Origin of the sequence: uncultured Phycicoccus sp., assembly GCF_947495705.1 — a bacterium.
Classification (GTDB): Bacteria; Actinomycetota; Actinomycetes; order Actinomycetales; family Dermatophilaceae; genus Phycicoccus.
In genome coordinates, this window is sequence record NZ_CANLZR010000007.1 from 57,672 (window position 1) to 115,342 (window position 57,671).

Genomic DNA, 57,671 nt, shown 5'->3' on the forward strand with positions numbered 1-57,671 from the left:
CCCGGGACCTCGTGGTCGAGCAACGGCCGGGTGGCGTCGGGCGTCCCGTCGGTGGGCGTCAGCCCGGTCCCCCCGGTCGTGAGGACGAGGTCGGGACCACTCGCGAGCGAGGCCCGCAGCGCCTCCGCGACCGCCGGCCCGTCCGGCACCACCGTGGGGTCGTCGACCTCGCAGCCCCACCCGCGCAGCGTCTGGGCGATGAGCGCGCCGCCGCGGTCGGGGTACACGCCCTCCGACGCCCGGGTCGAGCAGGTGACGACGACGGCTCGGCGCCCTGCGAGCGGACCGTCGGCGCTCATCCCTGCGCCTCGACCCAGTCCCCCGACCGGCCCCCGGACTTCGCGGTGACGCGTACATCGGTGATCCGGGCGTGCTTGTCGACCGCCTTGACCATGTCGACGAGCGCCAGCGCCCCCACCGCCACGGCGGTGAGCGCCTCCATCTCGATGCCGGTGCGGTCCGCGGTGCGGACCTCGGCGCGCAGGTCGACCCCGTCGTCGGCGACCGTGAGGTCGACCTCGACGGCGTGCACCGCGACGGGGTGCGCGAGCGGGACGAGCTCGGGGGTGCGCTTGGCCGCCTGGATGCCCGCGATCCGCGCGACGGCCAGGGCGTCGCCCTTGGGGACCGCCCCACCCCGCAGGGCGGCGACGGCCTCGGGTGAGAGGAGGACCCGGCCGCGGGCCTCTGCCCGGCGCGCGGTGACGGCCTTCGCCGAGACGTCGACCATGTGCGCCGTGCCGTCGGCGCGCACGTGGGTCAGGCCCGAGGAGGGCCCTTGGGTCTCAGCCACGGTCTCGATGATGCCCCAGGATCGGCAGACAATGCACCGTGTCACCCACCCGAACCTCGGCGGCCCCCACCGGGACCATCGCGAGCGCGGTCGCCTCGGCGAGGGCGGCCAGCATGTGGGACCCCTGCCCGCCCGAGGGACGGACGACACCGGCCTCCTCGACGACCCGGGTGAGCTCGACCTTCTCGCGGACCACCGGCCACTGCTCGCCGGCGACCGCGTCGAAGCCACCGTCGTCGGCCGGGTCGAGACCGGTCATGGCCCGCAGGGCCGGCAGCACGAAGACGTGGAACGAGGCGAACGAGCTGACCGGGTTGCCGGGGAGCGTGACCAGCGCGACGCGCCCGCCTGCCACGGCACCGCACCCCTGCGGCATCCCGGGCCGCATGGCGACCTTGACGAACTCGACCCCGCCGACCTCGGTGAGCACCTCCTTGACCGTGTCGTAGACACCCATCGAGACCCCTCCCGTCGTGATGAGCAGGTCGGGGTCACCGTCCGGTGCGGTGAGGAACGCCCGCACGGCGTCGGCGTCGTCCCGCAGGTGGACCCGGGCGGCGACCTCGGCGCCGGCCGCCTCGACGAGCGCCTCGAGCATGAGCGAGTTGGAGTCGACGATCTGGCCGTGCTCCAGGGACGAGCCCACGGGCACGAGCTCGTCGCCGGTGGACACGACGGCGACCCGGGGGCGCCGGTGCACCTCGACCTGCGCGACGTTGGCGGCGGCCATGAGCGCGACGTGACCTGGGCCGAGCAGTGTCCCGGCCCGCAGCACGACGTCACCGGTGCGGACGTCCTCGCCCTGGCGCCGGACGAAGCGGCCCACCTCGGGCTCCACCCGCACCTCGACGGTGTCGGCGCCCCCATCGGTCAGCTCCACGGGCACGACGGCGTCGCAGCCCTCCGGCAGCGGCGCGCCCGTCATGATGCGCAGCGCGTGGCCGGGGGCGAGGACGTGGCGGGTCGTGTCTCCCGCCGCGATGTCGCCGTCGACGGGCAGCCGGACCGGTGTCGCCTCGCTCGCCCCGTCGAGGTCAGCGGCCCGCACGGCGTAGCCGTCCATCGCGGAGTTGTCGAAGCCGGGCAGGTCGACGGCCGCGACGACGTCCCGGGCGAGCACCCGTCCGCGCGAGCCCGCGACCGCCACGCGCTCGGCGGGGAGCGGGGCCACCAGCGCCAGGATGGCCGCGCGGTGCTCCTCGAGCGAGCGCATCACGCGTCCCCCTCGAGCCGTGCGCCGTCAGGGACGTGCCGACGCTCCGGCGGCACCCGGACGTCGCCGACGCACACGACGTCGGCGCCGAACGTCGTGTCGCCCTCGACGCGCAGGCTCGTGCACGCCCGCAGGCGGGGCACGCCCCGGGGGAAGCGGGCGTCGAAGTCGTGGACGAGCCGGTACGCCGGGCCGAGGTCGACGTAGGGCTCGGGGCGGCCGGTGACCGACTCGACGGCCCCGTCCTCGGCGATCCGGTACAGGTCGCTGCGGATGAGCAGCAGCTCGTTGGTCGTCTTGACGGGCCGAAAGCGGGACCGCTCGACCTCGAGGGCCCGCGCCCCGTCGAACAGCTCGACGGCCGCCCCCATCGCCGACTCGATCTGCACGACCGGCGGCGAGTCCGGCCGCGTGGGGTCGACGGTCTTGCGGTTGACGATGATCGGCAGGCCCAGCACCCCGTCGCGCTCGTCCAGACGGGCCGCGAGCGCGTCGAGGTCGACCCACAGGTTGTTCGTGTGGAAGTACCGGTGCCGCTCGGTGTCCTGGAACAGCGGCTCCTCGCCGGGCTCGACCATCGCCGAGTCCCGCAGGACGAGCCGGCCGTCGGCGCGGCGCACGGCGAGATGGCCGCCCTTGCGGTCGTTGACCGTGCGGGGGCTCACCTCGGCGACGTACGGGATCCCCTCGGCGGCCATCCAGGCCGGGATGGCCGGGTCGCAGGTGGCGCCGAGGTTGTCCGCGTTGGACAGGAAGAGGTAGCGGTGGCCCCGGCCGCGCAGGCGCTCGAGGATGCCGCTGGTCTGCAGCGCCACGTACACGTCGCCGTGGCCCGGCGGGCACCACTCGAGCTCGGGGTCCGCGGGCCACTCGACCGGGGCCAGGTCGTCGGAGCGCAGCTTCGGCTCCATGTTCTGGAGGAAGTCCAGCGGCAGTCCGTCGACCTCGAGCCCTGCATGCCGCGCCAGGATCTCGAGCGAGACCGCACGGGTGCGGAACGAGTTCATGAGGACGAGCGGCACCGCGACCCCGTACCGCTCGCGGAGCGCGAGGACCTGGTCGGCGATAATGTCGAGGAAGGTGCGCCCGTCGCGGACCTCCAGCGCCGACTTCGGCCCCTGGACGCCCATCCCGGTGCCGAGGCCCCCGTTGAGCTTGACGACGACGGTCCGGGCGAGCGCGTCGCGCAGGGCCGCGTCGTCGCGCGTCCGCACGTCGCGCAACGTTGCGACCTCACCGAGCGGCTCGATCGTGTCCTCCGGGATGGTGCCGGTGACGTCGGCGGCGAGCTGGTCGTGGAAGCCGGCGAAGACCCGGACCGCGAGGTCGTCGACCCCGGCGTCGTGCATCTTCGCGGTCGCGGCGCGCAGGGCCTCGCTCGTCATGGCGCCACCCTACGATGCCGGGGTGGGCGCCCTCTCAAAACCTCAGACCCGCCGGCTGCGGCGTGCCCGACGCCTCGAGATCGCCGCGGCCCGCGACCTGGAGGCCGACGGCCGCGCCCTCGCCGCGCACGCCCTCGACCTCGTCGCGTCCCTCCGGCTCGCGCCCGGTGCCACCGTCCTCAGCTACGAGTCGATGCCCGCCGAGCCGCCGACGACCGCGCTCAACGCCCGGCTCGTGGCGGCGGGCCTGCGGGTGCTCGTGCCCGACACCCTGCCCGACCTCGACCTCGACTGGCACGACGTGAGCGGCGACGGGGGCCGGCTCGGCCTCGACGCCGTCCGCACCGCCACCCTCGTCCTGGCCCCCGGGCTGGCCGTCGACCGGTCCGGGACCCGGATGGGGCAGGGGGGCGGCTGCTACGACCGTGCCCTCACCCGCAGGGCCCCGGGCGTGCGGGCCGTCGTGCTGCTGCACCCCGGCGAGCTGCTCGACCCCGGCGCCGAGCCGCTGCCGGTGGAGCCGCACGACGTACGCGTGGACGGGGTGCTCACGGCCGACGGGCTGGTGGACCTGCCGGCCGGCTGAGCGCGGCGCGGGCCGCGGCGGCGTCAGCCGGTGGCGGTGCTGCTGTCCGGGCGCAGGGTGAGGATCTCGGGGTCGGTGCCCTGGACGGCCTCCAACGAGAACGGCCACGGTCGCTGGCGCCCCGCGACCCAGTCGTCGACCTGGTCGGCATAGTGCTCGTCGGTCGCATGCCCGCTGACCCCGGTCTGGTTGATCCAGGTCGAGGAGTCCAGGTCCGCGAGGTCGACGACCATCCGCATCGACGGCGCCCAGTTGACCTCATACCCCTCGCTGGCGTTCCAGCCGTTCGCGTTGACGATGGCCGAACTGCCCGGCATGTCGTAGGGCCCCTCGTTGAACAGCCAGCGGACGGGCCCGGGCACGTCCCCGCCGCCGAGCACCCGGTGCTGCAGCGTGATCCGGTGCAGCTTGCCCCAGTCCCAGCCCTTCGGGTCCTTGCCGAGCTCCCGGGTCAGCTCGAGCCGTGCCTCGACGAGGGCCTGGCGCAGGATCTCGTCCTTGCCTTCGGTGACGTTCGGGGTGAGGGCGTTGTCCCACCAGGCGCTCTCGGGCTCGGCGAGCAGGCCCTGCACGGCGGCGCGCCACCGGTGCCCGCCGTCGGCCTTGAGGCCGGTGGGGAGCTCGTCGTCGAAGAGCAGCTCGCACAGGTTGCGCCACACCGCGTTGTAGTAGGCCGCCGCGGCCGATGCGTCCGAGTCGGCGGCCGGAGTCGTCCGGTCCCAGCCACGCAGCAGCGAGCGGGCCTCCTCGGTGAAGTCGAGGAGGTCCTGCTGGGCGGGCTCGGAGTCGGTGGCCTCGAGCGGCACCCCGAGCAGCGCCGGGACGAGCACCTGGGCGAAGAGGTCGGCGTCGTCCATCTGGATCGAGGCCATGTCGGCCGGCGAGACCTGGTCGAGCTCGTCGAGCCGCTGTGCGATGCGGGTGGAGCGCCAGCCGGCGTCCCACTCGGTCGTGAGGAACGGCGAGCTGCTGTCGGCGACGGCCTGGTTGGCGGCGACGATGAGGCCGTCGGGCGGGTCGAGGGTCCACGGCAGGTCCGAGAACTCGACGAACCCCGTCCACGCGTACGTCGAGTCCCAGCCCGGCGCCGGCCAGTAGCCCGGCGGTGCCTTGGGAACGGCGGAGCGTCGGATCGGGATCTGCCCGGGCGCCTGGTAGCCGATGTGCCCGGCCCGGTCGGCGTACACGAGGTTCTGCGAGGGGACGGCGAAGTCCCGCGCGGCGTCGCGGAACTCGTCGAAGTCACTGGCGGTGTTGAGCGCGAGGATCGCGTCGGCGGTGCGTCCCGGCAGCAGGCCGGTCCAGGCCAGCGAGACGGCGTACGCCTCGCTGTCATCGCCCTCCTGCTGCGTGGGTGCTCGCGACCCGGCATCCCGCACGGCCTGGATCACGTCGGACATGATCGGGCCGTTCTCGGTGGAGCGGGTCACGATCGTCTGGTCCGCCCCGCCGGCGACCTTGATCGTCTCCTGGCGGACCCGCAGCGGCACCCAGTCGCCGTCGCGCTGGTAGGTGTCACCGACGACCCGCTCGAGGTAGAAGTCGGTGACGTCGGGGTCGAGGTTGGTGAAGCCCCAGGCGATGTCCGCGTTGTGGCCGATGATGACGCCGGGGACCCCGGCGAAGGAGAAGCCCGAGACGTCCAGGGGGCACCCCGGGCCCACCGTGCGGCAGTGCAGGCTGTTCTGGATCCAGATGCCGGGCTGGCCGATGCCGAGGTGCGGGTCGTTGGCGAGCAGCGGCTGGCCCGTCGTGGTCCGTGAGCCCGCCACGACCCACGAGTTCGAGCCGACCCCCTCGCCCCGTCCCACCAGCTCCGGCACCGCGTCCAGCGCCTGCTGCACGGCCGTGTACGCGGCCCGGGCGTCGGGGGTCGACAGCTCGCGGGCCACCTCGCCCGCAGCGGGGGCGGACGCTGCGCCCGCGAGCGAGGACGGCAGCGCGGACCCCGCCGGCGCCCGGCCTGGTCGCCACTCCTCGTCGGAGAGGATCGGCGGGCGCAGGTCGGGCTGGTACGCCGGGTAGATCTGGTCGATCTGGGCGGGGCTGAGGCGGCCGCTGAGCTGGGCGCGGGCGAGCTCGTTGGTGTAGTCGCCGCGCAGGTCCCACGCCATCGCCTTGAGCCAGGCGAGGCTGTCGACGGGCGACCACTCCTCGATGTCCCCGATCGGCATCGACAGGCCGAGCACGCTGTACTCGAGCGAGACCTCGCCCGGGCTGCGGCCGCGCAGGTACCGGTTGACCCCCTCGGCGTAGGCCTGCAGCGCCTGCCGGGTCTCGGGCTCCAGGGTCGGCAGCTCCTGTTCGGCCACCCGGCGCCAGCCCATCGTCCGCACGACCTTGTCGGTCTGCACCCCGGGCTGGCCGACGAGCTCGGCGAGCCGCCCCGCCGTGATGTGCCGCCGCAGGTCCATCTCGAAGAAAAGCTCCTGGGCGTGGACGTAGCCCTGGGCCCGGGCGAGGTCGGTGACGCTGTCGCCGTAGATGTGCGGGACCCCACTGTCGTCCCGCATCACGGTGACGGCGGCCCCCAGCCCGGGCAGGGTGGCCTCGCCGGACCGGGTCGGCAGCGACTCGCGCACGGTCGAGACGACGATGACCCCGGCGACGAGGGCCACGACGACGACGGCGGCGAGCAGTCCCAGGAACAGGCGGCGGGCGACGACGAGGCGACTCACCCTGCGAGACTAGGTCACCACCACCGACGACACGAGGACGGTCCCTTTTGACACCCGCGGGAACGCTGCAGGCTGCGGCCGGCGGCGAGCCCTCGGGCTTCTCCCTCGACGACCTCACCCTGGCCCTGCTCGTCGGCAGCCTGGTGCTCGTCGTCGCGGTCGCCGCCGTGCGGCTGTCGTTGCGGTCGGGGCTGCCCTCGCTGCTCATCTACCTCGGCATCGGGCTCGCGCTCGGGGAGTCCGGGCTGGGCATCGCCTACGACTCCGAGCAGCTCACCCAGGTGCTCGGCTACGCGGCGCTCGTCCTCATCCTCGTCGAGGGCGGGATCACGACCCAGTGGTCGGGCATCCGCAGCTCGGTGGCCCCCGCCGGGGTGCTCGCGACGGTCGGGGTCGCGGTCAGCGTCCTCGTCGTCGGGTCCGTCGCCCACCTCGTGCTCGGCTGGTCCTGGGAGGTGTCGCTGCTCATCGGCGCCGTCGTCGCCTCCACGGACGCGGCCGCCGTGTTCTCGGTGCTGCGCCGGGTCCCGCTGCCCCGCCGGGTCTCGGGGATGCTGGAGGCCGAGTCCGGGTTCAACGACGCACCGGTCGTCCTGCTCGTCACTGCCCTGGCCGCCGGTCTCGCGCCGGGGGCGGAGACCGAGGCGTGGTGGCACATCCTGGTCCTCGCGGTCCTCGAGCTCGCCGGGGGGACCGCGATCGGCCTGGCGATCGGCTGGCTCGGGGCGCGCCTGCTCCGTCTCGTCGCGACGACGTCCTCCGCCCTCTTCGCCATCGGGGTGCTGTCGGTGGCGGTCCTCGCCTACGCGGTGGCGGACGCGGCCCACACCTCCGGCTTCATCGCGTGCTACCTCGCCGCGCTCGTGCTGGGGAACCTCCCCCTGCCGCACCGGCCGGCGGTCGTCGGCCTCTCGACGGCCGTCGGGTGGCTCGCCCAGATCGGGCTGTTCGTCCTCCTCGGCCTGCTCGCGTCCCCCAGCGGCTTCTCGGCCCAGGTCGTGCCCGCCCTCGTGGTGGGCGCCGCGCTGCTCCTGCTCGGGCGGCCGCTGTCGGTCCTCGTCTCCTGCACCCCGTTCCGGATGCCATGGCGCACCCAGGCCTTCCTGTCGTGGGCGGGCCTGCGCGGCGCCGTCCCCGTCGTCCTCGCCACCGTCCCGGTGACCGCGGGGACACCGGGGGTCGAGTGGATGTTCGACCTCGTCTTCGTCCTCGTCGTCGTGTTCACCCTCATCCAGGCACCGACGCTCCCGTGGGTCGCGCGCCGGCTCCGGCTGGCCGGCGGGCACCACCAGATCGACCTGGCCGTCGAGACCACCCCCCTCACCGACCTCGGGGCCGAGCTGCTCGAGATCGACGTGGGCCCGGACTCCCGCATCGGTGGGGTGCGGGTCTTCGAGCTGCGCCTGCCCACCGGGGCGAACGTCGCCCTCGTCGTCCGCGGGGGCGGGTCCTTCGTCCCCCGCGACAGCGACGTCCTGCGGCACGGCGACCAGCTGCTCGTCGTCGCGCCGACGGCCGTCCGCGCCCGGACCGAGAAGCGGCTCTACCAGGTGAGCCGTGGGGGTCGCCTGGCCGAGTGGACCGACGGCGGACCCTGAGCGTCCCGCCCGGCGTTCAGGGTCCGCTCAGGCCCGTCCCTCATGGCCGGGATGGCTGAGCCACCGGCAGTCTCGTGCCCATGATCACCGTCGACCACGTCACCAAGAGATACGGCTCCTTCACCGCCCTGGACGACGTCTCGTTCGAGGCGCGCCCCGGCCGGGTCACCGGCTTCCTCGGCCCCAACGGCGCCGGCAAGACGACCGCGATGCGCGTCGTCGCCGGCCTCACCCCGGCCTCGGCCGGCACGGCGACGGTCCTCGGCCGTCCCTACGCGACGCTCCCCAACCCCGGCCGCCATGTCGGGCTCCTGCTGGACGCGTCCGCCCAGCATGCGGGTCGGACGGGCCGCGAGGTCCTCACCCTCGGCGCCATCCTCACCGGGGTCGAGCGGCGTCGCGTCGACGTGCTCCTCGACCTCGTCGGGCTGACCCCGAAGGAGTCGAACCGGCGGATCCGCAACTACTCCCTGGGGATGCGGCAACGGCTCGGCATCGCGCACGCCCTGCTCGGCGACCCCGAGGTGCTCGTCCTGGACGAGCCGGCGAACGGGCTGGACCCCGCGGGCATCCGCTGGATGCGGGGCCTGCTCCGGGACTTCGCGGCCCGCGGCGGCACCGTCCTGCTGTCCTCCCATCTGCTGAACGAGATCGAGCGGGTCGCGGACGACCTCGTCGTCATCGGCGGCGGGCGCATCGTCGCCTCGGGACCCACCGAGCAGCTGCTCGCGGGCTCGGGCACGGTCGTGCGCTCCAGCGACGACGCCCGGCTCGCCGCGACCCTCGCAGCGCAGTCCGTGACGGTGACCCCCGTCGCCGCGGGCGGTCTGCTCGTCGACGCGGACCCCGGAGCCGTGGGCCGGGCCGCGCTCGCGGCCGGCGTCGCCCTCGTCGAGCTGCGCGGCGGCGACGAGCGGGGGCTCGAGGAGATGTTCTTCGACCTCACCGCCTCCTCGTCCCGCGAGGGGGTGGCCGCATGAGCGCCACGACGGTCACCGCCGCCGCCCCGGACCGGGCCGTGCCGGGGCTGCCCGAGCCGCTGCCGGGGCCCCGGCCGGCCTCCGGGGTTCCCTTCCTCCGGCTCGCCGGTGTCGAGCTGCGCAAGATGCTCGACACCCGCGCCGGCCGCTGGCTCGTCATCGGCATCGGCGCCGTCATCGCCGCTGCCCTGACGGTCCTGCTCGTGCAGGACGGCGGGGAGCACCCCTTCGCCGACTACCTCCAGGCCACGACGATGCCGATGGCGCTGCTCCTGCCGGTCGTCGGGATCCTCGCGGTGACGTCGGAGTGGTCGCAGCGCACGGCGCTCGTCACGTTCACCCTCGAGCCCCGACGCCCCCGCGTCGCCTGGGCGAAGACCCTTGCCGCGCTGGGCGTGGGGGTCGTCGCCGTCCTGACCGCGTTCGCCTTCGGTGCCGCCGCGCACGGGGCGGCGGTCGCGTTCCGCGGGGCCACCGGCGACTGGGAGCTCGCGGGGACCGCCGTGCTCGGGGCCGCGGGCTACGTGCTGCTCGGCCTGCTCCAGGCGGTCGGGTTCGCGATGCTCCTGCGGAACACCCCCGCCGCCGTCGTGGCCTACTTCGCCCTGCCGACGGCTTGGAGCCTGGTCGGGCAGCTCGTGCCGCAAGCCCGGACCGCCGCGGAGTGGCTCGACCTGAACCGGACGATGGAACCGCTGTTCACGGGGTCGCTCACCGGCGAGCAGTGGGCACAGCTCGGCACCTCGGTGGGGCTCTGGGTCGCACTGCCCCTGGCGCTGGGCATCTGGTGGATCACCCGGGCCGAGGTGAAGTAGCACGGCCGCGGACCGGCGCGTTCTCGGCGGCCCCGATGCTCCCTTATCCTGGGAGCCGACCGCGCTGCCGTGGGGCCCGCACCGACCGTGCCGGGACCGGCGGCGCCCCGACGCCGTCCGAGGAGGACACCGTGCCGACGTACGCCTACGCGTGCACCGAGTGCGACCACCGTTTCGAGGTCGTCCAGTCGTTCAGCGACGACACCCTCACCACCTGCCCCGAGTGCGCCGGCCGGCTCCGCAAGCTCTTCAACGCCGTGGGCATCGTGTTCAAGGGCGGCGGCTTCTACCGCACCGACTCGCGGGCCGGCGCCGGCAGCGGGTCGTCGGGGTCGGGCGCGTCCAGCGCGTCCACGAGCGGCGGGTCCGGGTCCACCGGCGGCTCGTCCGCGGGCAGCAACGGGTCGTCCGGCTCGTCGTCGGGCACGGCGGCCGCGTCGTCCACAGGGTCCTCGTCGGGCGGGTCCTCGTCCACAGCCTCGTCCTGACCGACTCGCCGGGCCGAGACGCCACCTAGCGTCGGGCCCATGGCGCCCCTCCCCCGTCCCTTCCCGGGCCTCACCGGCCCGGGGCGCCGGGCGCGGTGGCGCCGAGGCCTGTTGCGTCGGGCAGCGGCCGCCTGCTGCGTCGCCGGGGCTGCGTTCGTCGGGTTGCACACGGTTCGCCCGCCGCCCCCGCCCGGCGTCACGGTCCTCGTCGCAGCCCGGGCCGTGGCCCCCGGGGCGGTGCTCGAGCCGGGCGACGTCGCCGTCCGTTCGGTGCCCCTGCTCGCCCGGCAGCCCGGCGCGGTGACCACCACCGCGGGCGCCGTCGGGCGTCGCGTCGGCGGCCCGCTCCTGCCGGGCGAGGCGGTCACCTCGTCCCGGCTCGTCCCGCGCACGGTGGCCGAAGGTCTCGCGGCGAGCGAGGTGGCCCTCCACGTCCTGCTCGCCGACCCCGCCGGGGTCGACCTCCTCGTCCCGGGCCATCGCGTCACGGTCTACCCCACGGGTGGGGGCGAAGCCCTCGCCACCGGCGCGCGGGTCCTTGCCGTCGACGCGCAGGTCGTCGATGCCACGACGGCCCTCGGCGGGGGCCCGCCGGCCGGGCGGGGGGCGGTCCTCGCGCTCCCCGGTGCCGCGGCCCGCGCGGTCCTCGGCGGGCACGGTGGCCTCGAGGGTCCACCCGTCGTCAACGTCGCGGTCATGGCGCCGTAACGGCCCTCCCGTGGCGGCGTTGCGCGCAGCGGCCCCGGCGGCGCCCCCCTACGCTCGACGCGACATCGCCTAACGGAAGGACCTGCCATGCAGGGTTTCAAGAACTTCATCATGCGCGGCAACCTCGTCGAGCTCGCCGTCGCGTTCATCATGGGCGCGGCCTTCGCCACCGTCGTCACCGCGTTCACCGACGTCGTCATCGAGGCCCTGGCCAAGGCCGGCGGCGCGCCGAGCTTCGACGAGTGGCAGCCCGGCGGCTACCAGACCGTCGGCCCGTTCCTCAGCGCGCTCGTCGCCTTCCTGCTCATCGCGTTCGTCGTGTACTTCTTCATCGTCAAGCCGTACGAGAGCGCCAAGGAGCGGTTCTTCCCGCAGGAGCCTGCGGCCGACACCATCGACCCGAACACCGAGCTCCTCAAGGAGATCCGCGACGAGCTCCGCGCGGGCCGCGGCGTCTGACCGGCCTCCCCCACCGCCGACGAAGGCGGCGACCCACAGCCGGGTCGCCGCCTTCGTCGGTGCGCTACTCCCAGTGCGGGGGGCGCTGCTCGCGCAGCCAGCGCTCGTGCGGGCCCTCGTCCTCGCGGCCCGGCTCGCGCGGCGGCGCGACGTCGGGGGCGTCGTCGGTGCGGGGGTTGGTCGCCGGGCGTACCGCGCGGCGGCGCCGACGGCGCCGGGGCGGCCGCTCGCCGGCGGGCGGCTCGTCGGGTGGGTCGCCGGCCGGCTCGCCCGCGGGGTGCTCACTCACCGGGGGCCTGGCGGACCCCGACCGCGTCGAGCACCCGGGCGACGTCGCGGGCGGGGTCGCGGAACACGTCGGTGGACCAGACCCGCAGGTGCTGCCAGCCCCGCAGCTCCAGCTGGGCGATGCGGAGCCGGTCACGGTCCCTCGACGACGCGACCCCGGCGTAGTCCGGCCCGTCGGACTCGACGGCGAGCAGCAGGTGCCCGGGCCGGGTGGGGTCCTCGACGGCCAGCTCGACCGGGGTCGAGGAGGTACCGACGGACTCGTGCACGACGAGGCCCCGGGTCCGCAGCCGGCGGGCGAGGTCGCCGAGCACGACCGACCCCCCCTCACCGTCGGGCGCGGCCCGGACCTCCTCGGTCGCCGAGGCGGCCTCCGCGTGCTCGAGGAGGTCCCGCAGCAGCCGGGCGCCGACGGTGCGCAACCGGTCCGGGTCGAGGTCGTCGGCCCGGATCGTGGACACGACGGTGAGGCCGCGACGGGCGCGGGTGAGGGCCACCGCGAGACGCCGATGGCCGGCGTCGGTGCCGAGGGGGCCGAACCGGTGCAGCACGCGGCCGTGCGGGGTCTTGCCGAACCCGACGGTGACGATGACGTCGTCCCACGCCTCACCCTGCACGGCGTCGGGGTCGCGCACCCCGAACGGCTCGGGCCGCGACTCGTCGAAGAAGGCGAGGGCCCGGCCGTCGAGCCCGTCGACCGCGTCCCGGATCGCGGCCTCCAGCAGCCGCCGGTGCCCGGGCGACAGCGCGACGACGACGAGGGATCGGTCGGGGCGGGCCCGCGCGTGCTCGAGGACGAGCGCGACGACGCGCTCCACCTCGGCGGTGGTGGACTCCACGGCCCCCTCCCCCTCCTCGACGACCCCGTGGCCGTCGACCACCTCGTGCCGGAGCACGGGCGCGGAGTCCGTGCCGGGGAAGGTGACGAGCGAGCGGTCGTACAGGGCGCCGTCGATGAACGTGACGAGCCGCTCGTCCAGGGCCCGGTAGTGCCAGGTGAGCGTCCGCATCGGGAGGGCGCCGTCGAGCGCGTCCAGCACCGACTCGGTGCCGGTCTCCTCCGGGGCGTCGACCCCGGCCGACACGACGAACGGGGCCGGCGGCAGCTGCTGGGTGTCGCCGACGAGCACGACCCGGCGCGCGCGGGAGATGGCCGCGACCGCCTCGGCCGGCGCGACGAGCGAGGCCTCCTCGATGACGACGACGTCGAACAGCTCGCCCGGCGGGAGGACCGACGGCACGAGCAGCGGGCTCGTCGCCCAGCACGGGCGGACCGCCGTGAGCAGGTCGGGCGCGGCCGCCACGAGCGCCGGCAGCCCACCGGGGCCGTGCCGGGCACCGGCCGTGTCGCGCAGCAGGGCCGGCTGGCGCGGGTGGGCGCCGCACACCCGCTCGACGTGCCGGGCGACCGCACCTCGCACCTGCGCGGGTCGGGCGGCGAGGGCCTCGAGGTCGGCACGCACCACGGTGTCGACGGCGTCGGTGAGAGCCGGCCCGGAGTGGGCGGAGACCCGGTCGTCGAGCTCCGCCACGTGGTCGGCCAGGGAGCACCACCAGACCCACCGGAGCTCGGTCTCGACGCGGTCGGTGGGCACCCGGCGGTCCCGCAGGTCCTCGACGAGCGGCAGCAGCCCGAGGGTGTCGAGCCGGTCCAGGGCCCGGCGCTCGTCCGGGGCGGGGTCTAGCCGGGCCTGGGCGGCGGCGGCCAGCCCGTCGACCCGCGCCGCGAGCGTCACGAGGTCGAGCTCGACGAGGCGCGGCGCGTCGTCGGTGCCGGGGAGCCGGGCGTCGAGCCAGGCCAGGTCGTCGACCAGCTCCTGGTGGGCGAGCTGGGCGCGGTCGAGCTCGACGGGGATCTCGGGGCGCCCCCCGGAGCCGGCCAGCTCACGCCACGCGTCCCGCTGCTCCTCGGCCTCCTGGAGCGCGGCGTGCAGGTCGGCCGGCGGGCGCCCGGGACGCAGGAGCGAGCGTGCCTGGCGCCGGATCCGCCACCGGTCCATGAGCCCGAGGTCGGTGCCGGTACGGCGCCGCTCCGCTGCGGACGCGGTCGCCGCCACGAGGTCGCCGAGGGGGATGTCGAAGACCTCGGGGCGGAAGCGCTCCAGGGTGTTGCGGACCTCGCCGACGGTGTCGAGGACCCGCTGCCAGTCCAGGACGGTCGGTGCGGCCGGCAGGTGGATGCCCCGGAAGACGTCGGCGAGCGTCCGCCGGGTCTGCTCGACGAGACCACCGGCGAGCCGCTCGACCCGCAGGCGGGCCTCCGCCACGTCGTCGGCGTCGTCGAGGGTCGCGCCGAACCACGGGTCGTCGGCTCCGTCGCCGTCCCACGCGGCGAGCCGGGCCAGCCGCACGAGGGTGGCGGCGGCGTCGTCCAGGGTCTCGCGGTCGAGGCGGGTGAGAGCGGCGCCCGTCACGCGGACCCGGGACCGGGGCGGGGCGTCGAGCAGGCAGTACCGGCTGACCTCCTCCTGGATCTCGGCGAGCGTCGTCGCCCACGGGTCGCGCCGGCCGTGGAGGGCGGCGAGGTGCCCGTCGAGCAGCGCCGCCGCGGCCGACCGCTCCCGCTCCCGCTCCGAGACCCTGTCGCCTCGAGCGCCGCGGGGCGCAGCGCCTCCGAGGGACGTCTCCCCCAGCCGTCGCTCGAGGGCGGTAGCGAGGTCGCGCACGGCGCGGCCTCGGGCATGCCCGCCGTCGGCGAGGTCGAGGACGAGGTCGTCGAGGCCGACCGACGCGAGCCGCTCCAGGACGGCGTCGATCGAGGCCCGCTTCGGGGAGACGAGGAGGACCCGCTGCTCGTCGGCGGCGAGCGCGGCGACGAGGTTGGCGACGGTCTGGCTGGCCCCGGTGCCGGGCGGGGTGCGGAGGTAGAGGTGCGAGCCGGCGCGGACGGCCTCGACGGCCTCGCGCTGGGAGGTGTCGGCGTCCAGGGGCAGGACGTCGCGGGTCGGGTCGGCGGCCAGGGCCTCGATGTCGGCGCCCACGGACACGGCGGGGAGGGCGTCCTCGTCACCGGCGAGCGCGGCCACGACGTCGTGCCGCGCGAGGGTGTCGGCCTGGGCCGCGAGGTCCGCGACGAGGGAGACCTTGTGGTACGGGAAGGTCGTGAGGACGACGCGCGGGTCCACGGAGAAGTCCGGCACGCCCGCGCAGGCCTGGGCGAGGGCCGCGTACGCCTGGTACGGGTCGACGACCCCGTCGGGGGTGGCGAGGGCCTCGAGCCGGCCGGTGTCGAGGTCGATCCCGTGCTCGGACGCGAGGTAGTGCACGAGCGCCGGGTTGACCTCGAGCTCGCCGACCGGGTCGAGGCCCCAGTCGCGGCGTCGGGCGTCCGTGGGACGCATCCGGCACGAGCGGATGAACACGGGCGCGGCGGGCTCGCGCGGCGCCACCCGGCCGTTGGGCAGGACGACGGTCCAGGAGGCTGTGCCGACCCCGAGGAACGCGGTGCGGATGCCGTGCTCGGACTCCAGGTGGCGGGCGGTGTCGTGGACCCGGGCGACCCGGCGGGCCGCGTCGTCGAAGGCCTGCGGCTCGCGGACGAGCTCGGACAGCAGGGCTGGGTCACCGGACAGCAGGGCGTTCCGGGTCGCGAGGTGCGCGGTCGTCAGGTCGACGGTGCCGACGGGGAGGTCGCGGTACCAGAGCAGGGTGTTGGGTCCACCGAGCTCGACGAGGTGACGGGTCCAGTCGGACCGCGCCCTCGCGACGCGCTCGGTTCGGAGGTCGGCGGGATCGGGGGCCACGCTCAGGTGTCCTCCCCGTCTCGGGTCGTCGGGAGCGCTCGCCCGGTCGGCAGCCCTCTGACGGGGGCGTGCCTCGCGCGCCCGGCCGCTCGCAGTCACTCCGGCAGGCTAACAACGGGGGCCCTCGAGCCCGGGGAGGCTCGGGGCGGGTCGGCCGGACGGCTCGGACCGCTCGGCGGCAGCGGGCGCGGTGGCGTCAGGCCACCGGTGCGGGCCGGCGCCCCACGACGCGGGTCGTCAGCGCGAGCACCGCGATGGCCACCGCGAAGCCCAGGGAGGTCAGGGCCAGGGCGTGGAAGCTCGCCCGGTCGACGATGACACCGGCGATGGCGCCACCCCCGCCGGCCGCGAGCCCCATGAGCACGTCGGCGGCGCCCTGGGCACCGGGACGCTCGGCCGCAGGCACCCCGTTGGTCAGCAGCGTGGACCCCGACACCAGGGTGCAGGACCAGCCGAGGCCCAGCAGGAAGAGGCCCACCACGAGGGTCCAGGACTCCCCCGTCGGCGAGGCGGCGGCGAGCAGCGTGGCCGTGGACAGGATGGCCGACCCGGCGATCGCCACGGCGCGGCCGCCGAAGCGGTCGACGGCCATGCCGGTGAGCGGCGAGAACGCGAACATCCCGAGGACGTGGATGCTGATGACGAAGCCGATGACGGTGAGGTCGGCCCGGCCGTGCGCCATGTGCAGGGGGGTCATCACCATGACGCTGACCATGACGGCGTGCCCCAGTGCGAGGGTGCCGAGGCCGAGGCGGGCCACCGGGCGCGCGGCGACGACCCGCAGGCCGCGCACCACCGAGCCGTGGGTGTGCTCGCCGTCGCCGTCTCCGTCGGCGATGCGGCGTCGGCGGGCCTCGACGAGCGGGTCCGGGCGCAGGCGCAGGAGGATGACCCCGACGGCGAGCACCAGCCCGACGAGCGAGAAGGCGAAGGGGCCGACGAGCCGGGGCAGGCCGAGGGCCTCGGCCACGGGCGCGCTCGGGCCGACGAGGTTCGGGCCGAGGACGCTGCCCACCGTCGTGGCCCACACGACGATGCTGAGGTCGCGGGCTCGCCGGTCGGGCAGGGCGAGGTCGGCGGCCGCGTAGCGGCTCTGGCTGTTGGACGCCGTCGCGCCGCCGAAGAGCAGGCTCGAGACGAGCAGGAGCGGGAAGCTGCGGATGACACCGGCGGTGATGAGGCCGACGGCGCCCACCGCGGCGAGCCCGTAGCCGAGGGCGAGCCCGGGGCGTCGGCCGCGGGCGGCCATGAGCCGGGCCATCGGGATGGCGATGAGCGCGGCCCCGAGCACCTGGAAGGTGCCGCCGAGGCCGGCGTACTTCGCGGAGCCGGACACCTCCTCGGCCAGCAGGGCGCCGACCGCGACCCCGGCCGAGAGGCCGACCCCACCGAGCATCTGCGACGCGACGAGGCTGCGGACGACGTGCCGCTGGGTGGCCGCCCGCTCGGCGAGCATCGTCGACGGGAGCGGCTCGGACGTCACCGGGGCAGTATGCCCGCGCCCGGCCGTCTCACCTCACCGCACCCCGACCTCACCGCACCTCGACCTCCTCGCCGCCATGGCGGCCACATGTGGGAAGCGGGCGGGCGGGCGGCCCGAGCCGGGGCGGACGGCGTGCTGCCGGCGGTCCCGTAGGCTTGTCTGCGGTCTTCCCGCCCTCGTAGCTCAGGGGAAGAGCACTTCTCTCCTAAAGAAGGTGTCGCAGGTTCGAATCCTGCCGGGGGCACCTCGTGAAACCCGCGCTCTGACCAGACCTGCCGGCGGACTGGACCGGGACGCCTGACCGCGGGTCACTCCTCCCACCCCCAGCTGCCGCCTCGACAGCGTCAACCTTCGGCACGGTTGGCGTCTGTTCCCAGATGACGGCAGATCCGCGACGGCGCGGGCCGGGAAGGAGTTCCCCGATGAAGCTCACCTCCGCGCGGACGGCCCTCGTCGTGCTCGTCGCTGCTATGGGTCAGCTGGTGTCATCCCCGGCGTCGGCCGGTCCACCCCCCGGCCCGGTGGACGAGTCGTTGCTCGTTCCGGCCCTCAACCCGGCCTTGGCGCCATGGTCGTGCAAGGCCAAACAGACCGGGCCGGTGTGCACTGGCGCGCTGGACGCCGTGAACGAGTGGCAGCCGTTCGACTTCTCCTGCGACGCCCCGGTGTACGCCCGGAGCACCTTCCACCGCAGGGCAACGCGGTACTACGACTGGGACTACAGGAACTACGACAGGTACGTGCACCAGAACGACCTCGATGAGCTCAGCACGTCCCCGACCGGTCCTGCAACGGCGTTGATCAGTGTGCGGACCCGGTTCCATGAGCCGTTCGAAGTCCCCGGCGACCTGTCGACGATGACCGTCGTCACCGAAGGCGTCCCGCTGGACATCCGGCCCGTGCGGGGAGCCCCGGTGTTGCGGGTGGTCGGGACGCTCGTCGAACCACCCGGAGAGGTCGGCACCTTCAGCGGTCACGTGACCGACCACGGTGTGACCACACGCTACGAAGACGCGCCTCTGGACACGGTGGTCTCGGAGGAGACCTTCGTCGAGGCTGTGTGCACGGCCGTCCAGGAACTGCCGTGAAGTGGGTTCCGGACCGCTCAGGCCCGCACTAGCGTGGTTCGACTGGGAGTGGCGATGCGCGCAGAGGACCGGCCGGACTACGAGTGGGTGTTCAGCGCCTCGTTCAGCTCGATCACTCGCACCGTCTTCCTCATCGTGCACGATCGGGAGGCCGCCGAGGAGATCACCCAGGAAGCCTTCGTCAAACTGCTTCAATACTGGGACGCCGTGGCTGGATACGACCACCCCCAGGCATGGGTGAGGAAGGTCGCCACCCGGATGGCCGTCCGTCATGCGGCACGCGAACGCCGACGCCCCACACTGGAGGCGCGGGCTCACAGGCCGACGGCGGTGGTCCCCTCCGACCCGGCACTCGACGTGATCGAGGCCGTCCGCGATCTGGCGCCAATGCAGCGCGCTGCCGTTGTCCTCCACTACTTCGAGGACCGCCCAGTGGGTGAGATCGCCGGCGCCCTTCAGGTATCGGAGTCCACCGTCAAACAGCATCTGTATCGGGCCCGTGCCCACCTGGCCCGCACGCTCGGCGAGGCGGTGACCGATGATGTCCGTTGACGATCGGCTTCGCGCCGCCCTCACTGCGTACGCAGCGTGTCTGCCGGAACCAGAGGTCGAGCTGCGGTTCCATCGAGTTCTGGCTCTCCACCGGCGCAGGCGTGCCCTCCGACTGGTCAGCGCCGCTGCGGGGCTTGTTGCAGCCTGCGCCGTCGTGAGCATCTCCTTGGGCTGGCCCGCGCGGCCGGCGGCACTGTGGCCGTCGGGCGACATCACCCCCACGTCCCGCGTAGAGGGGGCCTACGCCGGGTTGGCCAGAGCACTGCCGGACATTCCTCGGTCCGCCGGGCGGTGGGGCCTGGACTTCGGCGAGGACGGCCGGATGACGGCGTCCGCGCCGACCGGTTCGGGTCGTAGCCCCGAGCCCGCGGGGTGGCTGCGCGGGGACGCGGTCACCACCGAGCTCTTCGCCGAGGACGCGTGTCGCGACACCGCGCCGGGCACCTACACGGTGGCGCGACTCGCCGACCGCGTGGTCCTCGAGGTCGCCGAGGACCGCTGCGCAGCGCGGATGAGCCTCTTGACGGCCACGACCTGGGTCTCGACGCTCGCCACGTCGTGGAACGGCCCCAGAATCCCCGACAGTCGCTGGGTCCGTGACATCGACGTCGCGGAGCTGCGCAAGCAGGGTTACACCTTGACGCCAGACGCCCTCCGTGCCAACTTCCTCGACGACGGTCACGGCCGGTTCCACCTCGAGTTCACGGGAACAAAGTTCTACGTCTTCGTCGAGGACGAGGATGGCTCGTTGGTCCTCGGCGACCAAGGAGATGTCTCCTACGACGCACTCGGCAGGTGGGTCCAGAACCTCAGCCTTGCGGTGGAATGGCGACTCGATGGCGATGCGCTCGTCACCGAGAACGTGGATCCGGTGCACGGAGTCAGGCTGAACCCAGCGACCGCGGAGGAACGGTTCGCCCTTGAAGGCACGTGGCACCGAGCCGGCTGATGACCCAGTGCCTCGGGAAGCCGAGCCGGAACTCCGTCCCCGCCGCCCCAGTGGCGCCTGGGGGGTCATCGGATCGTCGGCATTCCCGGACGGCGGCTGCCGTTCCATCCGGAGCAGCGGACCGGCCGTGACGCAGCGCCATGTGCGTTGAGCGGACGTTGAGCGATCGCCACCACGCTGCGTGCACAGACCGGCTCACACAGGGAGCCGAATGCGCTCAGGAGGCTGACATGCCCGCACCAACCCTCGCAGTCCTTGCACAGCGCGCCCACCTCTCGAACCCCCGCGTCGCGGCGCTCGTCGCAGGGAGCGCGTCCCTCGCGCTCCTTCTCACCGCGGCACCCACCTCCGCCGCCGGGAGTGCGGCCGCCGCGCCCCCAGCCGGATCGGCCGGTCAGCCGCTGCGCTCGCTCTCCGCGGGCGCCGGCAACGAGCGCGAGGTCGACCCGCTCAGCCTGACGCCTGCCCTGAACCCCACCTTCACATGGTCGTGCGCCCGCACCGGAGCGGGGATCACCTGCCACGGCGAACGCCGGACCAGCTACGGGCCGGAGCCGGTGGGGTTCGACTGCGACGGGCTGGAGGTCTACGTCACCGGTCGCGGGGAGGACACATCCACTCGTTGGCACACCGCCGAGGGGCTCGCAACGCGCACCATCACGCAGCGGTCGTTCCCGGAGGACCGGATGACCTTGGCCCCCGACACCTCAGGTCCGGCCGTCGTCTCGCGGCAGCACTGGACGCAGCACTACCGCTACGGCACGCCCGGTGATGTCACGACGCGGGTCCTCGTGGAGACCGGCCAGGTGCTCATGGTGCACGGGACGGGCGCCGAGGGGAAGGTGTTCCAGTTGACGGGGCGCACCGAGTTCGCGCCCGGGATGGACTTCGAGTCAGTCGTGCAGTCGAGCGGACGGGACGACTTCGCGGCCGGCCGCGACTTCGTCGCCGAGGTCTGCCGCGCGCTGACGTGACCAGCGGGGGACCCGGGTCGCTGATGCCCATGGGTCGCGCACCGTCCACCTTCGAACGTGGCACCGCGGCTGCGGCACGAGTGCGCGAAGGATGCAGTCGGGCGTACATTCCGAGCGTGCGACGGATCTTCGCACGCCTGTACGGCGCGGTGTCGATAGAGGTGGACGGCAGGGCACTCGACCTCGGTCCACCGCGACAGCGCGCGCTCCTCGCGCTCCTGATTGCGCAGGCCGGTCGCGTGGTGCCCAGTGAGCACCTGCTCGCGGCACTGTGGGGCGAGGTCCCCCCGCGGACGGCTGCGCACGCCGTCCAGGTCTACGTGTCCGATCTCAGACGCCGGCTCTGCGAGGCGTGCGGCCAGCCGCTCGTGCTGACCCAACGGCCGGGATACCTGCTCGACCTGTCACGCGACGAGGTCGACCTCCTGGTCGTGGAGGACTCCCTCCGCCACGCGCTGTCCTTGGAGGCGGACGACTCTCCCGGCGCCGGCCTCGCCCGGCTTCGTCCACTGCTGGCGCTCATGGACGCGGACCCGCTCGCCGACGTCAGGGAGGAAGCGGTCCGTCGCGAGTTGGCGCCTCGGCTCGCCCGGGTGCGGACCGAGGCGTGGATGCTCGCCGCCCGCTGCGCCCTTCGCTCCGGCGACCTCGACACGGCGTGCTCGGTGGCCGAACGGTGCCTGGCCGAGAACCCGTACGACGAGGAAGCCCATGCCGTGTTCGTGGAGGCCACCTACCGGCAAGGTCGCCCCGCCGAGGCTTTGCGGTCCCTTGCCGGCGTTCGCCGGCTGCTCGCCGACGAGCTCGGCGTCGATCCCTCGCCGCGGCTCGTGGGACTCCACGAGCGCATCCTGGTCCACGACCCGTCCCTCCGAGTCCCGGCCGACCGCCAGGCCCTGCGGAACCCGTACAAGGGCCTTCGCCCCTTCGCTGAGTCCGACGCGCACGACTTCTTCGGCCGGCGTGATCTTGCACGGCAGCTCGTGGACCGACTCGCCCAGGGCGCCCGCCTGGTCATCGTCGTCGGCCCGTCGGGAGGGGGCAAGTCGAGCCTGCTGGCGGCCGGGGTCATCCCCCTGCTGAGGCGAACCCGCCTCAACGGCCTTGACCGGAGCGCTGTCGTGATCCCCCCGCGGACGATGACCACTGAGGCCGCACTGCGAGCGGCAGTCGTCAGGGAGCGAAAGAAAACCCGACCGGTCGTCCTCGTTCTGGACCAGCTGGAGGACATCCTCGAGGGGGGTGACTGCGACGGCGTGCTCTCCTGGCTCGCACAGGAAGTGCGAGACGGCGGGCCGCTCCGCGTGGTGGCCGCGCTCCGCGCCGATCGGTACGACCGACCACTGCAGCACCGCGCGTTCGCCGAGGTGTTCATCGACGGCGTCGTCAACCTCGTCCCCATGACTCCAGCCGAGCTCGAGGAGGCAGTGCGTTCACCGGCCACCGGGGTGGGCCGCGACGTGGAGCCGGCACTGCTCGCGGAGCTCATCGGCGACACGGTGGCGCAGCCCGCAGTGCTCCCGCTCCTCCAGTTCGCCCTGACCGACCTCTTCGATCGGGAGACCGGCTCAACGCTGACTCTCGCCACCCACCGCCAGCTCGGTGGCGTCCGCGCCGCCCTGGCCCGACGAGCCGATGGTCTGCGCGACGAGCTGGGTCCGGAGCGTGAGCAGGTTCTCGAACGGGTCCTCCTGCGTCTGACCGACGTCGACGACACCGGACGAGCACACCGCAGGGTCGTCCGCATCGAAGAGGTGGCGGCTGCCTTCCCGGACGCCTCCGAGGTTGCGGCGGTGCTCGGGCGCCTCAACGACCTGCGCCTCATCACCTACGACCGGGACGCCGCGGGCGGAGGCGTCATCGAGCTGTCCCACGACGCCCTCCTGCACGCGTGGCCCTGGTTCCGCGAGCTCATCGACCGGCATCGCACGGACATCCGGCGGCATCGGGCGTTCACCACCGCCCTGGAGGCATGGGAGTCAACCGGGCGTGATCCCGACTACCTCCTCACTGAGGCACGCCTCGGCGAGGTGGAGTCCTGGGAAGCGACAGGCGCGATCGCGCTGACGCCCCGAGAACGGGCCTTCCTCGAGGCGGGGCAGGAGGCCGCCGCACGGCGAGCGTCGTACGAGCGGGAGCAGGAACGACGTCGCCTCACACTGGAACGTCGGTCCCGTAGCCGTCTGGTCCTTCTCGGCACCACCGGCATCGCCCTGGTCGTGGCGCTCACGGCAGCGGCGCTCCTCGCAGGCAGGGAGCCACCCCATGTCGCCCTCGTCCTCCACGACGCCGGCAGCATCGAGCTGGCCATCGAACGAGGCGTCGACGAGGTCGCTCGCACGACGACCCTGACGCGCGAGAAACTCGTCGTCGACCGTGGCGCCACGCGAGAGCTCCTCCGGCTCACCGCCGATGGATCGGTCGACCTCGTTCTCAGCGCGGCCCTCGATGTCGACTACGAGGGCCTCGCCCGTCAGCGGGCCGGAACCCATTTCATGCTCGTCGAACGAGAGGCGACTGGTCCGAACGTGACGGTGCTCGCCTTCGCGGATCAGGAGCCGGCATTCCTCGCCGGGGCGGCGGCTGCCCTGACCACTCGTACCGGGCGTGTCGCGTTCATCGGCGGAGTCGACTTCGCGGTGCTCCATCGCTTCGAGGCGGGGTTCGTGGCTGGGGTCGCTGCCGTCGACCCCCTCGTGAGCGTCGACGTCCGGTACCTCACCGCACCGCCTGACTATGCGGGATTCGTTGACCCGGTCCACTCGAGCACCGCGACACGTCGAGCGCTCGCCGACGGAGCCGACGTCGTGTACCTGGCCGCCGGTGCAGCCCAGAGTGGCGGCCTCCAGGCACTGGTCGACCTCGCGGAGAGGTCCGACCGTCCGCTGTGGGCGATCGGCGCCGATGAGGACGCGTACTACGACACGCGCTGGCAGACGACGCCGGGAGCCCGCGACCACGTCCTCGCCTCCACCGTCAAGCGCTTCGACCAGGCCACGCGCAGTGCTCTCGAGGCCTACCTGGGGCCGGGGCTGGGTTCGGGGCAGCGGGTGTCGGACCTGGCGAACGGAGAACTGGCGTTCGCGACGACCGGCGGCCACCTGGACCACGTGGCGTCGAGGATCGACGAGCTGCGGCGTGCCGTCGTCAGTGGCCGACTGGTCGTACCGTGCGTTCCTTCCCGCCTGACCGGCGCCGCGGTCGCGGCCGCAGCCGCCGGTCCGAAGTGCCCGGAGGCTCGATGAGGCCGGGGTGGATGGTGGCGACGGCGTCGAGGGCACGACGCGCGTCGTCTGCATCGAGGCGCTCCTCGGACGACGTCATGGCCGCGCCGTACGCCCAGGCGGATCGACGAGTCCGGCCGTGACGGTCACCTTGCGCGAGATCACCGCGGCCAATCTCGGCCCGGTCCTCGAGCTGCGCACCACCCCTGAGCAGGAACGCTTCGTCAGCACCGTGGCCGATTCGATTGCCGAGGCCGCCGCGAACCCGCATGGGAACCCCTGGAACCGCGCCGTGTACGCCGACGAGGAGCCGGTGGGCTTCGTCATGCTGAGCTGGGATGTGGAGCCGCAGCCACCACACATCAACGGGCCCTGGTTCCTGTGGAAGCTCCTCATCGACGTCCGCTACCAGCGCCAAGGCTACGGGCGAGAGGTGCTGCGCCTCGTCGTGGCGCTGGTGCGCGAGCACGGGGCGACCGAGCTCCTCACCAGCTACGTGCCTGGAAGAGGTGGTCCGGCCGGCTTCTACGCCCGGCACGGCTTCGTCCCCCGTGGCGACCGCGATCCCGATGGTGAGATCATCCTGCGCCTGGACCTGAGGGCATGATGGGCGCCGGAGCGCGATGCTGCCGGAGTGCCTCCATCGACGGCAGACGGTTTCGATCCGGACCCCGCTGGGCAGTATGAGTGCAGGTCCGGCCCGCGTGGCGACGAGGAAGGTGGCCCACCGATGGCGCAGCCTGCTCCCTGCGGGGCCCATGTCGTCCTCGTTCCCGGTCTGGGTCTCGACGCCCGCGCGTGGGCCCCCGTTTTTGAACGCCTGCCGGACGCCACCGTCCTCCCCCTGCCGTCCATGGGAGGCCGCGCCTCACCCGGGACCGACCTGGCCGTCGACGCCCAGAGCCGGCGGCTCGGCGCGTGCCTGCCCACAGGTGCGCCCCTCGTCCTCGTGGGCCATTCCGCGAGCTGCCCGGTCGTGGTCGACACGGCCTGCCGCGTCCCCGAGGTCGCGGGGCTCGTCCTCGTCGCCCCCGTGACCGACACCAGGGCACGCACCTGGCCCCGGATGGTCACCCAATGGCTGCGGACGGCCCCGCACGAGCGGCTCTGGGAGGTCCCGGTCCTCACCCCGCAGTACCGGGCGACCGGCCTCTCGTCGATGTCCCGCGGGATGAACCAGGTGCGGCGGTACCGCACCGATGTCGGCCTCTCGGCCGTGACCGCTCCCACCCACGTGATCCGGGGGAGCCGGGACCGCATCGCCTCCGAGGACTGGTGTGCCCTGCTGGCCCGACGCCCGCCGGTCGACCTGGTGACGGTCCCGGATGCCGCGCACATGGTGCCGCTCACCCACCCCCTGGTCGTCGTCGAGTCGGTCGAGCGGCTCCGCGACGGCGCCGCGGACGACCGCCATCCTGGCCCGTGACGTCGAGCAGACCACTCGTGCGTCATCGCCGGCGCACCCCGCGGGGCCCGGCCGGCCGGACCGGGGGCTCCGGGCGCTGAAGCGCCTGGTCGTCGGACCCCTCGAGAAGGCACGCCGGGTTCGGCTCGCCGACATCCGATCTGTCCGAAACGGCTCGATCGGGTCCACGGGACGGTATACCGGACGAGTGGACTGGTACCTCGACCGCGTCGAGCACGTCAGCGAGCTGCGGCATGAGGTCGTGCGGCACCTCGCTCGGCATGCGGTGCCCGGCAGCGACGAGGCCGTGGCCGACGCCGAGCTCGTGGTCTCGGAAGCCGTAGGAAACTCCTTCCGGCACACCGGAGGTCCGACCTGGGTATCGTTGTCCTGGACCTCAGAGGTGCCCGTGCTCAGGGTCTACGACATCGGTCCGGGATTCGAGGTCCCGCAGGGCGAGCTCGCGCTCGCGCTCGCCCCGGACCCCGACCAGGAGTCCGGCCGGGGGCTGCTCATCATGCGGATGCTCGCTCCCGAGGTCAGCGCCTCCCTGCGCAAGCACGCAGGGGCGGTGTTGTCGGTCCAGCTGCCCGTGCGGCGCCGCCCGGCCGTGAGCATCGACCCGCCCAGACGCCGTACCGGCGCCCTCCCCCGCCTCGACGAGGCCCGGGCCGAGGGCGCCTTCGGGAAGGAGTCGTTCCTGCGCGCCCTCGTGGTCCAGCTGTCGCAGGCGGTCGAGGACCAGCACGGTCCGGATGCCGCCGAGGTGGCGGTCGCCCAGGTCGGCACGGACGTGGGCAGCCAGATGGAGATGGAGTTCCGCCAGGCCGAGCAGGTCGTGGGCCGGATGTCCCCCGAGCAGCTCGGGCGCTGCTACGTCCGCCTGAAGCATGCCATCGACGGCGGCTTCCGGGTCGTCGAGGCCACCCCCGAGCGCATCGTCCTCGAGAACACGCGCTGCCCCTTCGGCGACACCGTCCGACGCGCCCCCGCACTGTGCCGGATGACGTCGAGCGTGTTCGGCGGCATCGCGGCCCGCAACAGCGACAGCGGTGCGTCCGTACTGCTGGAAGAGCGCATCGCCGTCGGCGACCCGGGCTGCCGCGTCGTCGTCTACCTCGGGGACGTCCCCGCCGAGGTCGAGCCGTTCGCGCACCGCTACGCGCCGGCGGTCGACACCGACCCCGGGCTCTGACGGGGTCGGGCCTCGTCGGGCCGGCCCGTCGCGGGTTGGTCAGTCCCCCAGCTGCACGGTCTCGTCGGCCGGGGCCACCGTGTCGACATCGGCAGGGCACGCGGCATCCTCGATCTCGGTCTCCCCCGTGCCGCCGGCGATGCGGTACCGCAGGCAGAGCCGGGCCGAGAAGCCCTCGTACGACAGGCCGCCCCCCGCCTCCGCGCCGGCGGTGACCGCGCCCTGGACCACGACCCCGTCACCGCCGGTCGTCGCGGTGAGCGGCAGGTCCGGCAGGGCCTCGCGGACGGCCTCCAGCTGTGCGTCCCCGGTGCTGCCACGGGCGGCGGCCTGCAGGTCCGTCCGCAGCGCCTCGGCCTTGGCCCGCACGGCCGTCACGGCGTCCTCCCGCGCCGCCGACCCGGGGCCGGAGCACCCGCCCAGCCCGAGCCCCACGAGGATGGCTGCGGCGGCCCCGAGCCGGGTGACCGTGCCCGGTGGGCGGTCACGGCCCCGCCGGGGCGTCCGCCGCACTAGAGCCCCATCTGGCGCAGCGTCGTGTTCATCGACGTCGCATAGTGGGCGTACCCGTCGACCTTCGGGTGGAACGACTGCTGCGACGGCTGCGCACCCTCGCCCGAGGAGGGCAGCGTGGCCTCGCCGGCCGTCCGGTTCCACGAGGCGACGATGCCGTGGATCGTCTCGGGGTTCCCGCACACGGCCTCACCCGCGAACGGCGCCGACGGGTTCGAGAACCACACGTAGGTCGTCCCCGCCGCCGCGTTGGCCCGGTCGACGGCCTCCTGCATGTGGACCAGGAGCAGCTCGCCCATCTCGTTGAGCCACGGCGCCTCGCCGGTACCGACCCCCGGCACGCACTGACCCTCCCCCTCGAAGAGCGGCGGGTAGCCCATGAGGAGGACCTTGGCGTTCGGCGCCTTCTTGCGGACCTCGGCGAGCACCGTCACGATCGAGTCCTCCACCTTGCCGCGGATCAGCTCGGGGATCTCCTCGCCCGCGGGCACCGAGCTGCCCGGCAGCTGGGCGTCCTGACACTTCTTGAGTCCGGCGAAGATGATGCACTCGGCGATGACGTCACCGAACCGCGAGTCGTTGCCGCCGATGGAGAACGTCACGAGCGTCGTGTCGACGTCGAGGAACCCCTTGTCCAGCTGGGAGAGCTCACCGTACTGCCCGCGGCCGGTCTGGCCCCAGGAGTTGGCCGGCTTCGTCGCCCCGACGGTGTGGAACGGCAGCAGCTGCTCGGTCTGGGCGCCGGAGCAGGCGATGAGGTGGTGCTCCACCTGCGAGCTGCGGGCGTCGCTGAGCGAGCCGATGGTGCCCGTGGTCCCGGCGATGGTCGCGCGGCGCGACCAGGTCTGCGTCGAGCGGTGACACGCGTTGCGCGCCTCCGGGTCGTTGCCGTTGTTGTCGCTCTCGTTGTAGTAGTTCACCCCTCCGTCGGCCGACCCGCCCTCCCCGGAGGAGTACGAGTCACCCATCGACACCACGATGTTGGACGGCTTCGCCGACAGCGGCTGGAAGGCCACCGCGTCCCACGCGATGTCCTCGTTCTCGATCGGTGAGCTGCCGTCGTCGCCGTCGTAGGTGTTGCTCACCAGGCGCACCTTCGGGGTGCCGTTGAACGGGAACGACCCGAGCGAGACCCACTTGTTGTTCATGACCCGCTGGAGCACGACCCGGGTCCGGGTGCCGTTGCCGAGGTCCACCTCGTACCGGGCCTGCTGGGTGTGGGCGCCGTGGTCGGGCATGTGGACGAAGACCCGGGCCCACTGCGTGAGCGAGCGGTTGAGGGTCCAGGTGCCGGTGATGTCCATCGAGCCGCCGCGCAGGTCGGCGGTGCGGGTGTGGGTGTACCAGAAGTGCCCGCTGAACCCGGCGCCCAGTTGGTGCAGGTCGGTCTTGGACGGGTACTCGCCGTTGCCGTCCGCCGCGAAGGTGAGCGAGAACGTGCCCTGGTTGGTGTGCGGGCGCGAGCACCCTGGTCTCACGATCGGCGCCGAGTCGGCCTGGTCGTCGATGACCAGCGCCCCGGCCGGGAGCCCACCGAGGGCGCAGTTCGGCGGGTACGCCGTGCCGTCCTCCTGGTAGGCGTAGCCCTCGCTGAAGCGCAGCAGCGCGTTGCCGCAGCTGTAGCTGCAGTCCGACTTCCACGTGCTCGGGATGTGTGACCAGCACCTGAGGTCGTACTGGCCCGCGGCGTTCTTGTGCGCGCAGGGGCCGGCCGGCTCACCGACGACGGCGGGGTCGTTCGGGGTGTACTTGGCCCCGGGCTCGCAGTCGTTGGCGCTCGTGCAGAACTGGGTGACCGGCGGCTTGACGGCGGCCCGGTTGGCGGGGCCCGTCGTCGCGTCGCCGTTCCACCAGGCGGCCCGGTAGCCGGCCACCAGCGTCCCGGGGGACTCGAGGATCTCGACCGGGTGACCGGCCCAGCCCATGACCTTCTCGGGGTAGGGCCACTGCTGGGGGTTGCGGGCGTCCTCGTAGGTGTACTCGAGGAAGGGTGCGCGGTTGGCGGGGTACTTCGGGTTGACCGGGTTGTTCAGCCAGCCGACCCCCCAGGCGCCGTTGTAGCTCGAGGCCGAGGACTGCGGGTAGAAGCCCGAGTTGTACGCCCACACCGCGTAGAACCAGTTCTCGATCTTGTTGACGTCCCCGTTGTTGATCGTCAGGCCCGCGTTGCGGGTCTGGTTCCACTTGTCCTGGAGGATCCGCAGGCCACCGGCGACGTTGGCGGCGAAGTCCAGCGCGGCCGCGCGCTGGCTGTCGTACGGCAGCGCCGTCTCACCGGGCTTGGTGCGCCCGGCGAGGCGCATGCCGTCGGTGATCTGGGTGACCCCGTAGCCGCAGTCGGCCTGCGTGAAGTCGATGTCCCAGTCGTTGGCCGAGGACGCGTCGTAGATCTCGAGGCCGTAGTAGTTGCCGATCAGGGGGTTGCCCGTCACGCCGGGGACGACGCTGCCGGGCGCCATCCACATGTTCGACTCCTGGGCGATGACGCCGAGGAAGACCTGCGAGGGCACGTAACCGCCCCCGGACAGCGCCCGCGAGGGAAAGAGCCCCTGCGGGGTGTACGCCGGCATGCCGAGGTTCTTCCAGTTCGACGGGCGGGAGGTGGTCAGCACGCCGCGCACCGCCTGGTTGACGGCCCACTCGACCTGGCGCGGCTTGGGCTGCATCGTCTGGTTGCGGACGTCGTTGCGCGCCACCGAGCAGTACCGCTCGTCCTCGACCGGGTTCGTCGGGGAGCCGGCCGCCGCCACCCGGGCGTCATCGCCGGCCGCAGGCCGCGCGCGCAGGCTCGGGTGCACGTCGGCCGCCGCCTCCGTCGTCCCCGACGACGGGGTGACGACGAAGGCCGGGTGCGCGCCGGTCGCCCGGACCGTGGTGCGGATCTCCACCGGTCGCTGCAGCTGCGTCGGGTCGTCCCCCGTCCCGCTGGGGCTCAGCCCGGAGGCTCGGACCGACTCGATGGCCAGCGCGCCCCGCGTCGAGACGGTGGTGCGTGAGGTGCTGCCCTCGAGGGCGGTGACCGTGGGCGGCAGCGCCCGCTGCACGGCCACCGGTCCGGTGAGGAACACCTCGCCTCCCGGGGTCCGGGTGATCCCCACCTTGTCGAGCGGGCCGCTGGCCAGCGTCTCCGCGGTCACCCGGCGGCCGGCGAGGGCAGCGGCCGGCACCCGGTGGTACGTCGCGGTGGCATCGGCGCGGTCGAGGAAGACGACGCCGCCGTCCGCGTCGGGCGTGAGCCGGAACGGCGCGTTCTCGCCGATGGCCACGAGGCGGCGGGTCCCGGTGGTGTCAAGGGTGACCAGGGCGTTGGCGTCGGCGGCGACGATCCGCTCCCCCACCGGGACGGCCGAGGTCAGCTCGCCCGGCACCGTGATGGGCTTGCGGACGGTGCCCTTCGTCGCGTCGATCCGCACCACGCGGGTCTGGCCGCCGTCGTCGCCCTCGCGGAACTGGGTGACCACGGCATCGTCGCCGGTGCCGCAGGCAGGCGAGAAGTAGGCGAGGGTGCTCGTCAGCGGGAGCTTGGTCACCGCTCCGTCGCGGACCCGGACGACCGCCACGAACCCGCCCCGGTCGAACAGCTCGGCCTTGTTCGTCGCGACCCGCGGGGCGTAGGCGACGACGACCGAGCGGCCGTCCCCGGTCATGCACGCGTTGCCGATCCACGCGTCCGCCTCGACCCCGGGCTCCGCCAGCGTCGCCAGGGTGCGCCAGGCGTACCCGTCCTCGGCGCGAGCCGCCAGGACGTGCAGCCCCTTGCCGTCGCCGGACGTCGTCCACGCCGTGTCCTCGGAGCGGCGGTGACCCTTGCCCAGCACCGTGTCGCGCTGGTCCGCGGGCACCTCGACCCGGCCTTCCGTGGGCACCGGACGAGGACGCTCGGCCACCACCGCCCCCCGAGGAGCTGTGCGTTCTCGCGGGTCGGCCGCGGCAGGGGTGGCCGATGCGGCTCCCTGACCGGCCACCACGCTCGAGAGCAGGAGAGATGCCGCAGCGGCGGCGAGCACGAGACGGGGATGCGGGGCGGCGCGCATGGCTGACTCTTTCGGTCGGGGCTCGGCGGGTACCGAGGCGGCCAGCGTCGCGAGGTGGGTCCGCCCGGTGGAAGGCTCGCTGCCGCACCGGCATAAGCCCGGCGGCTCCGGCATAGCCCGCGCCGGCCTGCGGCTCGGCGGGGCTGTCTCCCCTCCCCCTCTCCGTTCAGGTCAGGGCTCGCCGATGTCCGCAGCGATCTCCCAGACATTGCCTGCCGGGTCGGCGAGCGCGGCCGTGCGGCGCCCCCAGGGGCGGTCGACGGGCCCGTTGAGGAACGACGCCCCTCGCCCGGACAGTTCCTCGTACGCGGTGTCGACGTCGTCGACCTTGATCGTGAACAGCGCCCGTGCCCCCGTCGCGCCGCCCACCGTTGCCGGCTCCACCAGGGTCGGGGCGTGGTCGACCTGCAGGAGGTTGACCATGAGGTTCGAGAACTGCACGACGGCGGATGCGTCGTCGGCGAAGACGACCTCGGTACCGAGGACGTCGACGTAGAAGACCCTCGCCGCGTCGACATCCTCGACGAACAGGGTCACGACCTCGAGCACGGCGAAGTCGCTCATGAAGCCTCCGGTCTTCTGCCACAGGGCATCGTGGTGGGACGAGGGCCCCGGCGGTTGAACCTCACGCCCCTCACCGTGGCCCGCGCCCGAGGTAGACGGTGTTCGTCGACTCGCCGCCGGTCAGGGGGTTCGGAAAGGTCACGACGTGCGCGTCGGCGTGCTCGAACGCCACGCCGAGCCGGTCCAGGAACTCGGGCTCGGGCGGCTCGTCGGACCACAGGGCCAGCACCCCGCCCCCGACGAGCATCGCGCCGGCCGCCCGGAGGCCCGGCACCGTGTAGAAGTCGCCGTGGTCCGAGCGCAGCAACCAGTCAGGGGCGTGGTCGATGTCGACGAGCAGCGCGTCGTACGGTCGCCCACCCCGCCCGGACCTGACCAGGTCGAAGAAGTCGTCCCGCTCGAGCCGGACCCGGGGGTCGGCCGCCAGCCCCCGGGTGTCGTCGAACAGCTCCCGCCGATGCCAGCCGATGACCGGCTCGAGCGCCTCGATGACGACGAGCTCGGCGACCCGCGGATCGGCGGCAGCCGTCCACGCCGTGTATCCGAGGCCGAGCCCGCCGACGAGCACCCTGAGCCGGTCCCCCGTGACCGCCTCGAGCCCGAGCCGCGCGAGCTCGCGCTCGCCCTCGGTGAACTGGCTCGACATGAGGAAGTCCTCGTCGAGCTTCACCTCGTGGACCTCCCTGGACGTCACAGGGTCGACCCGCCGGCGCAGGCTGATCGTCCCCCACTCCGTGTCGCTCCAGTCGAGCTCCTCGATCCGCATCCTCGCAGCGTAGAGGCCGGGAGCGGGGTGGCGGCCCCTCGCGCCGCCACCCGGCCCGGGTCAGCGCGTCGAGTCGGGGTGGATGCTGCGGGTCTGGGAGCGGGCGTAGCTGCGCGGGAGCCAGTCCTGCGGGTAGACCTTCGGCAGGACCTTGGCGACCGCCAGCGCGAGGTACATGACGGTGTTGATGGCGACGAAGACGCCGAGCACCCCGAACCATCCCGATGCGAGCACCGTCTCGGGCAGCAGGATCCCGGCGGGCAGAGCGGCGCTCATCGACGCTCACCTCCCTCGACGAGGGCGCGGCTGTCGGGCGTCTTGACCACGTGCTGCCACTCCGGGCGCCGCCCGGCGAGGATGTCGGCGACCCCGCGCAGGTACACGAGGTTGAGGACGGTGGCGTAGACGAGCTCGGGGAAGAGCAACAGACCCAGGAAGCGTGCCCGCCACCCCCCGGCCCAGACGCTGACGACCCGCTCGACGACGAACACGGCGCCGACCCCGAGCCAGAACGGGAAGATCACCGCGTCGTCGAGGGCGACGGCCATGACGACGATGAGCGCGAAGTACGAGCTGAGGGCCACGACCCCGTACCCGATCCCCAGCTGCTGCGCCCAGTACCTCAGGGTCTGGGGGGTCAGGCCGTACGCACCGAGGTTCTCGAGGGCACCCCGCTGCCAGCGCAGCCGCTGGTTCCAGAGGGCCTGCCACGTCGGCATCACCTCGGTGACGACCGAGCACTGCTGCGGCGAGATCATGAGCGCGCCGAGCGACTTCAGCGCCAGGGTCAGCTCGTTGTCCTCGGTGAGCGCCGCCGTGTCGTAGACGTCACCGTGGCGGCCGGGCAGGGCACGGCCCCGCTGGGCCGCGACCTCGCGCAGCGCACCGGAGCGGAACACGGACGCGGTCCCGGTGAGCACGAACACCCGCCCGCGCCGACGCCGGATCTCACGGCTGTACCGGGTGTACTCGTTGCGCTGCAGCTGCCCGAGCAGGCCGGCACCCTCCTCACCGTAGAAGAGGCCCCCGACGGCCATGAGCGCACGGTCCTCGGCCATCCGGCTCCGCACGGCGGTGAGGTAGCCCTGGTCCAGGACCGTGTCGGCGTCCATGACCATGACGCAGTCGTTCTCCCCGAGGTCCGGGAGCAGCCGGGCCAGCGCCTGGTTGAGCGCCCCGGCCTTCTTGTGGCTGTTCCGGACGCTGCGGAACACCTCGGCGCCCAGGAGCCGCGCGATGTCCTCGGTGTCGTCGGTGCAGTTGTCCGCGACGACGACGATCCGGTCCGGCGGGTCCGCCTGCTCGAACAGCGAGGTGAGGGTGGCGCCGATGCGGTCCTCCTCGTTGTGGGCCGGGATGAGCACGGTGACCGTGACGGGGCCCAGGTACACCCCGGCCGTCCGCGCCATGACGGGCTTCGGCGCGAGGGGGGTCGTCCCGATGTCCTCGGACCGGCGGTAGCGCGTGGCGATGCGCCGCTCGATGGCCGCGACCCCCGCGGCGAGCAGCAGCGCGATGGCGATGGCGATGGCGATCATCGAGGTCGAGGGGGCCCGGGTGTCGTAGAGGACCCGCCAGACCCCGAAGAGGAGCCCCTCGCGGGTCTCCACCTGGCCGGTGTCCGAGAGCATGAGCCCGAACACCAACATGAGCCCGGCGAAGATGGCCATTCCGAGGACGACCACACCCACCCCTCGCTCCAAACGACGTGAGCCCTTCATCAGACGTCTCCTCCGACCATCAGTGCGTGCTGTGTGCCTGACCGGCTGGGCCCTGCGGTGGTCCACTGCGACGAGCCGCCGGCCAGGTGACGCTCGACGAACACGTCGAACGGCACCGGCTCGCCGATGAGATACCCCTGCGCGTAGTCGACCCCGAGCTCGCGGACGACCTCGAGGACCGCCTCCTCCGCGACGAACTCGGCCACGGTCTCCTTGCCGAGGTTGCGGGCGACGCCGACGATCGACCGGAGGATGGCCCGGTCGACGGCGGAGGTGTGGGCGCCCACGACGAACTCCCCGTCGATCTTCACGATGTCGAAGGGGAGGTGCTTGAGGTAGTAGAAGGACCCGAAGCCGGCACCGAAGTCGTCGATGGCGACCCGGGTGCCCATCGCGCCCAGACGCTGGCTGAACGCCCGCGCGGCGGCCACGTCGGCCACCGCGGCGGTCTCGGTGGCCTCGACGACGACCTTGTGGGGGGCGACGCCGTGCCGACGCAGCGCTTCGACGAACTCGTGCTCCACCGACGCGTCGCCGATCGAGTGGCCCGACAGGTTGATCTCGAGGGTGAGCTCCGGAGCGAGGCCGTGCAGCCGGGAGAGCATGGCGACGGCGTTGCGCACGACCCAGCGGTCGAGGTCCGGGGCCAGCCCGGCGCGCTCCGCGATGTGGACGAAGCGCCCGGGCGCCACCGGGTGGCCGCGGTCGACGAGCCGCAGCAGCGCCTCGGCGGCGACGATTCGGTTGGACCGCACGTCGAGGATCGGCTGCAGGTACAGCTCGAACTTGTCGTGCTCGATGGCCGACTCGATCCGCGACATCCACTCCAGGCGCGCCCCGGAGCGCGGCTGCTGGGTGCCGGAGGCGTCGAGGACGGCGTACCGGTTGCGCCCCGCGTCCTTGGCGTCGTAGAGCAGCATGTCGGCGAGCGCGAGCGGGTCCACCGACTGCTGGGCGGCCGCGGCGAAGGTGACGACGCCGACGCTCGCTGTGACCCGCCGCTTGACCCCTTCGAGCCTGGAGCAGTGCGCCCGCACCCGCTGCACGAGCGCCTCGGCGACCGCCTCGGCTCCGGCGAGGTCGGCGTCCGGCAGCAGGACCGCGAACTCGTCGCCGCCGAGCCGGGCGACGAGGTCGCTCACCCGCAGGTTGTCGCGCAGGAGCGAGGCCGTCGACACGATGAGCTGGTCACCGGCGTCGTGCCCCATCGTGTCGTTGACCTCCTTGAAGTGGTCGAGGTCGACGAGGAGCAGGGCCCCGGTGGCTCCACGCCGCTGGCACTGGCGCAGGTGCTCGTCGAGCACCTGGTCGAAGCGGCGGCGGTTCGGCAGCCCGGTGAGCGCGTCGTGGTCGGCGAGGTAGGTGAGCCGCTCCTCGTACCGGCGCCGGTCCGAGAAGTCGACGACGTTGACGAGGATGACCTCGTCGGCCTCGTCGGAGGCCGTGAGCACCCGGCTCGTCAGCGAGACGTGGGCGTCCTCCGTCACGGCGCTCTCGATCGTCCAGTCGCCCACGAGCAGCTCGCCCGGCACGGCAAGCGTCCGCTCGAGGTACACCCGCATCTTCTGCCGGTGGGTCGGCGACAGGTCCTCGAACCGCATCCCGACGATCTGCTCGACGGTGCGCCCGGCGAGGCTCGCGAGCGAGTCGTTCACCTGCAGCACACGCCCGTCGACGTCGAGCACCGCGACGCCGTGCGGGGCGTCCGAGATGAGTCGCTCGGTGCGCTCACGTTCGGCCTCGAGCGCGCGGATCCGCGCGTGGTCGTCCGAGACGTCGCGGAAGACGAGGAGCACCCGGTCGGGCAGGCCGTAGACCCCGGTGTCGAGCATCGGCACTGCGTCGACGGCGACGATCCGGGGCTCCTCGAGGTCGGGGTCGTCGGTGACGACGAGGGCGCCGCGCACCGTCTCGCCCGCGAGGGCTCGCACGAACGGCCGCTCCTCGGTCGGGATCTCCGACCCGTCGAGATAGCGCTCCACGAGGGTCTGCGAGAGGGGGCGGCTCACGCCGTCGACGAGGACGGAGTCGCCGCTGTCCCCGCTTGCGACCCAGCGCGCCGCGGCCTCGTTGTGCATGAGGATGTCCCCGCGGCGGTTGATGACGAGGATCCCGTCCGGGATGGTCTCGGTGATCACGCGCAGGTCCTGGGCGTGCAGGCTCGCGTAGCTCGCCGCGTCGGCCACCTCATGGAGCAGCTGGTCGCGTTCCCGCTGCACCGTGGCCACCATGATGGCGAGCCCGACCGCCATGAGCATGTAGGTCTGGATGCTCGCGGCCGCTGCGAAGTCGCTGCCGATCCGATCGAACGGCCCGGTCCGGACGCCGTGGGCGAGGCCGAGGACGAGGACGAGGCTGCCCGTCGCGACGAGGAGGCCCTGGACGGCGGCGAGGGGGAGCGGCAGCCGGATCCCGGACCAGAAGACGAGGGCGAACGGGAGGAACCCGAGCGGGAGGTTCTGACCCGGCCCGAAGACGAACCACAGCACCCCGGCCGTCGCGAGGACCATCGTCAGGCCCTCGACCACCAGACGTCGGGTGACGAGCCCGACCCCGGCGCGCATCGTCAGCCCGGGCGCCGCGATGACGATGACGGCGGCGGCGTTGCGGATCAGCCAGCCGACGAAGCTGCCCCCGGTCACGGGAACCCCGGCGACGAGGAGACCGAGCATCCCGAACGCGGCGCTCGCGGTGACCGCGACCGTCGTCGCGGCGAGGAAGCGGTAGAAGTCGGCGAGGCTGACCAGCGTGTTGCGGCGTGGCGTTGCACCCTCGCCGCGGCGCCGGTCCCACGACATGACCCCCCGGACGCCCACCCCGATGACGGCGTTCGCGACTCCGAGGAAGACCGCAGCAGCCGGCGGGAACCCGGTGACGGCGTTGCCCAGCGTCGCGAGGACCGCGACGAGGGCGCCGACGAGGAGCACCTCGCGACGCGTCGCCGCGTACAGACCCCAGAGGGCCGCGATCCCCGCCGGCGGCCAGAACAGCGCGAGCCCGGTGTCGGGCAGCACGGTGAGACGCGCGGCGGCGATGGAGAGCGCGAACGCGATGGCGAACAGCGCAGTCCGGATTGGCATGTGATGGTCCTGGATCCGTGAGCGGGATCCCCTGCAGACAGCCCCCATTCTGTCCGCCCCCGCGCGCGCGGGCCAGCGGTGGGGTCAGAACCGACCGACCGGCGGGACAAAGTGTGACCGAATGGCCATCGCGCGCTGGGGCGACAGCACCCTCATGGCACGCGGAGACGCCCCGGACCGCAGGGGTCCGGGGCGTCTCGCGGCGTGATCAGAAGCGGCCGTAGCCGCTGACTCCGGAGAAGAGCGGGGACTCCTCGGTGACCTCACCCGGCTTGCCGGAGTGGACCATCATCCCGTTGCCGGTGTAGATGCCGACGTGCCACGCGGGCGATCCGAAGAAGACCAGGTCGCCGGGCTGCGGGTTGCTGACGGGGGTGGCCGCGGCCTGCTGCTGGGCCGCCGTGCGCGGCAGTGAGGTGCCCGCCTGGGCGAAGACGTAGGAGGTGAAGCCCGAGCAGTCGAAGCCGCTGCTGGGGCTGGTTCCGCCGTAGACGTACGGGATGCCGAGCAGGCTGCGGGCGATGCCGACGACTCCGGTGGCGGCCGGCGGGACGGTGACCGTGGGCGTGCGGGTAGCGGACCGGCTGGCCCCGGCGTCGGCGCGCTGCTCGACGGCGCGCTCGACCGGCTTGGGCTTGGGCTTCGCGACCGCCGTCACACCGTCGACGCCCACGGTCTCGGCCCGGACCGGTGCCGCGGCGGTGGGGGCGACGAGCGCCGGGGCGGCGACGAGGGCGCGTGGGGACCCGGCCGCCTGCGCCGGGGCCGGCGCGGCCTGCGTCTCGGTGCCGAGCCGCGCTGCCTGGGCCGGCAGCGCGACGGCGGCCACGAGCCCGCCGGAGGCGGCGAGGACGGCCGAGGCCCTCACGCCGTTCTCGCCCGCGGTGCGGACGATGAACGAGAGCTCGGCCAGGGGGCTGTAGCGGGCAGCAGGACGGTGCCGCCCGACGGGGTGCTCGGACACAGTGGACCTCTCCATGCCTACGGGGTGAGCTGTCGGGTTCGGGCGGAGGTCGCCCGGCCGCGAGCCTGGTGGCTACGCGGCTTCACCCCGAGGAGCCGACGAGAGACGGCTCCGAGAGTGGTTCCCCCGCTCCTGCCAGCGGTTGTCGTACTTGAGGACCCGTGCAGCGGAGGCAGGACTCGGCGTCCCGCTGCTGGGGCCCGACGTCCGGGGTCGGTCGGGCCCGCCCAACCTAACAAGAGAGAGCCGAAAGGTCACAAATCGGTTACAGGAACTTCTCAGGAACCCGGGGAACGCTCAGCCCCGGCCGGACGATCCCGGGCGGGGCCTGTGGCGATCGACGCGTCGGTCAGTAGTTGGTCGTGACGTGGACGTGGTCGTAGTGGTTCGCGGTGGCCGAGCCACGGTCCTCCATCATGCTCCAGCCCTCGCCCGGCGCCCAGTAGCGCTGCTGCCAGATGAGGTACTTGACGTTGAACTCACCGACGTGCTGCTGGATGTAGGCGGCGATCGCGTCGCCCTGGGAGGCGCTGGCGGTCATGAAGTCGACGGCCTGACCGGTACCGTGCTCGTCGGCGCTGGCGCGCTTCCCGCCGATGGACGGGGGCCCGTACAGGGAGTCGACGGCGGAGCAGAGCCGCTGCGCGTTCGGGATGAGGCCGATGTTGCTGCACCGGGCGGTCACCGACCCGGACCAGGACCCGGACGACGCGGCGGGGGCGGCCGCCTCGGCGGTCGCTGCGGGGGTGGGCTCGGGCTTCGGCTCGGGCTTCGGCTTGGCGACGGCCTTGACCCCTTCGACCCCGATGGCGTCGGGCTGGGTCGGGGCCGCTCCGGCGGGTGCCGCGACGGCGGGCTCGTCGCGGGCCGTCGACCGGGACGCCGCATCGGGCGCGCCACGCTGGGCGAGGGCGAAGGACGACGTCGTCATGGAGAGCTGGGTGGTCCCGTCGGCCTCGGCGTCGGCGGACTCAGCCGGGATGGTGAGGGCGACGGCGGCGCCCCCGACGACGCTGAGGCTCGCGAGGGACTTGACAGCCCACGAGGCCCCCGCGCGGGGGAACCCGTCGGGCAGACGTCGGACACGGCCGGGCGCACGACGGCGACCGGGCTGGCGATGAGAGGACACAGAGAAATCACTTCCGGGGCGGGTACAACTCGCTCGGTACGCTACGTGACTCGGGCCGCGAAGTCACGTTTCGGTAACGCGCGTCGCACAGGCAGCCCTCAGATCCGCAGGTCAGGCCCCTGATGGGGGGTCACGCCGGGGCGACGAAGACGTGCTCGGCGATGTCGGCGGGGAGCGAGACCCCCGTCGTCTCCGCCGCACCCTCGCGGCTCACGACGATGCGGGTGCCGTCGCGCCGGACCCGGGCCGGCTGGCCCGGCATCAGTCCGGCGGAGGTGAGGAGGGAGAGCGCCTCCGAGTCGACCTGGACCGGCTCCCCGATGCGCCGCACGATGACGCTGACTCCGGCCTCGTCGGCGATGCTCTGGAGGGTGCTGAGGCCCAGCCGGAAGTCGACGACGTCGCCGACCTCGCCGAGCTCCTCGAGCCCGGGGATCGGGTTGCCGTAGGGCGACTCCGCATGGTCGGACAGGATCGCCAGGATCTTGCGTTCGACCCGGTCGGACATGACGTGCTCCCAGCGGCACGCCTCCTCGTGGACGTACTCCCATTCGAGACCGATGACGTCGACGAGGAGCCGCTCGGCGATGCGGTGCTTGCGCATGACGCGGGTGGCGAGCCGGCGACCCTCCTCGCTCAGCTCGAGGTGCCGGTCACCCGCCACGTGCAGCAGCCCGTCGCGCTCCATGCGAGCCACCGTCTGCGACACCGTGGGCCCGGAGTGCGCCAGCCGCTCGGCGATCCGCGCGCGGAGAGGCGTGATGCCCTCCTCCTCGAGCTCGAAGATCGTGCGGAGGTACATCTCCGTGGTGTCGATGAGGTCGGTCACGAAGGTCAGCCTAATCGGAGGTGACGACGGCCGGCCCGCGTCGCCGGGGGTCGTAGTGCGGGAGCCACCGCAGCAGCCAGGCGCCACCGGCCAGGGTGAGCACGCCCACTCCGACGCTGGCCACCCCGATGGAGGCCACCGCTGCGAGCGCGGCGACGACGACCGCGGCCCCGTTGTGCCCGACGAGCGACAGCAGGCGCCACACCCCGAGGAAGGGAGCGCGCCCGGCGGCCGGGGCGGCGTCGGCGCCGAGGGTCATGACGATCCCCGACCCGAGCCCGTTGCCGACCGCCATGACGACCGCCACCGCGCCGACCGCCACGAGCGTGCTCGTCAGGGGGAGGACGAGGAGCCCTGCCCCGAGGAGGACCGTGACCGGCAGAGCGACCCAGATCCGCCCCCGCCGGTCCATGAGGGAGCCGGCCGGGTAGAAGAGGAGGACCTCGACGAACCCCGCCGCCCCGAAGACGAGCGCCGTCTCAGCGGCGGTGAGGCCGACGCTCTCGGCCCACAGCGGCACGACGACGACCCGCGAGGACCGGGCCAGCCCGATGGCGAGCACGCCCAGGCCCACCCTGAGCAGGACCGCCCGGTGCCGCCGGACGACGTCGAGCACCCCGACCCGGGCGGCGGTGGCTCCGGGACCCCCCGGCGGAGCGTGCGCGGCCAGCTCGGGCGAGGCCCACGCGACCGCCGCCGCGAGCAGCCCGCCGGCCACCTGGACTACGAACGCGGACTGCGGCCCCCAGACGTGGACCACGGGGGCGGCCACGAGCGGGCCGACGAAGAGCCCGATCCGGCCGACACCGCCGAGCGTCGACATCGCCCGCGCCCGCATCGACTCGGGCGCGGCGGCCGTCAGGTAGGACTGCCGGGCGAGCAGGAAGACGGCCCCGGTGGGACCGGTGAGCGCGATGGCCAGGGCGAGGATCGCGAGCGAGGGCGCGGCCAGGGCCAGTGCCGCCGCGGCGGCGTCGGCGACGCCCGCGAGGGCCAGGGCACGCCGCTCCCCGAGCCGGTCGACCAGCACTCCGGCCGGCACGGCCGACACGAGCTCGGAGACGGTGGCGATCCCCACGAACAGGGCGGCGACGGACACCGACGCGCCGAGGTCCCGGGCGCTCAGGGCGATGACGGGCAGCGTGGCACCCAGCCCGACCGACCACAGCGCGGTCGGGCCGAACGCCGGGATGGCCACCCGGCGGAGCGAGAAACTCTCCATCGGCCACTTCTCTTGATGTCGAACTACTTGATATCGAGAGATAAGCACAGACGCGTGACGCACGCAACAACCGCGGCCCGGGTCGCGTCGGTAGGTTGGCCGCGTGGAGTTGACCGTCCCCCACCGCTTCTGCGGGCCCCCCGAGTCCGGTAACGGCGGCTGGGTGAGCGGCGCCCTCGCCAGTCTCGCCCGCACCTCCGTCGACCTGCCTGCCGTCAGCGTACGTCTCACATCTCCCCCGCCCCTGGGCAGGCCGCTGGACGTCGTCGTCGACCACCCCGACCCGCTGACGGGGACCGCGGTCCTGCAGCTCCTGGCCGACGACTCCCTCGTCGCCGCCGCCAGCGCCGTCCCGGCCCTCGACGGGACCACCCGGACGCCGGCCACGGTCGACGAGGCCCGGGCCGCGGAGGACCGGTACGAGGGCGACACCGACCACCCGTTCCCCACGTGCTTCTCGTGCGGTCCGCAGCGGGAGCCGGGCGATGCGCTGTGCCTGCGGCCGGGCCCGCTCGACGACGGCTCCCGTCGCTACGCGACGACGTGGACCGTCCCCGACGACGTCACCGTGCCGGTCGTGTGGGCCGCCCTCGACTGCCCGGGCGGCTGGTCCGCCGGGATCGCCGGGCGCCCGATGGTCCTCGGGACCATGGCCGCCCAGGTGTGGCGCCGGCCCGAGCCGGGCGAGACCACCGTCGTCACGGCCTGGCCGCGCGCGGCGCAGGGGCGGCGGTACTGGTCCGCGAGCACCCTGCACGACGCCGACGGTGAGCTGCTCGCTCGCGCCGAGGCCACCTGGATCGCGGTCGACCCCTCGTCCATCCGCCCCCGGAAGAGCTCGTGACCACCGGCCCCGACGCGCGCCGCACCGCCGTCGTCACCGGCGCGAGCAGCGGCATCGGGGCCGCCACCGCACGGCTGCTGGCCGCCCAGGGCTTCCGCGTCGTGTGCGCCGCACGCCGCGCCGACCGCGTCGCGGCACTCGCCGCCGACATCGACGGGGTGGCCGTCCCGTGCGACGTCACCGACGACGGCCAGGTCGCTGCCCTGGCCGAGGCCGCGGGCCCCGTGGTGAGCGTCCTGGTCAACAACGCCGGCGGGGCCCTCGGGCTCGAGCCCGTGGCCGAGGCGGACGTCGACCTGTGGCAGCGGATGTTCGACACCAACGTCCTCGGCACCCTCAAGGTGACCAAGGCGCTGCTGCCCGCGCTCGTGGCGGCCGGCGGGCCCGGCATCATCGTCAACGTCGGGTCCATCGCCGGGCTGCTCGCGTACGAGGGCGGCGGCGGCTACACCGTCGCCAAGCACGGCGTCCACGTCATGACAGAGACCCTGCGCCTCGAGCTCTTCGACCAGCCGGTCCGGGTCACCGAGATCGCGCCGGGCATGGTGCACACCGACGAGTTCGCGCTCACCCGGTTCGGCGGCGACCGGCAGAAGGCCGACACGGTCTACGCAGGCGTCCCGGGGCCGCTGGTCGCCGACGACGTCGCGGAGGCCATCGTGTGGATGGCGACCCGCCCGGCGCACGTCAACGTCGACCTCCTCGTCCTCAAGCCGCGCGCGCAGGCGGCCCCGCACAAGGTCCACCGCACCTCCTGACGCCCCGGCCGCCTCCTCGTCGAACGACGAGAACATGCCGTGACCCCTGCACCCCGCGCGGCATGTTCTCGTCTGTCGACCGTGGACCTATCGTCGGGGCGTGGAGCCGTACCGGGAGGCACTCACCGCCGGCGGGCATACGAACTCGCTGGGCCGGGCCGGCGAGGTGCTCGCGGACGTGCAGGGCGACCGCGCGCGGCTCCCCGAGCTCTTCGCCTGCATCTCGGACCCGGACGCCTGGGTGCGGATGCGGGCGGTCGACACCTTCGAGAAGCTCGTCCGGTCCGACCCTGCCTGCGCCGGTCCCTACGTCGAGGACATCGTCACCGTCCTCACCCGCAGCGACCAGCCGTCCGTCCAGTGGCACGTCGCCCAGCTGTTCGACGTCATCGAGCTCACCGCGGCCCAGCGGGAGACGGCCGTGGCGTGGCTGACCGCCCGGGTGGCGACGACCGACGTCGACTGGATCGTCGCGACGCAGGCGATGACGACCCTCCTGGGCTTCGCCCGGCGAGGGGTCGTCGCGTCGGAGAACCTGCGGCCCCTGCTCGAGGTGCAGGCCGGGCACCGCTCGGCGGCGGTGCGGCGCAAGGCCGCCGCGTTCCTCGCCGCGCTGCCCGACGGCGGCTGACCCGGCGCCCGCGCCCGGGCCTCGGCCGGCCGGGAGCATCAGGGCTGGCGGCGGCTCAGCCCCCAGGACGTGGCGTCGTCGAGGTCGCCCTCGCCGGTCCGGGTGTAGACGAGCCGGTCGTGCAGCCGGTTCCGCCGACCGGCCCAGAGCTCGATCTCGTCGCAGACGATGCGGAACCCACCCCAGAAGTCCGGCACCGGGACGTCCTCGACGGAGCCGTGGTCCGGGAACTCCTCCGCCCGCTGCCGGTACGCGGCCTCGAGGTCGGCGCGCGACCCGATCGGCCGCGACTGGTCCGAGGCCCACGCCGAGATCCGGGAGGCCCACGGCCGCGACCGCCAGTACTCCTCGACCTCCGCCCGGTCGAGCGCGACGGCCCGGCCGCGGAAACGCACGGCGCGGTACATGGCCGGCCAGGTGAGCCCCGCGGCGATGTGCGGGTTGACCGCCAGCTCCTGCCCCTTGGCCGAGGTGACCGCGGTGACGAACCCGGGCCCACGCTCGTCGAGGAAGCGCATGAGCACGGTGCGCACGTTGGGGCGGCCGTCGGCGTCGACCGTCGCCACCGCGGCGGCGAGCGGCTCGAAGACGTCGGACTCGGACTCGGACCGGCGGACGGCGTCGTCGACCCAGGCCCGGACCTGCGCGTACGGGGTGTCGAGGAGCTGGTCCTCGGCGAGGCCGTCACCGGTGTAGTCGACGCGTCTGGGGTCCATGCCGCCAGCGTAGGCCGCCCCCCTCTTCCCGACCTTTCATGCTGCGGTCCGCGCGAACCGCCGTCCAGGGGCTGGTGAGGCGGACGCAGGCCTGATAAGTCGGGAAGCCGTCGGGGGGCTAGCCTCGCGCCATGACCGATTCCGCGCGCATCGCGCTGCTCATCGACGCCGACAACGCGCGAGCCCGACGGATCGACGTCATCCTCGGCGAGCTGTCGGCCTTCGGCGAGACGAGTATCCGTCGCGCGTACGGGAACTGGACCAAGGCGGGCCTCAAGGGGTGGCAGGAGGTCCTGCACGAGAACGCCATCCGCCCGATGCAGCAGTTCGACCAGACCAAGGGCAAGAACGCGAGCGACATCGCGCTGGCCGTCGACGCCGTTGAGATCCTGCACACCCAGCGCCCGGACGCCTTCGCGATCGTCTCGTCCGACGCCGACTTCACCCCGCTCGTCATGCACCTGCGCGAGCACGGCGTCGCCGTCTACGGCTTCGGGGACGCCAAGACCCCCGGCCCGTTCCAGAGCGCGTGCACGAAGTTCCTCGTCCTCGACCGGCTGTCGGCCGCGAGCGGCCAGACCGAGCCGGCGGCCGCCGTCGAGGACGACGCGACGAACGGCTCCGACACCGGGACCGCGCCGACGTCCGGACGCACCCCGGCGAAGAAGGCCGGCGCGACGGGGCGGACGGCGCGCAGCGCCACCGCGCCCGCGACGACGGCCACGCCCGACGACTCCGCGACGGCGAGGAAGACCACCGCCGCGAAGGCCACCAAAGCCGCCAAGGCGACGGCGCAGGCCGCGACCTCCCCGGCCGCCGGGCGCGCGACCCGCGCACAGCTCCGCCAGGACACCCGGCTCGTCGCGCTGCTCCGCCGCGCCGTCGACAGCGCGGCCGACGACTCGGGCTGGGCCAAGATCGGCACCGTCGGGCAGCGCATCTCGAACCAGTCGTCCTTCGACTCGCGCAACTACGGCTACGCCAAGCTGAGCCGGCTCATCGAGGCCACCGAGCTGTTCGAGATCCGCGACCCCGGCACCCCCGACATGGCGGTGCGCGACCCCCGCGCCGGCTGAGCGGGGCCGTGTCCATCCCCGCGGTCCAGGGGTGGGAGCACGGGGGCGACGACGTGCACAATGGGCCGCGCGACAACGGCGACGAGCGATAGGACACCCCGTATGACGACCTCCCCGGCCGACGATCCGCACTTCTACCCCGGGCTCGAGGGGGTCGTGGCCTTCGAGAGCGAGATCGCCGAACCCGACAAGGAGGGCGGCGCGCTGCGCTACCGGGGCGTCGACATCAACGACCTCGTCGGCAAGGTCTCCTTCGGCCAGGTGTGGGGCCTGCTCGTCGACGGCGAGCTCGACCCGGGTCTGCCGCCCGCCGAGCCCTTCCCGCTCCCGGTCCACACCGGCGACATCCGGGTCGACGTGCAGTCCGCCATCGCCCAGCTCGCACCGGTGTGGGGCTTCGAGCCGCTGCTCGACATCGACGACGACACCGCCCGCGACCAGCTCGCCCGCGCCTCGGTCATGGCCCTCTCGTTCATCGCGCAGTCCGCGCACGGCCAGGACCGCCCGATGGTGCCGCAGTCCGAGGTTGACAAGGGCCACACCATCCCCGAGCGGTTCATGATCCGCTGGCGCGGCGAGCCCGACCCCAAGCACGTCGAGGCCATCGACGCCTACTTCATCTCCGCCGCCGAGCACGGGATGAACGCCTCGACGTTCACCGCGCGGGTCATCGCCTCCACGGGCGCCGACGTCGCGGCGTGCCTCTCCGGCGCCATCGGCGCACTCTCCGGACCGCTCCACGGCGGGGCGCCGTCGCGGGCCCAGCACATGATCGAGGGCGTCGAGCAGACCGGCGACGCCACGACGTACGTCAAGGGGGTCATGGACCGCAAGGAGCGGCTCATGGGCTTCGGGCACCGCGTGTACCGCGCCTACGACCCGCGGGCGGCCGTGCTGCGCGACACCTGCAAGCGGCTCGGGGCGCCGCGCTACGAGGTGGCCCTGGAGCTCGAGAAGGCCGCCATCGCCGAGCTCGCCGACCGCTACCCGAACCGGCGGATGGAGACCAACGTCGACTTCTGGGCCGCGGTGCTGCTCGACTTCGCCGACGTCCCCGGCGAGATGATGACCCCGCTCTTCGTCTGCGCGCGGACGGCCGGCTGGTCGGCCCACATCCTCGAGCAGAAGCGCACCGGGCGTCTCATCCGCCCCAGCTCGCGGTACATCGGCCCGGGCAGCCGCCCGCTGTCGGACGTCAAGGGCTACCGCACCAAGGCCTGACCCGACCGCGGCGGCCATGCGCTGCTCAGTCCGTGGACCCGACGTCCGGCATCCGGTCAGCGCCTGTGACGATGGGACCGGTCGCGGCCCGTCGACGGAGCCGGCCCGCGGCCGCCACGGCGCGACCGACCGCGCCGACCCACGCCGCCCGCCGGCGGCCCGCCCGAGCACGGAGAGACACGTGAGCGACGCCCCCATCACCATCCCCGCCGACCTCCTGCCCGCCGACGGGCGCTTCGGCTCCGGCCCGTCAAAGGTCCGTCCCGAGCAGGTCGAGGCGCTCTCCGCCATCGGGCGCACGGTCCTCGGCACGTCCCACCGCCAGGCGCCGGTGAAGAACCTCGTCAAGGCGGTCCGCACGGGCCTCACCACGTTCTTCGACCTGCCGGACGGCTACGAGGTCATCCTCGGCAACGGCGGCTCCACCGCGTTCTGGGACATCGCCGCGTTCGGCCTCGTCCGCGACCGCGCCCAGCACCTCGCCTTCGGTGAGTTCTCGAGCAAGTTCGGCTCGGTGACGAAGAAGGCCCCGTTCCTCGGCGAGCCGACGATCCTCACGAGCGAGCCGGGCACCCGGCCCGAGGCACGGGCCGAGGCCGGCGTCGACGTCTACGCCTGGGCCCACAACGAGACCTCCACCGGCGTCATGTGCCCGGTCCGCCGCGTCGAGGGCGCGGACGACGACGCCCTCGTGCTCGTCGACGCCACCTCCGGGGCCGGCGGGCTGCCCGTGGACGTGGGCCAGGCGGACGTGTACTACTTCGCCCCGCAGAAGTCCTTCGCGTCCGACGGCGGCCTCTGGATCGGGCTCTTCTCCCCCGCGGCCCTCGCGCGGGTCGACGAGATCACCGCCAGCGGCCGCTGGGTCCCCGACTTCTTCAGCCTGCCGACCGCGATCGACAACTCGCGCAAGGACCAGACGTACAACACCCCGGCCGTGGCGACGCTCGCGATGCTCGCGAACCAGGTCGAGTGGCTCAACGGCAACGGCGGCCTCGACTGGGCCACCGCGCGCACGGCCGACTCCTCGGGCCGTCTCTACGACTGGGCGGAGCGCACGGAGTACACGACCCCGTACGTCAGCAACCCCGACCACCGCAGCCGCGTCGTCGCCACGATCGACTTCGATGACGCGGTCGACGCCTCCGCCGTCGCGAAGACGTTGCGCGCCAACGGTGTCGTCGATGTCGAGCCGTACCGGAAGCTCGGCCGCAACCAGCTGCGGGTCGCCTGCTTCCCGGCCGTCGAGCCCGACGACGTCAGCCGCCTCATCGGGTGCGTCGAGCACGTCGTCGACCGACTGGCCTGAGCAGAACGTCCGAGCGGACGGCGCGCCCACACCGGGGCGGCGCCGAGCAGGGTCAGCGGGCCACGGCGTAGACGACCGCGACGACGAGGAGCACGGCGAGCACCCCGAGCGTCATCCGGCGCCGGAACAGCGGGGTCATCGCGCGGGCTCCGGCATGGGCACGTGGGCGTCGTCCCGCTCGCGCGTGACCGGGGAGGTCGACACGGTGACGCGCGGGCGGCGCTGCGACTCGTAGCTCACCCGGACATTCTCGGCCCGCGCCAGCCACACCGACACCGCGACGAGGGTGAGGCCGACGGCGACGGCCCCCACCCCGATGGTCCAGCGCGGCCCGAACTGCTCGCTGATCCAGCCGATCATCGGCGCCCCCGCGGGGGTCCCGCCCATGAAGATCGCCATGTACAGGGCCATGACGCGGCCCCGCATCTCGGGGGCGACCCTGGTCTGCACCATGGCGTTGGCGGTCGTCAGGGCGGTGAGCGCGGTGAGACCCACCGGCACCAGGGCGGCGGCGAAGGTCCAGAACGTCGGCGCGCTCGCGGCGGCCGCGGCGGCCACGGCGAACCCGAGCAGCGCCAGGAGGAGCACCCGGAGCCGGGGCTCCTTCCGCCGGGCCGACAGCAGCGCCGCCGTGAGCGAGCCGATCGCGAGGATCGACCCGAGCAGCCCGAACTCGCTCGCGCCCTTGTCGAACACCTTGGTCGCCATGAGCGCCATCGTGATCTGGAAGTTCATGCCGAAGGTGCCGAGCACGAAGACGAGCAGCATGACGAGCTGCAGGTCGCGCCGCTGCCGCACGTAGGCGAAGCCCTCACGGATCCCCCCGCGGCCCTTGGCGCGCGCCGGCGAGCGGAGGTCGGCCACGGAGAGCATCCCGAGGGCCGCGAGCACGAAGACGAAGGTCAGGGTGTTGAGCAGCAGCGCCTCTCCGGTCCCCCACCAGGCGATGACGAGACCCGCGACGCCGGGACCGATGAGCCGGCCGCCGTTGAAGGACGCCGAGTTGAGCGCCACCGCGTTCGCGAGCTTGTCGGGCGGCACCATCTCGGAGACGAAGACCTGGCGCGCCGGGTTGTCGATGGCCGTCGTCACCCCCTGGAGAAGGGCGATGACGTAGACGTGCCACAGCTGGGCCAGCCCGGTGACGGCCAGCACGCCGAGCACCAGGCTCGAGAGCGCGAGCATGCTCTGGGTCGCGAGGAGGATCCGCCGCCGGGAGAAGCGGTCGGCGATGAGGCCGCTCCACGGCGCGAGGAGCAGGAACGGCAGGAACTGGAGCCCGGTGACGACGCCGAGCGCGGTGGCCGACCCGGCGGTGAGCACCGTGAGGACGAGCCAGTCCTGGCCCACGCGGCCGACCCACGTGCCGATGTTCGAGACGAAGCCACCGAGGAACCAGAGGCGGTAGTTGCGGACCTCGAGCGAGGTGAAGGTGGGGCTCACTCGGCCGCCACCCGTTCCAGGAGCGCGGTCGCGTCGACGAGCAGGGCCCGCTCGGCGTCGGTGAGGTGCTCGAGCCGGGTCGCGAGCCACAGGTCCCGGCGCCGCCGGGTCTCCTTGATCGTCTGCTTGCCCTGCGCGGTGAGCGAGAGGATGACCTGGCGCCCGTCGGTGGGGTCGTCGGAGCGGGCGACGAGTCCCCGCTCGACGAGGGTGTTGACCGTCCGGGTCACGCTCGGCGCCGACACCTGCTCGATCTCGGCGAGCTCCTTGGGCGTCCGGGGTCCGCCCTCGAGCCTGACGAGGACCGAGAACTGGTGCGGCGCAACGTCCGTCCTGCTCTCGAAGCGCACCCGGCGCGAGATCCGCATGCAGGCCATCCGCAGGTCGCTGGTCAGGCGGTCCTTCTGCGTCCGGGACATCGTCGGGGTGGGTGCGGGCACGGGGTTCTCCAGCAGGGGGTCGTCGTCAGTAGTTAGCACAACTCATTACCTGTGCTAACTATTCCACGAGACGCCGCCCCAGGGGGCGCCCGGGTCCACGCACGACATCGTCAGCGCTGCACGACCTCGGAGGTCGCGTCACGCTGACGTTCCGGGGTGACCCCGGAACGTCAGGCGGCGCCCGGCCGGTCAGCCGGTGACCAGACCGGTGATCGGCTCGATGAAGAAGTAGACGACGAAGAGCGCCGCCGTGCCCCACATCATGGGGTGGATGTCGGCGACCTTGCCGCGCACCACCTTGATGAGCACGAACGCGACGAAGCCGGCCCCGATGCCCACCGTGATCGAGTACGTGAAGGGCATGAGGATGATCGTGAGGAAGGCCGGGATCGCGATGTCCAGGTCGTCCCAGCTGATCTCGGTGACCTGCTGCATCATGAGGAAGCCGACGAGCACCAGCGCCGGGACGGCGGCCTCGTTCGGGATGACCTGCACCAGCGGCGCGAACACGACCGCCACGAGGAACAGCAGCCCGGAGACCACGGACGCCAGCCCGGTCCGGGCGCCCTCGCCCACACCGGACGCCGACTCGATGTACGAGGTGTTCGACGAGACTCCCGCCGCACCGCCGGCGGCCGCCGCGACCGAGTCGACGACGAGGATCCGCTGGGTGTTCGGCGGGTTCCCCTGCTCGTCGAGCAGCCCGGCCTCGGCGCCGATCGCCGTCATCGTGCCCATCGTGTCGAAGAAGTCGGCGAGCATGAGCGTGAAGACGAGCAGGACCGCCGCGACGACGCCGACCCGCGAGAACGACCCGAGCAGGCTGAACTCCCCGAGGGTCCCGAAGTTGACCGCCGCGATCTCGTCGGGCCAGCGGGGGACGTTGAGGTTCCAGCCCGTCGGGTTGACGATGTTGTTGCCCTCGGAGTCGACGCCGGTGACCGTGGGGCCGACCTTCGCGAGGGCCTCGACGACGAACGCGACGACGGTCATCGTGACGATCGAGATGATGATCGCGCCCTTCACCTTGCGCACCCACAGGGCGATGATGAGGACGAGCCCGAGCGCGAACACGAGCGACGGCCACCCGGCGAGCTGGCCACCGACCCCGAGCTCGACGGGCACCGGGCCCGCGCCGGTGCGGCGCACGAACCCGGCGTCGACCAGCCCGATGAGCGCGATGAACAGACCGATGCCCACCGAGATGGCGACCTTGAGCTGCGCCGGGACGGCCCGGAACACCGCCTGCCGGAACCCGGTGAGCACGAGGACGAGGATGATGACGCCCTCGAGGACGACGAGACCCATGGCGTCCGCCCAGGTCATCTGGCTCGCGACGGCGTATGCGACGAAGGCGTTGAGCCCGAGGCCGGTCGCCAGGGCGAGCGGGTAGTTGGCGACGACCCCCATGAGGATCGTCAGCACGCCGGCGACGAGCGCGGTGCCCGCGGCGATGGCCGCGAGGTTGGGGGCGTCGCCGCCGCCGAGGTACTTGCCGTCCGCGTCCTGCACGTACCCGAGGATCAGCGGGTTGAGCACGACGATGTAGGCCATCGTGAAGAAGGTGGCGACGCCACCGCGCACCTCCCGGCCGACCGTCGAGCCGCGCTCGTGGATGCGGAAGTAGCGGTCCAGTCGGCTGCCCGGAGCCGTGCCCGCGGGCGTGGTGGTGGTGGAGGTCGAGGCCATGGCGAGCAGGCTAATGGCGGGCCGGGGTTCGCGCGTGGCGGGGGTGTCCCGGCGAGACGGGGCGCGGCGGCCGGCTCGTACGACGCCGCCCGGACCCGCGCCTGCCGCCCTGGCTACGCTGGGCCGGTGACCGACGAGACCCGCGAGCCCGACCGCGACGGCGGAGTCCTCGGCGACGCGGCCCCGGTCGACCCGCCGCACGTCCCGACCATGACGATCGCGCTGGTCGGCACCGGCCTCTGGGCACTCGCGCTGGTCATCACCCTCGTCGTCCCGGCACTGCACACGGGCGAGCGGTCCTGGTGGCCCTGGGCGTGCGTCACCGGCATCGCGCTCGGAGTCTTCGCGTGGTGGTACGTCCGCCGCGGCCGGGGGAACGCCGCCGACGCCTGACCCCGCGACGCTTTCTCGGGTGACCCGAGAAAGCCCCGCTTCCCCCGAGAAGCCTTCCAGGGGGAAGCGCGGCGATATCGGGTGACCCGAGAAACCCGACGGGCCGGGGGGTCAGACCGGGTCGAGCTCGAAGTCGTCGAGGATCGGGGTGGACACCCGCTCGGCGGCCGGTGCCGGGGCGTCGGCCTCGGAGTGCGCGCCGCAGCCGTGGTCGAGGCTCACGACCTTGCCGTCGGAGGGCGACCACTCGTTGGCGCAGACGCCGAAGAGCGCCCGCAGCGCGCCCGGCATCGGCACGAAGAACCCACACGAGGAGCACGCCATCGGGGCCTTCTCGGCGACCGGCGTGGTGGGGCCGTGCTCGCCGTCGTACCAGCGCTGCGCGGCCGCGTCACGGCCCTCCGCCGAGAGCACCCGAGGGCGCCCGAGCCCGAGCTCCCACAGGGCCACGGCGTCGACGTCCTCGTCACCCGTCGCCTCGAACCCCGGCTCCAGGAGCGGGTCGGCCTCGACGTAGGGCGTGACGTCGCCGGGGCCGAGGTCGCCGGGGGCCAGGCGGGCGGCGTAGGGCAGCCAGGCCGGCGAGAGCAGCGCACCGTCGCCCGGCACGAGGTCGACCTCGCACACCGTGACGACCTTCGAGCGCGGCACCCGGGCGACGGACACGGCCCAGCGCCAGCCACGGTAGGCCGACGAGGTGGACGCGAAGTAGTGCGTGGCGAGGCGGTCCTCGACCATCTCCATGCCCTGGTGGTCGCCGACCACGTCACCGCCGGCGACGGCGAGCGCGGCCGCACGAGCGGTGTCGGCGGCCCCCCGCAGGGTGGCGTCGGGGCGGACTGCGGTGGCGGCCGCCATCACAGCTCGAGATCGGCGGCGACGGCGCGCAGGACCTGCGCGACCTTGTCGCCGTGCGACTTGTCGGGGTAGTGCCCCCGGCGCAGCGACTCCGACACCGAGTCGAGGAGCTTGATGACGTCCTCGACGATGACGACCATCTCGTCGGCGGGCTTGCGGTCGCGGACCCGCCGGTTCGTCGCGACGGAGGGGGCCGGGTCGAGCAGCCGGACCGACAGCGCCTGGGAGCCGCGACGGCCCTCGGCGATGTCGAACTCGATGCGCTGCCCGCCCTTGAGGGCCTCGACCCCCGACGGCAGCGCGGACGCGGGGACGAAGACGTCACCCTCGCCGGACTCGCCGGACACGAAGCCGAAGCCCTTTTCGGCGTCGAAGAACTTCACCTTGCCAGTCGGCACGGTCCACCTCATCCATCGGTCATCGGAGCAGCACCCACGGCGGGCACCACACCCAAGGCTAACCGCTGCGGGCCCCGGCGCGCTGCCGGGTTCCGGCACCCCCCGCACCGTGCCGCCGAGCGGAAAAGCCGTCGTCCGATGTCGGCGCGCCGTGGGAAGGTCTGAGGGTGTCCGAGACCGTCGACCGGCCGCCCGATGCGACCGTCGTCAGCGCCCCCGCCGAGACCGACCACCACCTCACGATGCGGGGGTTCTGGGACGCCCTCCCCACCCCGGGGCGGTGGCTCCTCTCGACCACGGCCATCTCCACGCTCGGCCGGGGCATGACCCTGCCCTTCACCATCATCTACATCCACGAGGTCCGGGGTGTCGACCTCGACGTCGCGGGGCTGCTCATCGGGCTCATCGCCGTCGTCGCGGTCGTCGTCACCGCGCCGGTCGGGGTCCTCACGGACCGGCTCGGGGCGCGGCCGGTCGTCATCGCCGGGCTCGCCGCCCAGGTCCTGGGCGCCGTCGTCATGGCCTTCGCCACGACGGTGCCGACCCTCGTCGCCGCCGTCGTCCTCCTGGGCATCAGCTTCGGGGTCGGCTGGCCGGCGTTCAACGCGATGATCGCGAGCATCGTCCGGGGCCGGCTGCGCACCCAGTACTTCGGCATCAACTTCGCGCTCGTCAACCTCGGCATCGGGGTCGGCGGCGTCGTCAGCGGGTTCCTCACCGACGTCGACCGGCCCGGCACGTTCACCGCGATCTTCCTCGCCGACGCCGTGTGCGTCCTCGTCCCGATCGCGCTGCTGCTCGGCCCGCTCCGCACCGTCGCCGGCCGGCCGCTGCCCGTCGCCGAGGGCGAGGACGGCGGCATCGGCTACCTCGCGATGCTCCGGCGCCCGGCGGTCCTGTGGATCACCGCGCTCACCTTCCTGTCGAGCTTCGTCGGCTACGGCCAGATGGAGGCCGGGTTCCCCGCGTTCGCCCGCCAGGTCAGCGAGGTCTCCACGCGCACCATCGGCTTCGCGTTCGCCGCCAACACCGCCGTCATCGTGCTCGCCCAGTTCTACGTGCTGCGCCGCATCGACGGGCGGCGGCGCACCCGGGTGTTCCTCGGCCTCGTCGTGCTGTGGGCGGTGGCGTGGGCGCTGCTCGGGTCCACCGGGATGGTCGCGGGCACGCTCGCCGCCGCGGCCGGGGTCATCGTGTTCCACGTGTTCTTCGGCCTCGGCGAGACGATGCTCCAGCCCACCGTCCCGGCGATCGTCAACGACCTCGCGAGCGACCGGGACCGCGGCCGGTACAACGCCCTGTCCGCGATGGCCTTCCAGGTCGGGGCCATCACGGCACCGGCCGTCGCCGGGGTCATGCTCGACCGCCGGCTCGGCGGCTGGTTCATCGTCGTCCTGCTCGTCTGCCTCGGGGTGGTCGCCCTGCTCGCCCTCGCCCTCGAGCGGGTCATCAGCCCCGCCGTCAACGGCGTCCGGCCCCGCTGAGCCCACGCCGACCCGGCCTGCCGCTCAGCCGCCGGCGAGCGCCTTGACGACCCGCGACGGCGACGGTCGCCCGAGGTGCTCGGCCATCCACATCGAGGTCGCGACGAGGGCGTCGAGGTCGATGCCGGTCTCGACCCCGGCCCCGTCGAGGGTCCACACGAGGTCCTCGGTGGCGAGGTTCCCGGTGGCCGACCGCGCGTACGGGCAGCCGCCGAGGCCGCCGGTGGACGCGTCGACGACGGTCACGCCGTCCCGCAGGGCCGCGAGGGTGTTGGCCAGAGCCTGGCCGTAGGTGTCGTGGAAGTGGACCCCGACGGCCTCCGGGCCGATGCCGGCAGCGCCCAGTGCCTCGAGCAACCGGTGGACGTGCCCGACGGTGCCGACCCCGATGGTGTCGCCGATCGACAGCTGGTCGCAGCCGAGGTCCATGAGCCGGCGGCACACGTCGACGACCTGGGCGACCGGCACGGGCCCCTCCCACGGGTCGCCGAAGCACATCGACACGTAGGCGCGCACCCACAGCCCGTCGGCGCGGGCCCGCTCGACGACCGGCGCGAACATCGCGACGGACTCGGCGACGGTGCGGTTGAGGTTCTTGCGGGCGAACGTCTCGGTGGCGCTGCCGAAGATCGCGACGGCCCCGACGCCCGAGGCGAGGGCTCGGTCGAGCCCCCGCTCGTTCGGGACGAGCACGGGACGCTGCGGGCCGCGGCCGTCCGCCCCGAGCAGCCCGAGGAGCTCCTCGGCGTCTGCGAGCTGCGGCACCCAGCGGGGGTCCACGAACGAGGTCGTCTCCACGGTCGCCAGCCCGGCCGCCCCGAGCCGCCGGACGAACTCCGCCTTGACCGCCGCGGGGACGGTCGTGGCCTCGTTCTGGAGACCGTCCCGGGGGCCGACCTCGTACACGGTGACCCGCGGCGGCAGGGACGGGTCGGGCTCGACCTGGGGCAGCACTCGGCTCATCGCCCGATCCTGACACGTCGGGGCGCGCCGAACCCACCGCGCCGGCGCCCGGTGGCCCGCTAGCCTGCTCCGCGACGACCCGTCCATGCGGGACGCAGCCCGCCACGACCGCCGAGGGGTCCCGACGTGAGCACCGACGACGAGCACCGCCGCGAGGACGCCGACGAGTTCCGCGACCCCACCGCCCCGCCGCCGCTGCCGGACCCCCCGGACGGCCCCGCCGAGACCCAGCCGCTCGGCGTGGAGACCCCGCCGCCGTTCCCGCCGCCCGGCGCGGCGCAGCCACCCCGGTACGAGCAGCCCACCTACACCCAGCCGAGCTACGGGCTGCCCTCCTACGACCAGCCGCCGCCCACCCCGTACGGAGCGCCGCCGGCCGGGACCCCGTACGGCACCCCACCGGCCGAGCCGGTGCCCCCGCCGGGCGGGAGCGCACCGACTCCCGCGGCACCGCCCGCCGGCAACCCGTACGGCGGCCCCGCCGGACCACCGCCGCCCGCCCCGTACGGCGCACCCGCACCGGTCGCTCCGGGCCAGTACCCGTACACCGCCCCGCCGGTGGGCTACGGCCCGCCCCGGTCGAACACGAGCGCCATCATCCTCACCGTCGCCTCGGGCATCGCCCTCGTGGCCTGCTGCGGCATCTTCCAGCTCCCGGCGCTCGTGCTGGGCATCGTCGCGCTCACCCGCCAGACCACCGACCCGGCAGGGTCGGCCCGGATGGCCCGCCGCGGGTGGATCGCCTTCGGCATCGGCATCGGGGTCATGGCCCTGCTCGCCATCGGGTACATCGCCCTCGGGGTGGGCGGCGCGTTCAGCGGCACCGACTCGCCCTACGGCGGGTTCTGACCGGCCGGCGCCTCCCGATCGTCACAGCCGATATCCAGCGAACTCCCAGACTCGTGCCGGAGACTGGGAGCCGTGACCACCACCCAGCCGCCCGAGGCACGACTCCTCGTCGTCGAGGACGAGCCGAACATCCGCGAGCTTCTCGCGACGTCCCTGCGCTACGCCGGCTTCGACGTCGCCACGGCCGCGAGCGGGTCCGAGGCCATCAAGGTCGCCGGGGACCACGACCCCGACCTGTGCGTCCTGGACGTCATGCTCCCCGACATGGACGGGTTCACCGTCACCCGCAAGCTGCGTGACCAGGGCCGTCAGCTGCCCATCGTCTTCGTCACGGCCCGGGACTCCGTCGACGACAAGATCAAGGGCCTCACCGTCGGCGGCGACGACTACGTGACCAAGCCGTTCAGCCTCGAGGAGGTCGTCGCCCGCATCCGCGCCGTCCTCCGGCGCACCCGCGGCGACGCCGACGAGGACCGTCAGGTCCTGACCTTCGAGGACCTCGAGCTCGACGAGGACTCCCACGAGGTGCGTCGCGCCGGGCGCGTCATCGAGACGAGCCCCACCGAGTTCAAGCTGCTGCGCTACCTCATGCTCAACCCGAACCGGGTGCTGTCCAAGGCGCAGATCCTCGACCACGTCTGGGACTACGACTTCCGCGGCGAGTCCGGCATCGTCGAGTCCTACATCTCCTACCTCCGTCGCAAGATCGACGCCGACGGGGCGGCACCGCTCATCCACACCAAGCGCGGCGTCGGCTACGTCCTGCGGCTGCCCCCGCAGGTCTGATGCCTGCCGAGACCCAGCCGCACCCGGTCCCGCCGGTCGAGGCCGACGACACCGTCGTCGCCCGCGCCACCACCCCCCGACCCTGGGGTCCCGGCGTCCGCCGGCGCCTCGACCTGGTGGTCCGTCGGCTCGAGGCGGTGCCGCTGCGGACCCGGCTGCTCCTCATCGTCGGGCTGCTCGTCGGGGCGGCCCTGCTGTCGACGAGCCTCATCACGGCCTACCTCCTCAAGAGCGACCTCGACACCCGCGTCGACGCCGAGCTGCGCAGCGTCCTGTCGCCGGTCGCCACCCAGGCCCTGGCCGACCTGCGGACCCAGGACGACGACCCGCTGCCGTCGTCCTACGCGTTCGTCCTCCAGACGCCGTCGGGCCAGATCACCCGTCTCC

Annotated in this window: 52 protein-coding genes, 1 tRNA gene and 1 riboswitch (2 of these 54 cut by a window edge); of the genes, 27 read left to right on the forward strand and 26 right to left on the reverse strand. The window is 73.4% G+C overall.

Going from position 1 to position 57,671, the window contains the following annotated elements:
* The 4 genes in view from Q0963_RS11150 to Q0963_RS11165 are tightly spaced (each overlapping or abutting the next) and all read right to left on the reverse strand, a layout consistent with a single transcriptional unit that may run on beyond the window.
* Positions 1–299, reverse strand: the 5' portion of a protein-coding gene (locus Q0963_RS11150; protein ID WP_299445668.1) for a molybdenum cofactor biosynthesis protein B. Its footprint begins 199 nt before the window's first position; 299 of the gene's 498 nt are visible here — the first part of the coding sequence; its start codon is at positions 297–299; its stop codon lies off the left edge, out of view.
* Complete coding sequence (gene moaC / locus Q0963_RS11155; protein ID WP_299445669.1) at positions 296–793, reverse strand: cyclic pyranopterin monophosphate synthase MoaC; 498 nt, start codon at positions 791–793, stop codon at positions 296–298. The genes Q0963_RS11150 and moaC overlap by 4 nt, the downstream gene beginning before the upstream one ends.
* Positions 786–2,006, reverse strand: a complete 1,221-nt coding sequence (gene glp, locus Q0963_RS11160) for a gephyrin-like molybdotransferase Glp (RefSeq protein ID WP_299445670.1) — start codon at positions 2,004–2,006, stop codon at positions 786–788. Before glp ends, moaC begins: the two co-directional genes overlap by 8 nt.
* Positions 2,006–3,391 carry a UTP--glucose-1-phosphate uridylyltransferase gene (locus Q0963_RS11165; protein ID WP_299445671.1) on the reverse strand — a complete coding sequence of 462 codons (1,386 nt, stop codon included), beginning with the start codon at positions 3,389–3,391 and terminating at the stop codon, positions 2,006–2,008. Before Q0963_RS11165 ends, glp begins: the two co-directional genes overlap by 1 nt.
* Before the next feature lie 22 nt (positions 3,392–3,413).
* Between Q0963_RS11165 and Q0963_RS11170 the strand changes: the two genes are divergently transcribed.
* Entirely contained in the window at positions 3,414–3,977 is a 564-nt protein-coding gene (locus Q0963_RS11170) for a 5-formyltetrahydrofolate cyclo-ligase (protein WP_299445672.1), read from the forward strand.
* Between the two features lie 23 nt (positions 3,978–4,000).
* On the opposite strand, the gene Q0963_RS11175 is transcribed toward Q0963_RS11170, so the two are convergent.
* Positions 4,001–6,655 carry a penicillin acylase family protein gene (locus Q0963_RS11175; protein ID WP_299445673.1) on the reverse strand — a complete coding sequence of 885 codons (2,655 nt, stop codon included), beginning with the start codon at positions 6,653–6,655 and terminating at the stop codon, positions 4,001–4,003.
* A gap of 47 nt (positions 6,656–6,702) precedes the next feature.
* Here Q0963_RS11175 and Q0963_RS11180 point away from each other — a divergent pair, with 47 nt between their 5' ends.
* The 6 genes from Q0963_RS11180 (at position 6,703) to Q0963_RS11205 (ending at position 11,703) form a co-directional block, all read left to right on the forward strand.
* The gene (locus Q0963_RS11180; RefSeq protein ID WP_299445674.1) at positions 6,703–8,253 is read left to right on the forward strand and encodes a potassium/proton antiporter; all 1,551 of its coding nucleotides are present in this window, start codon (positions 6,703–6,705) and stop codon (positions 8,251–8,253) included.
* 80 nt (positions 8,254–8,333) lie between these two features.
* A complete protein-coding gene (locus tag Q0963_RS11185) occupies positions 8,334–9,233 on the forward strand; it encodes an ABC transporter ATP-binding protein (RefSeq protein ID WP_299445676.1) in 900 nt (299 codons plus the stop codon).
* A complete protein-coding gene (locus Q0963_RS11190) occupies positions 9,230–10,048 on the forward strand; it encodes an ABC transporter permease (RefSeq protein ID WP_299445678.1) in 819 nt (272 codons plus the stop codon). The genes Q0963_RS11185 and Q0963_RS11190 overlap by 4 nt, the downstream gene beginning before the upstream one ends.
* A gap of 131 nt (positions 10,049–10,179) precedes the next feature.
* Positions 10,180–10,536 (forward strand): FmdB family zinc ribbon protein, encoded by a 357-nt coding sequence (locus Q0963_RS11195; protein WP_299445680.1) that lies wholly within the window; start codon positions 10,180–10,182, stop codon positions 10,534–10,536.
* A gap of 39 nt (positions 10,537–10,575) precedes the next feature.
* On the forward strand, positions 10,576–11,244 hold the full coding sequence (locus tag Q0963_RS11200) for an SAF domain-containing protein (protein ID WP_299445681.1): 669 nt from the start codon (positions 10,576–10,578) through the stop codon (positions 11,242–11,244).
* Positions 11,245–11,331: 87 nt separating this feature from the next.
* Positions 11,332–11,703: an MscL family protein gene (locus tag Q0963_RS11205; protein ID WP_299445683.1), complete on the forward strand. Its 372-nt coding sequence runs from the start codon at positions 11,332–11,334 to the stop codon at positions 11,701–11,703.
* A gap of 64 nt (positions 11,704–11,767) precedes the next feature.
* Here Q0963_RS11205 and Q0963_RS11210 read toward each other — a convergent pair whose 3' ends face one another.
* The 3 genes from Q0963_RS11210 to Q0963_RS11220 form a co-directional block, all read right to left on the reverse strand.
* The gene (locus Q0963_RS11210) at positions 11,768–11,992 is read right to left on the reverse strand and encodes a hypothetical protein (RefSeq protein WP_299445685.1); all 225 of its coding nucleotides are present in this window, start codon (positions 11,990–11,992) and stop codon (positions 11,768–11,770) included.
* Positions 11,985–15,734 carry an AAA domain-containing protein gene (locus Q0963_RS11215; RefSeq protein WP_299445687.1) on the reverse strand — a complete coding sequence of 1,250 codons (3,750 nt, stop codon included), beginning with the start codon at positions 15,732–15,734 and terminating at the stop codon, positions 11,985–11,987. Before Q0963_RS11215 ends, Q0963_RS11210 begins: the two co-directional genes overlap by 8 nt.
* Before the next feature lie 196 nt (positions 15,735–15,930).
* Positions 15,931–17,217, reverse strand: coding sequence for an MFS transporter (locus Q0963_RS11220; protein WP_367180057.1), 1,287 nt, complete (start codon positions 17,215–17,217; stop codon positions 15,931–15,933).
* 172 nt (positions 17,218–17,389) lie between these two features.
* On the opposite strand from Q0963_RS11220, the gene Q0963_RS11225 reads away from it, so the two are divergent.
* From Q0963_RS11225 to Q0963_RS11265, 9 genes are all read left to right on the forward strand, one after another.
* A tRNA-Arg gene (locus Q0963_RS11225) sits at positions 17,390–17,461 on the forward strand.
* Between the two features lie 178 nt (positions 17,462–17,639).
* Positions 17,640–18,305: a hypothetical protein gene (locus tag Q0963_RS11230; RefSeq protein WP_299445689.1), complete on the forward strand. Its 666-nt coding sequence runs from the start codon at positions 17,640–17,642 to the stop codon at positions 18,303–18,305.
* 54 nt (positions 18,306–18,359) lie between these two features.
* Positions 18,360–18,857 carry an RNA polymerase sigma factor gene (locus Q0963_RS11235; protein WP_299445691.1) on the forward strand — a complete coding sequence of 166 codons (498 nt, stop codon included), beginning with the start codon at positions 18,360–18,362 and terminating at the stop codon, positions 18,855–18,857.
* Positions 18,844–19,806: a hypothetical protein gene (locus tag Q0963_RS11240; RefSeq protein WP_299445694.1), complete on the forward strand. Its 963-nt coding sequence runs from the start codon at positions 18,844–18,846 to the stop codon at positions 19,804–19,806. Before Q0963_RS11235 ends, Q0963_RS11240 begins: the two co-directional genes overlap by 14 nt.
* 230 nt (positions 19,807–20,036) lie before the next feature.
* Positions 20,037–20,780: a hypothetical protein gene (locus Q0963_RS11245; RefSeq protein ID WP_299445697.1), complete on the forward strand. Its 744-nt coding sequence runs from the start codon at positions 20,037–20,039 to the stop codon at positions 20,778–20,780.
* 29 nt (positions 20,781–20,809) lie between these two features.
* On the forward strand, positions 20,810–24,025 hold the full coding sequence (locus tag Q0963_RS11250) for a BMP family ABC transporter substrate-binding protein (protein ID WP_299445699.1): 3,216 nt from the start codon (positions 20,810–20,812) through the stop codon (positions 24,023–24,025).
* Positions 24,026–24,143: 118 nt separating this feature from the next.
* Positions 24,144–24,611 (forward strand): N-acetyltransferase, encoded by a 468-nt coding sequence (locus Q0963_RS11255; RefSeq protein ID WP_299445701.1) that lies wholly within the window; start codon positions 24,144–24,146, stop codon positions 24,609–24,611.
* Between the two features lie 246 nt (positions 24,612–24,857).
* Positions 24,858–25,430: an alpha/beta fold hydrolase gene (locus Q0963_RS11260; RefSeq protein ID WP_367180058.1), complete on the forward strand. Its 573-nt coding sequence runs from the start codon at positions 24,858–24,860 to the stop codon at positions 25,428–25,430.
* A gap of 187 nt (positions 25,431–25,617) precedes the next feature.
* Positions 25,618–26,604: a methanogen output domain 1-containing protein gene (locus Q0963_RS11265; RefSeq protein ID WP_299445705.1), complete on the forward strand. Its 987-nt coding sequence runs from the start codon at positions 25,618–25,620 to the stop codon at positions 26,602–26,604.
* 39 nt (positions 26,605–26,643) lie between these two features.
* Here Q0963_RS11265 and Q0963_RS11270 read toward each other — a convergent pair whose 3' ends face one another.
* The 11 genes from Q0963_RS11270 to Q0963_RS11320 form a co-directional block, all read right to left on the reverse strand.
* On the reverse strand, positions 26,644–27,117 hold the full coding sequence (locus Q0963_RS11270) for a hypothetical protein (protein ID WP_299445707.1): 474 nt from the start codon (positions 27,115–27,117) through the stop codon (positions 26,644–26,646).
* Positions 27,117–30,983 carry a GDSL-type esterase/lipase family protein gene (locus Q0963_RS11275; RefSeq protein WP_299445709.1) on the reverse strand — a complete coding sequence of 1,289 codons (3,867 nt, stop codon included), beginning with the start codon at positions 30,981–30,983 and terminating at the stop codon, positions 27,117–27,119. Before Q0963_RS11275 ends, Q0963_RS11270 begins: the two co-directional genes overlap by 1 nt.
* Before the next feature lie 339 nt (positions 30,984–31,322).
* A complete protein-coding gene (locus Q0963_RS11280) occupies positions 31,323–31,715 on the reverse strand; it encodes a glyoxalase superfamily protein (protein WP_299445711.1) in 393 nt (130 codons plus the stop codon).
* 70 nt (positions 31,716–31,785) lie between these two features.
* A complete protein-coding gene (locus tag Q0963_RS11285; RefSeq protein ID WP_299445713.1) occupies positions 31,786–32,481 on the reverse strand; it encodes a spermidine synthase in 696 nt (231 codons plus the stop codon).
* A 60-nt stretch (positions 32,482–32,541) separates the two neighbouring features.
* Positions 32,542–32,757 carry a hypothetical protein gene (locus Q0963_RS11290; RefSeq protein WP_299445715.1) on the reverse strand — a complete coding sequence of 72 codons (216 nt, stop codon included), beginning with the start codon at positions 32,755–32,757 and terminating at the stop codon, positions 32,542–32,544.
* Positions 32,754–34,166, reverse strand: coding sequence for a glycosyltransferase (locus tag Q0963_RS11295; protein WP_299445718.1), 1,413 nt, complete (start codon positions 34,164–34,166; stop codon positions 32,754–32,756). The genes Q0963_RS11290 and Q0963_RS11295 overlap by 4 nt, the downstream gene beginning before the upstream one ends.
* A gap of 35 nt (positions 34,167–34,201) precedes the next feature.
* Positions 34,202–37,282: an EAL domain-containing protein gene (locus Q0963_RS11300; RefSeq protein ID WP_299445721.1), complete on the reverse strand. Its 3,081-nt coding sequence runs from the start codon at positions 37,280–37,282 to the stop codon at positions 34,202–34,204.
* A 208-nt stretch (positions 37,283–37,490) separates the two neighbouring features.
* Positions 37,491–38,246, reverse strand: coding sequence for a C40 family peptidase (locus Q0963_RS11305; RefSeq protein ID WP_299445724.1), 756 nt, complete (start codon positions 38,244–38,246; stop codon positions 37,491–37,493).
* A gap of 2 nt (positions 38,247–38,248) precedes the next feature.
* A riboswitch (cyclic di-AMP (ydaO/yuaA leader) is annotated at positions 38,249–38,404 on the reverse strand.
* A gap of 191 nt (positions 38,405–38,595) precedes the next feature.
* A complete protein-coding gene (locus Q0963_RS11310) occupies positions 38,596–39,177 on the reverse strand; it encodes a hypothetical protein (RefSeq protein WP_299445727.1) in 582 nt (193 codons plus the stop codon).
* Positions 39,178–39,505: 328 nt separating this feature from the next.
* A complete protein-coding gene (locus Q0963_RS11315; protein WP_299445730.1) occupies positions 39,506–40,204 on the reverse strand; it encodes a metal-dependent transcriptional regulator in 699 nt (232 codons plus the stop codon).
* Positions 40,205–40,214: 10 nt separating this feature from the next.
* Positions 40,215–41,426, reverse strand: a complete 1,212-nt coding sequence (locus Q0963_RS11320) for an MFS transporter (protein WP_299445733.1) — start codon at positions 41,424–41,426, stop codon at positions 40,215–40,217.
* A gap of 103 nt (positions 41,427–41,529) precedes the next feature.
* On the opposite strand from Q0963_RS11320, the gene Q0963_RS11325 reads away from it, so the two are divergent.
* From Q0963_RS11325 to Q0963_RS11335, 3 genes are all read left to right on the forward strand, one after another.
* Positions 41,530–42,270 carry a hypothetical protein gene (locus Q0963_RS11325; RefSeq protein WP_299445736.1) on the forward strand — a complete coding sequence of 247 codons (741 nt, stop codon included), beginning with the start codon at positions 41,530–41,532 and terminating at the stop codon, positions 42,268–42,270.
* Positions 42,267–43,028: an SDR family oxidoreductase gene (locus tag Q0963_RS11330; protein WP_299445739.1), complete on the forward strand. Its 762-nt coding sequence runs from the start codon at positions 42,267–42,269 to the stop codon at positions 43,026–43,028. Before Q0963_RS11325 ends, Q0963_RS11330 begins: the two co-directional genes overlap by 4 nt.
* 100 nt (positions 43,029–43,128) lie before the next feature.
* Positions 43,129–43,659 carry a hypothetical protein gene (locus Q0963_RS11335; RefSeq protein WP_299445741.1) on the forward strand — a complete coding sequence of 177 codons (531 nt, stop codon included), beginning with the start codon at positions 43,129–43,131 and terminating at the stop codon, positions 43,657–43,659.
* 38 nt (positions 43,660–43,697) lie between these two features.
* On the opposite strand, the gene pdxH is transcribed toward Q0963_RS11335, so the two are convergent.
* Positions 43,698–44,375 (reverse strand): pyridoxamine 5'-phosphate oxidase, encoded by a 678-nt coding sequence (gene pdxH, locus Q0963_RS11340; protein ID WP_299445743.1) that lies wholly within the window; start codon positions 44,373–44,375, stop codon positions 43,698–43,700.
* A 131-nt stretch (positions 44,376–44,506) separates the two neighbouring features.
* Here pdxH and Q0963_RS11345 point away from each other — a divergent pair, with 131 nt between their 5' ends.
* The 3 genes from Q0963_RS11345 (at position 44,507) to serC (ending at position 47,981) form a co-directional block, all read left to right on the forward strand.
* Positions 44,507–45,451 (forward strand): NYN domain-containing protein, encoded by a 945-nt coding sequence (locus tag Q0963_RS11345; protein ID WP_299445745.1) that lies wholly within the window; start codon positions 44,507–44,509, stop codon positions 45,449–45,451.
* Positions 45,452–45,553: 102 nt separating this feature from the next.
* Positions 45,554–46,672: a citrate synthase 2 gene (locus Q0963_RS11350; RefSeq protein WP_299445747.1), complete on the forward strand. Its 1,119-nt coding sequence runs from the start codon at positions 45,554–45,556 to the stop codon at positions 46,670–46,672.
* 181 nt (positions 46,673–46,853) lie between these two features.
* Positions 46,854–47,981, forward strand: a complete 1,128-nt coding sequence (gene serC / locus Q0963_RS11355; protein ID WP_299445749.1) for a phosphoserine transaminase — start codon at positions 46,854–46,856, stop codon at positions 47,979–47,981.
* Between the two features lie 135 nt (positions 47,982–48,116).
* Here the strand turns inward: serC and Q0963_RS11360 are convergent, their stop codons facing one another.
* The 3 genes from Q0963_RS11360 to Q0963_RS11370 all read right to left on the reverse strand — a co-directional run bounded on the left by Q0963_RS11360 (position 48,117) and on the right by Q0963_RS11370 (position 51,553).
* Entirely contained in the window at positions 48,117–49,424 is a 1,308-nt protein-coding gene (locus Q0963_RS11360) for an MFS transporter (RefSeq protein WP_299445752.1), read from the reverse strand.
* A complete protein-coding gene (locus Q0963_RS11365; protein WP_299445754.1) occupies positions 49,421–49,864 on the reverse strand; it encodes a MarR family winged helix-turn-helix transcriptional regulator in 444 nt (147 codons plus the stop codon). The genes Q0963_RS11360 and Q0963_RS11365 overlap by 4 nt, the downstream gene beginning before the upstream one ends.
* 189 nt (positions 49,865–50,053) lie before the next feature.
* The gene (locus tag Q0963_RS11370) at positions 50,054–51,553 is read right to left on the reverse strand and encodes an NCS2 family permease (protein WP_299445756.1); all 1,500 of its coding nucleotides are present in this window, start codon (positions 51,551–51,553) and stop codon (positions 50,054–50,056) included.
* A gap of 126 nt (positions 51,554–51,679) precedes the next feature.
* Between Q0963_RS11370 and Q0963_RS11375 the strand changes: the two genes are divergently transcribed.
* Positions 51,680–51,946, forward strand: coding sequence for a DUF2530 domain-containing protein (locus tag Q0963_RS11375; protein WP_299445758.1), 267 nt, complete (start codon positions 51,680–51,682; stop codon positions 51,944–51,946).
* 111 nt (positions 51,947–52,057) lie between these two features.
* Here the strand turns inward: Q0963_RS11375 and Q0963_RS11380 are convergent, their stop codons facing one another.
* The gene (locus tag Q0963_RS11380; protein ID WP_299445760.1) at positions 52,058–52,804 is read right to left on the reverse strand and encodes a DUF3027 domain-containing protein; all 747 of its coding nucleotides are present in this window, start codon (positions 52,802–52,804) and stop codon (positions 52,058–52,060) included.
* Positions 52,804–53,202, reverse strand: a complete 399-nt coding sequence (locus Q0963_RS11385; protein ID WP_299445763.1) for a cold-shock protein — start codon at positions 53,200–53,202, stop codon at positions 52,804–52,806. Before Q0963_RS11385 ends, Q0963_RS11380 begins: the two co-directional genes overlap by 1 nt.
* 167 nt (positions 53,203–53,369) lie before the next feature.
* Here Q0963_RS11385 and Q0963_RS11390 point away from each other — a divergent pair, with 167 nt between their 5' ends.
* Positions 53,370–54,686, forward strand: a complete 1,317-nt coding sequence (locus Q0963_RS11390) for an MFS transporter (protein WP_299445766.1) — start codon at positions 53,370–53,372, stop codon at positions 54,684–54,686.
* Positions 54,687–54,710: 24 nt separating this feature from the next.
* Here Q0963_RS11390 and Q0963_RS11395 read toward each other — a convergent pair whose 3' ends face one another.
* Complete coding sequence (locus Q0963_RS11395; protein ID WP_299445769.1) at positions 54,711–55,649, reverse strand: hydroxymethylglutaryl-CoA lyase; 939 nt, start codon at positions 55,647–55,649, stop codon at positions 54,711–54,713.
* Positions 55,650–55,775: 126 nt separating this feature from the next.
* Here Q0963_RS11395 and Q0963_RS11400 point away from each other — a divergent pair, with 126 nt between their 5' ends.
* The 3 genes from Q0963_RS11400 to Q0963_RS11410 form a co-directional block, all read left to right on the forward strand.
* Positions 55,776–56,498, forward strand: coding sequence for a DUF4190 domain-containing protein (locus Q0963_RS11400; RefSeq protein WP_299445772.1), 723 nt, complete (start codon positions 55,776–55,778; stop codon positions 56,496–56,498).
* A gap of 72 nt (positions 56,499–56,570) precedes the next feature.
* Entirely contained in the window at positions 56,571–57,284 is a 714-nt protein-coding gene (locus Q0963_RS11405; protein ID WP_299445775.1) for a response regulator transcription factor, read from the forward strand.
* A protein-coding gene (locus Q0963_RS11410) for a cell wall metabolism sensor histidine kinase WalK (RefSeq protein ID WP_299445777.1) crosses the window boundary here: on the forward strand, positions 57,284–57,671 show its beginning. Its footprint extends 1,142 nt past the window's final position; 388 of the gene's 1,530 nt are visible here — the first part of the coding sequence; the start codon lies at positions 57,284–57,286; the stop codon falls past the right edge of the window. Before Q0963_RS11405 ends, Q0963_RS11410 begins: the two co-directional genes overlap by 1 nt.

Excerpts from the sequence above, each read along its gene's own strand:
- Q0963_RS11235 (WP_299445691.1), top strand. The coding sequence starts at position 18,360 with ATGCGCGCAGAGGACCGGCCGGACTACGAGTGGGTGTTCAGCGCCTCG.
- Q0963_RS11185 (WP_299445676.1), top strand. The coding sequence starts at position 8,334 with ATGATCACCGTCGACCACGTCACCAAGAGATACGGCTCCTTCACCGCC.
- Q0963_RS11320 (WP_299445733.1), bottom strand. The coding sequence starts at position 41,426 with ATGGAGAGTTTCTCGCTCCGCCGGGTGGCCATCCCGGCGTTCGGCCCG.
- Q0963_RS11190 (WP_299445678.1), top strand. The coding sequence starts at position 9,230 with ATGAGCGCCACGACGGTCACCGCCGCCGCCCCGGACCGGGCCGTGCCG.
- Q0963_RS11205 (WP_299445683.1), top strand. The coding sequence starts at position 11,332 with ATGCAGGGTTTCAAGAACTTCATCATGCGCGGCAACCTCGTCGAGCTC.
- Q0963_RS11250 (WP_299445699.1), top strand. The coding sequence starts at position 20,810 with ATGGGTCGCGCACCGTCCACCTTCGAACGTGGCACCGCGGCTGCGGCA.
- Q0963_RS11310 (WP_299445727.1), bottom strand. The coding sequence starts at position 39,177 with ATGACGACGTCGTCCTTCGCCCTCGCCCAGCGTGGCGCGCCCGATGCG.
- Q0963_RS11350 (WP_299445747.1), top strand. The coding sequence starts at position 45,554 with ATGACGACCTCCCCGGCCGACGATCCGCACTTCTACCCCGGGCTCGAG.
- pdxH (WP_299445743.1), bottom strand. The coding sequence starts at position 44,375 with ATGGACCCCAGACGCGTCGACTACACCGGTGACGGCCTCGCCGAGGAC.
- Q0963_RS11395 (WP_299445769.1), bottom strand. The coding sequence starts at position 55,649 with ATGAGCCGAGTGCTGCCCCAGGTCGAGCCCGACCCGTCCCTGCCGCCG.
- Q0963_RS11345 (WP_299445745.1), top strand. The coding sequence starts at position 44,507 with ATGACCGATTCCGCGCGCATCGCGCTGCTCATCGACGCCGACAACGCG.
- Q0963_RS11280 (WP_299445711.1), bottom strand. The coding sequence starts at position 31,715 with ATGAGCGACTTCGCCGTGCTCGAGGTCGTGACCCTGTTCGTCGAGGAT.
- Q0963_RS11240 (WP_299445694.1), top strand. The coding sequence starts at position 18,844 with ATGATGTCCGTTGACGATCGGCTTCGCGCCGCCCTCACTGCGTACGCA.
- Q0963_RS11300 (WP_299445721.1), bottom strand. The coding sequence starts at position 37,282 with ATGCCAATCCGGACTGCGCTGTTCGCCATCGCGTTCGCGCTCTCCATC.
- Q0963_RS11165 (WP_299445671.1), bottom strand. The coding sequence starts at position 3,391 with ATGACGAGCGAGGCCCTGCGCGCCGCGACCGCGAAGATGCACGACGCC.
- Q0963_RS11200 (WP_299445681.1), top strand. The coding sequence starts at position 10,576 with ATGGCGCCCCTCCCCCGTCCCTTCCCGGGCCTCACCGGCCCGGGGCGC.
- Q0963_RS11260 (WP_367180058.1), top strand. The coding sequence starts at position 24,858 with ATGGGAGGCCGCGCCTCACCCGGGACCGACCTGGCCGTCGACGCCCAG.
- Q0963_RS11245 (WP_299445697.1), top strand. The coding sequence starts at position 20,037 with ATGCCCGCACCAACCCTCGCAGTCCTTGCACAGCGCGCCCACCTCTCG.
- Q0963_RS11380 (WP_299445760.1), bottom strand. The coding sequence starts at position 52,804 with ATGGCGGCCGCCACCGCAGTCCGCCCCGACGCCACCCTGCGGGGGGCC.
- Q0963_RS11290 (WP_299445715.1), bottom strand. The coding sequence starts at position 32,757 with ATGAGCGCCGCTCTGCCCGCCGGGATCCTGCTGCCCGAGACGGTGCTC.
- glp (WP_299445670.1), bottom strand. The coding sequence starts at position 2,006 with ATGCGCTCGCTCGAGGAGCACCGCGCGGCCATCCTGGCGCTGGTGGCC.
- Q0963_RS11230 (WP_299445689.1), top strand. The coding sequence starts at position 17,640 with ATGAAGCTCACCTCCGCGCGGACGGCCCTCGTCGTGCTCGTCGCTGCT.
- Q0963_RS11285 (WP_299445713.1), bottom strand. The coding sequence starts at position 32,481 with ATGCGGATCGAGGAGCTCGACTGGAGCGACACGGAGTGGGGGACGATC.
- Q0963_RS11370 (WP_299445756.1), bottom strand. The coding sequence starts at position 51,553 with ATGGCCTCGACCTCCACCACCACCACGCCCGCGGGCACGGCTCCGGGC.